Source organism: Lachnobacterium bovis DSM 14045 (assembly GCF_900107245.1).
GTDB classification, from domain to species: domain Bacteria; phylum Bacillota; class Clostridia; order Lachnospirales; family Lachnospiraceae; genus Roseburia; species Roseburia bovis.
This window is the reverse complement of the sequence record NZ_FNPG01000009.1, coordinates 57,672-115,342: the sequence shown is the minus strand read 5'-3', so window position 1 is coordinate 115,342 and position 57,671 is coordinate 57,672. Positions and strand designations below refer to the sequence as shown.

Below are 57,671 nucleotides of genomic sequence, written 5' to 3'. Positions count from 1 at the left end.
TTTATATGATTGGGTAGTTACAGAGCTTGGTTATAAAAAAGACGAAAATGATACACCAAAGCAGATTGAGTTTGCAAAATTATATTTAACAAACGTTGTAACAGGTAAGAGATACATCAAGAAATTGGTTGAAGATGGCATCGTAGATGGATGGGATGATCCTAGATTAGTGTCAATTGCTGCATTAAGAAGAAGAGGATTTACACCTGAATCTATTCAAAGATTTATTGAATTATGTGGTATTTCTAAAGCTAATAGTTCTGCAGATTATGCAATGCTCGAGTATTGTATAAGAGAAGATTTAAAAATGAAAAAACCACGTATGATGGCAGTTTTAAATCCTATTAAAGTTGTAATTGATAATTATGAAGAAGGTAAAGTAGAGTATTTACCAGTTGTAAACAATATGGAAAATGAAGGATTAGGTTCTCGAGAAGTTCCATTCACAAGAGAGCTTTATATCGACAGGGATGACTTCATGGAAAATCCACCAAAGAAATATTTCCGTATGTATCCTGGAAATGAAGTACGTTTAATGAATGCATATTTTGTTAAGTGTGAAAGCATTGAAAAAGATGAAAACGGAGAGATTAAAGTAATTCATTGTACATATGATCCTGAGTCAAAAGGTGGAAACAGCCCAGATGGACGTAAGGTAAAAGGTACAATTCAGTGGGTTTCAGCTGAATATGGTAAAAAGGTTCAAGTTAGACTTTATGAAAATATCGTTAATGAAGAATTAGGAGTGTATAACGAAGATGGAAGCTTAAATGTCAATCCTAATTCACTTACAGTTTTAGAAAGCGTAGTAGAACCTGCACTTGTTGATGCTAAACCATATGACAGTTTCCAATTTGTAAGACAAGGATATTTCTGCGTAGACGCTAAAGATTCAAAAGAAGGACAGCCTGTATTTAATAGAATAGTTTCATTAAAAAGTTCGTTTAAGTTGCCAAAGTAATTGCAAATAGCATGAAAGAGGGTTGAAGAATGAATTTATTGTCGGGATTAGAAAAGTTTGGTTTAAATTCTAAAGATATGAAAGATATCTTTAGTGAAGATACTCAGGAAAAAAAGGCTAAAGTGTCAAAAAAAGAAGTTGCTAAAGAGGAGCCTCCAAAACCAAAGAAAGAGGAGCCAAAAGAAACTGATTTTTTGCTTCAAAAGGCTATTAGATGTCCTGTTTGCGATAAGGTTTTTAAAACATTATTAGTAAAAAATGGACGAATCAAAAGAAAAGAATCGGACAGAGATTTAAGACCAAGATTTATGTACATTGATACATTAAAATATGATATTGCGTCATGTCCATACTGTGGATATACGGCAATGAATAGATATTTTGAACATATGTCGACAACCCAGGTTAAGCTTATTAAAGAAGGCGTATGCATGAAGTTTAAGCCTACTAGTGAAATTAGTGATGAAATAAAAGAAATCGATTATGATGAAGCAATTGAGCGTTATAAATTGGCTTTATATAATGCCATGGTTAAAAAGGGCAAGATAAGTGAAAAAGCTTATACATGTCTGAAGATATCATGGCTTTATAGAGCTCAAATTGAAACGTTAGAAGCTGAATTAGAAAAAGAGGAATGTACACCTGAAAGAAAAGTATCCATCGATAAACAGCTTGATATTGCAAGGACAGAAGAGATTGCTTTTTATAACCAAGCTTATGAAGGATTTGAGAAGGCTATTTCTTCTGAAATGTATCCTATAGCTGGAATGGATCAAAATACTCTTGATTTTTTGATCGCTGTAATGGCATTTAATCTCAAAAAATATGAAGTTGCTTCAAGAGGTGTATCAAGATTGTTAACTTCAACTTCAGCATCGTCTAGAATTAAAGATAAAGCCTTTGATTTAAAGGAAGAGATAATTAATGCTATTCGAAATGGAAAGTAGAAGTGAAACAATAGAATATAAAAAATAAAGGCGTATGAAAATATATTTTTCATACGCCCTTTATATGTACTACATATACAATTAATTATTTATTATTTTCAACTTCTTGCATTTTCATAGCACGCACTTTTAATGGTAAACCAAATAATGTGATGAATCCTTCAGCATCATGATGATCATATAAATCACCAGTTGTAAAGCTAGCTAAAGATTCGCTATATAATGAGTATTTAGAAGTTGTACCAGCTTTGATGATATTGCCTTTGTATAATTTGAATTTAACTTCACCAGTAACATATTTTTGTGTTACATCTATAAATGCACAAACTGCTTCACGAAGTGGTGTGAACCATTTTCCTTCATATACAATTTGAGCAAGTTTATTACCCATTTCTTTTTTAACTTCCATTGTTGCACGATCTAAGATTAATTCTTCAAGCTGATCATGTGCTTCCATGAGGATTGTTCCACCTGGAGTCTCATATACACCACGTGATTTCATTCCTACAACACGGTTCTCAACGATATCAATAATTCCAATTCCGTGTTTTCCACCTAAAACATTAAGCTCGCGAATGATATCAGAAACTTTCATTTTTTTACCATTTAATGAAGTAGGAACACCAGCTTCAAATGTCATTGTAACATATTCACCTTCTTCAGGAGCTTTTTCAGGGCTGTTCCCAAGAACAAGAAGATGATCATAGTTTGGAGCAACTGATGGATCTTCAAGTTCAAGACCTTCGTGACTGATATGCCAGAGATTTCTATCGCGGCTGTAGCTTGAATCAGCTGAGAATGGAAGATCAATTCCATGAGCTTTACAATAATCTATTTCATCCTGTCTAGATTGAAGTTCCCATTTATCATCTCGCCAAGGAGCAATAATTTTAAGATCTGGAGCAAGAGCTTTGATACCAAGTTCAAAACGAATTTGATCGTTACCTTTTCCAGTAGCACCATGACAGATTGCAACAGCACCTTCTTTACGTGCAATTTCAACTAATTTTTTAGCAATACCTGGACGAGCCATAGAAGTTCCAAGAAGATATTTGTTCTCATATACAGCGCTAGCTTTAACACATGGAACAATGTAATTGTCACAAAAATCATCAACAATATCTTCAATGTATAATTTAGATGCGCCAGATAATTTAGCTCTTTCTTCAAGACCGTCTAACTCCTCTTCCTGTCCGCAATCTACACAACAACAAATAACTTCGTAATCATAATTTTCTTTTAGCCAAGGGATAATGGCTGTGGTATCTAAACCACCTGAGTATGCAAGTACAACTTTTTCTTTCATCTTTTTATTCCTCGTTTATTAAATAGTAGTAGTTTTTTGGTTCCCTCTCCAAGGAAAAAATAACTTATGCAATTAATATACAACATATTAAAATGAATTACAAGTGTAAATTTATACAAAAAAACTAATAAAAATACAATTTAGCGGTGCAAAACACAAAATCATTAAAGTGTTGTTTTTTATTGAAAACAGATATAGAAATATGAATAAAAATGTGATATAACAAGAATATATGAAAATATAATACATATATATTATATTGATAGAAAAAAATATGAAAAAAAAGTTGCATAAAAGAAAAAAAGAATGTATAATTATGCAAAGATGATTTTTTTATGCATACTCTTTTGAGTTAGTGTATATAAAATGAAAATGTAAAAATGGAAAATGTATAGTTTAATTTTAAAAGTATAAAAGGAGATTACGAAATGATAAATGTAGGAATAATAGGTGCAACTGGATATGCTGGAGGAGAATTAGTAAGAATTCTTGTTAACCATCCGGAAGTGGAGATAAAATGGTATGGTTCAAGAAGCTATGTGGACCAGAAATATGCAGATGTATATAGAAATATGTTTGAAATTGTTGAAGATAAATGTTTTGATGACAACATCGAAAAGCTAGTTGAAACAGTTGATGTAGTATTTACAGCTACACCGCAAGGATACTTAGCGGGCGTTTTGAACGAAGAGTTATTAAAAAAGGCTAAATTCATTGATTTGAGTGCAGATTATAGATTGAAAGATGTAAATGTATATGAAGAGTGGTATCAGATTAAACATAAATCTCCTGAATTGATAGAGAAAGCAGTTTATGGTTTATGTGAGATTAATAGAGAAGAAATAAAGGGAACTAATCTTGTCGCTAATCCAGGATGTTACACAACATGTTCTATTTTAACAGCTTATCCATTGGTAAAAGAAAAAATTATTGAACCTAACACTTTAATTGTAGATGCTAAAAGTGGCACAAGCGGAGCAGGTAGAGGTGCAAAGATTCCTAATTTGTATTGTGAAGTAAACGAGAGCATTAAGGCATATAAAGTTGCAAGTCATCGTCATACTCCTGAGATAGAAGAACAATTAGGGTATGCAGCAGGAGAGAAGATTTGTATTAACTTTACACCACATTTAGTTCCTATGAACAGAGGAATTTTAGTTACAGAATATGCAAATCTTAAGAAAAAAGCTGACGGTACATATCCAAGTAGTGAAGAAATTAGAAAAATTTATAATAAATATTATAAAAACGAAAGATTTGTTCGTGTTCTTAAAGAAGGCGAAGTTCCAGAAACAAGATGGGTTGAAGGAAGTAATTATGTTGATCTGAATTTTGTCGTAGATGAAAGAACTCATAGAGTTATTATGATGGGAGCTCTTGATAATTTAGTGAAGGGAGCTGCAGGACAAGCTGTTCAAAATATGAATTTGATTTTCGGATTTAAAGAGGATTTAGGATTAAATTTTGTTCCTGTTTTCCCATAAAAGGGAGGAAAATATATGATTACGAAGAACAATTACAAGGTTTTTCATATAGAATCAATAGATGAAGATATAGTTATAAGACCAATGGAGTATTCTGATTATGATAATGTTTATAAGTTATGGGGAACAATCCATGGTTTTAGAATAAGGAGTATAGATGATTCGAGAGAGGGAATATATCGATTTTTAGATAGAAATCCGAATACAAGTATTGTAGCTGTTAATTCAAAAAATGTGATTATTGGTGCAATTCTATGTGGACATGATGGCAGAACGGGGTGTTTGTATCATGTTTGCGTAAGGGAAGATTATAGAAAAATGGGAATCGGTAACGTGATGACGTCTAGTTGTATTAAAGCCCTGAAAAATGAAAAAATCAATAAAATTTCATTAATTGCTTTTAAAGAAAATGAGGTTGGAAATTGTTTTTGGAAGGGCGAAAAATGGTGCAAAAGAGATGAAGTAAATTATTATGATTTTTCATTAAATGATGAGAATGTTTCAAAATATATAGATTAAGTGAGGATTAAAATGACAAATATGAATGTAAATGTTTTATTAGAAAAAGCTGAAGTTTTAATTGAGGCGTTGCCATATATTCAGCGTTTCAATGGGAAAATAATTGTTGTAAAATATGGTGGATCAGCGATGCTTGATGAATCTTTAAAAAGACAAGTAATTCAAGATGTTGCATTGTTAAAACTTGTAGGCTTAAAACCGGTAATTGTGCATGGCGGTGGAAAAGAAATAAGCCGTTGGGTTGAAAAAACAGGTATGGAGCCAGAATTTGTAAAAGGCTTCAGAAAAACGGATGCAGAAACAATGGAAATCGTTGAGATGGTTCTTAATAAAGTTAATAAATCTTTAGTTCAGTTAGCTTTGGAAATTGGTGTAAACGCTGTTGGAATCAGTGGTAAAGATGCGGGATTATTAAATGTATCTAAAAAAACAGCAGATGGTGAAGATATAGGTTTTGTAGGAGATGTCAAAAAAACAAATCCTCAAATCATATATGATTTACTTGAAAAAGATTTCCTTCCAATTATCTGTCCAGTAGGTATGGATGATGAGTTTAATAGTTATAATATCAATGCAGATGACGCCGCTTGTGCAATTGCAGAAGCTTTATCAGCGGAAAAATTAGCATTTCTTACAGATATTGAAGGTGTTTACAAAAATCCAAATGATCCAAAAACTCTTATTTCAGAATTGAAAATAGATGATGCTAAAAAACTTATTGCAGATGGATACATTGGTGGTGGAATGTTACCAAAACTAAACAATTGTATCGATGCTATCGAGCAAGGAGTTTCAAGAGTTCATATTTTAGATGGACGAATTCCTCATTGTTTATTACTTGAATTCTTTACAAATAGAGGTATTGGAACAGCTATTTTAGGTGAAGATGAAGAGTACTATAATTAATAAAAACATAAATAAGAAAACATGAATTAAGAACCTATAAACAAAAAATATAAATGTAAAACATAAAAGAGATAATATATAGGAAAATGTAAGAATAAGAAGAGGATTTAAAATGCAAACTGTAGATAAAAAAAATTATATAGAAAAAACAGAAAAGAATTTAGTTCATACATACAATCGATTTGATGTTGTATTTGATAAAGGCGATGGAGTATACCTATATGATTCTGAAGGAAAAAAGTATTTAGATTTTGCAGCAGGTATAGCTGTTATGGCGTTAGGGTATAATAATAAAGAATATAATAATGCCTTAAAAAATCAGATTGATAAATTATTACATACTTCAAACTTATATTATAATACAACTATTTGTGAAGCATCGGAAAAACTTTTAGAAGCTTCTCAAATGGATAGAGTTTTCTTGACTAATAGCGGAACAGAAGCAATCGAAGGTGCGATAAAAGCAGCTAGAAAATATGCCTATAAAAAACAAAAAAAAGGATGTTATGAGATTATTGCAATGGAACATTCTTTTCACGGAAGAAGTTTAGGAGCGCTTTCTGTTACAGGAAATAAAAATTATAGAGAACCATTTGAACCACTTATTCCAGGTGTTAAGTTCGCAAAATATAACAATATTGAAAGTGTTAAGGAATTAGTTTCTCAAAAAACTTGTGCAATAATAATGGAGACAGTTCAAGGAGAAGGTGGAATTTATCCTGCAGAAGAGAGTTTCTTGAAAGAAGTAAAAGAGATTTGTAAAGAAAATGATATTTTATTAATTCTTGATGAAATACAGTGTGGAATGGGAAGAACAGGTGATATGTTTGCTTGGCAAGGTTACGGAATAAAACCAGATATCATGACTTGTGCCAAAGCAATCGGTTGTGGCGTTCCAGTGGGTGCGTTTTTTATGACAGAAGAAGTCGCAAAAAATTCATTAGAACCAGGAGATCATGGTACAACATACGGTGGAAATCCGTTTGTATCGGCTGCAATCTGCGAGGTCTTAAGACAATTTGAAAAGAAGAATTTGTTAGAGCATGTAAAAGATGTGTCAGAATATCTTGAAGATCAGTTAGATACATTGGTTTGCGAATATGATTTTCTTGTTGAAAGACGTGGAAAGGGTTTGATGCAGGGAGTTGAAACTACATTAAAAGTTGGAGAGGTTTCTAAAAAAGCTCTTGAAAATGGATTGATTGTTATAACTGCAGGTAAGAATGTTTTACGTTTTGTTCCACCTTTAATTATAACAGAGGAAAATGTTGATGAAATGATTTGCAAATTGAAAGAAACATTAGACACTTTTGCATAAAATTAAAAAATAACAAAATTGCACTTGTAAAGCTTGCCTTTTTTCGCTAAAATAGTTATCAGGTGTTGAGCTCCTTAAGAAGGAGATTACAATGAATAAAAAAATTTATACTATGATGAAAAAAGGTAGAGCTATTGCAATTACCTGTTATTGTTTTTTTATGGTCTTATCTTTAACGGCTTGTCAGAAGGATGAAGTTTTATTATCTACAAATAATGCAGAGGTTAAATATTCAAAAGAAAAAAATTACACCCCCAAAGTCGACGAGCAAAAAAAGAATAATAAGAGTAAAAATAATAAACGTACGCAGGGCAATGCTACTCAAAAGGTAGTAGTGTATGTTTGTGGGCAGGTTAATAAACCAGGCGTTTATAAATTATCAGCAAATAAAAGAATAAATGATGCAGTTGAGATGGCCGGAGGCTTTAAAACAGATGCAGCAGAAGAGTATCATAATTTAGCTGATAAGTTATCAGATGGTCAAAAGATATATGTACCATCACGTCAAGAAGTACAAAATCAGACTATTCCTAGTAGTGATGAATCAAAGAAAGAGACAGTAGATGATACAAAGTGTGACGGAAAAGTAAATATTAATTCAGCAACAAAGGAACAATTGATGACTATTAAAGGCGTTGGTGAGAAAAAAGCAGATAGCATTCTAGACTACAGATCTAAACATGGTAAATTTTTCAAAATTGAAGATTTAAAGAAAATAGCTGGCATAAAAGACGGGCTGTTTAACAAAATAAAAGATTATATTACGGTGAACTGAGGAGTGTAATATGGCAAAAAAAGTATTGGTAGTCGATGACGAAAAACTAATTGTTAAAGGAATTCGATTTAGCTTAGAACAAGATGATATGGAAGTTGATTGTGCCTATGATGGCGAAGAAGCATTAGAAAAAATAAAAAATAATAAATATGATATTATTTTATTAGATGTAATGCTACCTAAGATGGAAGGCTTTGAGGTATGTCAAACAGTTAGAGAATTTTCAGACGTGCCAATCGTTATGCTTACAGCAAAGGGCGATGACATGGATAAGATTTTAGGACTTGAGTATGGCGCTGATGATTACATTACCAAACCATTTAATATTCTAGAAGTTAAGGCTAGAATAAAAGCAATTATGAGAAGAACATCAGGCTTTAACCAACAAAGAGCTGATGAAACAATTATTGCAAAAGGAGATCTTAAATTAGATTGCGACAGTAGGAGATTATATATTTTAGATAAAGAGGTTAATCTCACAGCTAAAGAATTTGATTTGTTAGAAATCCTTGTGAAAAATGAAAATAAAGTATACAGTAGAGAAAACCTACTTCATATGGTATGGGGAAATGATTATCCGGGAGACGTTAGAACGGTGGATGTTCATGTTAGACGTCTTAGAGAAAAGATTGAAAAGAGCCCTAGTGAGCCAAAGTATGTTCACACAAAATGGGGTGTAGGATACTATTATAACCAAAGATAGTAGGAGTACTGTAAATGTTAAAAAACAAAAAATTTCTAGATTTTATAAAAAGTATGAAGTTTAGACTGATGATTATATTTGTGGTAATGGCAATTGTGCCTTGCCACATCTTAAGAATCGGTATACTTTCTTCATATGAGGCTCGAGCAGTTTCTATTAGAGAAAGTGAGATTTTAAGTCAATCTAAGATTTTGGCTAATAAAATTGCTAAGTCTGATTTTTTATCAGGCAAAGATGATAATGATGTGGAATCACAAGTAAGTACATTGGCAAATCTATATGATGGACGTGTCATTTTAGTTGATAAGAATTATATGATAGTTCATGATACCTATAATATTGATGAACGTAGAACTATTATTTCGGGTCAGGTTGTTAAGACTTTTGCAGGAAAAGAATTAATTAACTATGACAAGAAGGATCATTATATTGAACTTACGATACCGGTTTCTGATGTTGAAGATGATAACCATAGTGTCTTAGGAGTAATGCTTGTAAGTGTATCAACTAACAATATTGTTTTAAATAAAACGTATTTGTCGCAGGTTGGACTCATAATTGAAATGACAGTGGGAATTCTATTTACTTTTTTAGGTGTTTTAGCTGCACTTAAATTAGTGCGTCCAATGAAAAAACTTGAAACAGGAATTGATTCTGTTTGTCACGGATATACAGATAAAGTTGAATCAATGAATACATTTACAGAGGTTGACTTGATTAGTGAAAAGTTGGATTTGGTTCTTAATAAGTATAAAGTTATAGATGATTCACGTCAGGAATTTGTATCTAATGTATCACATGAGCTTAAAACACCGCTTACTTCAATGAAAGTTTTAGCGGATTCTTTAAATTCGATGCAAGATGTACCGGTTGGCATGTATAAGGAATTTATGAGTGATATTGCAAATGAAATAGAGAGAGAAAACAAGATAATAAATGATTTATTGTCATTAGTTAAGATGGATAAGTCAGAAGGTAGTCTAAATATAACTTCTCTAAATATAAACGAATTGTTAGAACAGATTTTGAAACGCCTTCAGCCTATTGCAGATAAGCAACATGTTGAAGTGGTTTTAGAAAGTTTCAGACCGGTTACAGCTGAAGTTGATGAAGTTAAGATAACATTAGCAATAACTAATCTTGTTGAAAATGCTATAAAATATAATGTCAGAGATGATAAAGAAGAGGCAAGTAATGATGAACAAAGATGGGTTCATGTTTCTTTGAATGCAGATCATCAATATTTTTACATTAAAGTTGAGGATAATGGAATTGGTATTCCGGAAGAGTCGCTTGAACATATTTATGAGAGATTTTATCGAGTAGATAAATCACATTCTCGTGAAATTGGAGGAACTGGCTTGGGATTAGCAATAACAAGAAGTTCTATTTTGATGCATCGAGGTGCTATAAAAGTTCATAGCGTATTAAATGAAGGAACAACATTTGATGTAAGAATTCCACTCAATTACATAAAAGTTTAGGAGACAGTATGAATAAAAAAATTATTTTAGTATTTCTTTTGTTATTAATTGCTACATTTAGTTTTGGGTGTGATAAAAAGTCTTCATCTGATTATAAAATATTTTATATAGATATTGATGTTACAAAATTAATTCCACAAGATTATAAGCCAACGTCAACTTCAGACAAGAAGAAGTTGATTAAAGAGCTTCTGTCTCAACTTAGAGAAAAGCCTGATAATACAGAAGCACGACAAACGATTCCAAATAATGTTAAGATAAATAAGGTTTCGCAGTCTGACGGTTTAGTGGTTATTGACTTTAATAAAAAATACAAGGAATTAAGTACAACAGAAGAAGTTCTTTGTAGAGCAGGAATTGTAAGGACGCTTCTTCAGGTCAATGGAATTAATAAAGTGAAATTTACAATAAATGGTGATGAATTGTTAGATTTATCAGGAAATGTTGTAGGATATATGGATGAAGAGACTTTTGTTGATAATCCAGGAGAACAAATTAATTCTATTATGACAGAAGAAATTTCTCTATATTTTGCAAATGAAGATGGTAATAAGCTTGTAAAAGAAAACAGGGTTGTACATTACAGTTCAAATATTTCAAAAGAAAAGCTTATTATGCAGCAATTGCTTAAAGGACCAGAGAAAAAAGGTTTATTGGCAACGATTCCAAAAGGTACACAGTTGATAAATGTATCTGTTTCGGATGGTGTATGTTATGTCAATTTAGATGAAACCTTTAAAAATCAAAATTATGAGATAACGGAACCGGTTGTTATTTATTCAATTGTAAATTCGTTGTCGCAAGTTGATGAGGTAAGTAAAGTTCAGATTTCAATTAACGGCGATACTAGTGGTAATTATAGATATAATTATGCATTATCTAAAATGTATGCGCCTGATTTTTCACTGATTGTATCTAATAAGGAGGATTAATTGAAAAAACATCCATTTTTTAGTATGTCAGTTATGTTTTTACTGGGAATAATGCTATATGAGAATATAGCGTTTTTCCCGAAAATTATTAAGATTTCTTTTTTTCTTTCAATTATAATTGTTTCTGTTTTATTTCTATTTGTTTTTCATAAAAAATCTCAGAATTTATCCCGTTTTATAATTATTTTTTTGATTGTACCATTTTTAATGGGAGCATTTAAGATTCATAAAGATGCTGCTTTTAGAGAAAAATATATAAAGTATTTAAATAATGACGAGCAAGTGTTTGCCCAAGGAAAAATATATAAGAAAGAAAAGAAATCTAAAGGATACTGCTATTATTTAAAAAATGTGTATCTAAAGAAAAATGATTGGACACATAACAGCACATACGATTTAACATTTAAGAAAAACATAAATATAAAAAAAGATAAAAATACAAAAGTAATAACAAATAATATAAAATCGAGTAATATATCAGCAAATAAAATATCAAAAAATATTATAGAAACAAGCATTTTAAAAACAAACAATATCATGGTCTATGTTCAAAATGACTATTGTTTTTTAGGCGAGACAATATTGTTAAGGGGAAATGTTAAATTGTTTGACAATGCTAGAAATGATGGAAATTTTGATGGACAACAATATTATTTTAGCCAAAAAATAGATTATTCTATTATCAATACTTGGATAGAAAAAAGAACGCTTAAATCGAATCAATATTTAGAACAACTGTATAATACAAAAAATAAAATATCCTTTGTTTATTTATTGAAATTGAATTATATAAATGCCGGAACATTATCTAACATGATACTTGGTGAAAAATCATATTTAGATAAGCAGGTAAAAGAAATTTATCAAAAACTTGGGCTTTCTCATATTTTAGCAATATCAGGAATGCATGTATCTTTTTTTGGAATAGGTTTATATTTTTCACTAAGACGTTTAGGATGTTCTAATAAAAATAGTGCATTAATATCTATTTTTTCAGTAGTTACATATGGTTATCTGACAGGAATGAGTATTTCATCGATTAGAGCAATTGGAATGATAATACTTATGATAATTGCTAATTTAATTGGTCGAACATACGATACAATTAATTCAATTGGTCTGATGCTATTGGTTATATTATGGAATAATCCCTTTTTTTATTCAAATAGTGGTTTGCAAATGTCGTTTGTAGCAGTCTTAGCAATAGCAACTATTGGTAAAAATCTGACATACAATTTGGACAAACAAAAATCGAGACTAATAGAAAAAGCACATGCTAATTCTAAAAAACCAAATCAAAAAACATTATTCAAGATTGATTTAAAGAAAAAAATATTAATGAGTTTCTCAATTCAAATAGCAACAATTCCTATTATTTTAAATTCTTATTATGAAATATCACCATACAGCTTTTTGATTAATCTAATATTACTTCCACTTCTTGAATATATTTTCGTCAGTGGAGTTGCAGGTGGATTGATTGGCCTTATCACATTATCTTTTTCAAGAATAGTTTTGATGCCAGCGGATATACTCTTGAATCTGTATTCTTTGGTTGGAAATCTTTTTATGAAATTTCCATACTCAACAGTAATAGTTGGAAAGCTTAGCATATGGCAACTTGTGGTTTATTACATAGTGATCTTTCTTTTTTACTTAATGACGTCTAGTTATCGAGAGAATGCTAAAGAAAACAGTAATTTTTCTGATATGAGAACTTCAAATAAAGGAGTTAAAAATCACTTGAAAGATAATAATAAAAAATTTGCAGTATATATAATCATATTATTTTTCATAGCATTTTTTAGAAAACCATTAGGGTTTGAAGTTGATATTTTAGATATAGGTCAAGGAGACGCAACATTTGTGTCTACTTCTAGTAAATATAATTTATTTATAGATGGAGGAAGTACGGATGAAAAAGAAATAGGAAAATATAAAATTTTGCCTTTTTTAAAATCAAGAGGTATAAAAAAAATAGATTATTGGTTTATATCGCATGGAGATGCAGATCATATTTCTGGCTTTTTAGAAGTGCTAGAAGAAGGTTACGATGTTAGAAATTTAGTTTTGTCAAGTATGATGCCAAAAGATGAGGCGTATGATAAAATCGTACAACTTGCTAAAATGAAAAAAGTTAAAATTATTTATGTAGAAGGCGGAGATAAATTATGTTTGAAAGATACAGAAATTCAGATTTTATATCCTACCAAAAAAGCCGACTTTACCGAAGAAGAATTAAAGGACAGGAATTTGTTGTCGCTTAGTTTTATTCTAAAAGATAAAGAATTTACAGGCCTTTTTGCAGGAGATCTTAATGGGGAAAAAGAAAAAGAATTAAATATTGAATCGAATCTATTTTTTTATAAAGCAATACATCATGGTTCAAAGTTTTCTAATACTTCAGATTTGTTGAAAAAAATCAAGCCTAAAGTTACTACAGTTTCATGTGGCAAAAACAATCGGTATGGGCATCCAAATAAAGAGGCAATTTCGAGAATTCGTAAAGAGTGTGTTAATATTTTTTATACAATGGAAGGAGGACAGATTAAGATTAGAAAAAATAAAAGTTCCTTTGTTGTAAAACAAAAGCTTTCTGTGATAAAATAGATATATGAGAAGAATTGATGAAGATATAAAAAATAATACATTTAAAAAAGTCTATCTTTTGTATGGAGAAGAGGCGTATCTAAAAAAACAATATAAAGAAAAATTAATAAAGGCTTTGGTGCCAGAAGGTGATTCGATGAATTATACCGTTTTTAATTCGGATAATTTTGATTATCACGAAATGATACAACTATCAGAAACTATGCCGTTTTTGTCAGAACACCGAGTGATTCTTATCGAAGACAGTGGCTTATTCAAAAAAAATGCAGATGAAGTTGCCGAATATATTGATCAGATTCCAGATACATCAATTTTAATTTGGGTAGAAAATGAAATAGATAAAAGAAATCGTTTATACAAAAGTATTGATAAAACAGGATTGGCAGTTGAGTTTGGAGAGCAAAACGATAAGGTCCTTGAGAAGTGGATTTCTATAAGACTAAAAAAAGATAATAAAAGAATCACAAGAGATGCTTTTTTACTTTTTATTCAAAGAGTCGGAACAGACATGGAAAACATAGATAAAGAGTTGGAAAAACTTGTTTGTTATACTTATGACAAAGATATAATAGAAAGGGCTGATGTCGAAGAAATAACCACAGAACAGATTTCAAATAAAGTTTTTGAAATGGTTGATGCAATAGCTTTAAAACAACCTAAGAAAGCCATTGAATTGTATAATGATTTATTGTTTTTAAAAGAACCACCTATGAGGATTATGTTTTTGATTACAAGACAGTTTCATATTTTGGAAATTGTAAAAGCAATGACTAATCAGGGATTTGGTGCATCAGATATTTCAAAGTACGCAGGATGTCCTAATTGGAGTGTTCGAAAAAATCAGAATCAAGCGAGAAGCTTCACATTAGAACAGTTAAAAGAAGCGGTTAAATATGGAGTTGAGCTTGAGGAAATGGTTAAGACTGGACAGCTAAATGCCCAAATCGCTGTAGAATTATTTATTGTAAAATATAGTAATATAAAAAATAATTAATTTTTACAAAAATCCATTGACATTAACGGATATATAGACTATCATAATGAAGTATGTTTACATTAAAACGTCCGTGTCCGGGTTGATGTAACAATCATGAACAATAACAATTCAATACATTGGAGGTGTACAGATTGGCTAACATTAAATCTGCAAAAAAAAGAATTCTAGTTACAGAAGCAAGAACTGCAAGAAATAAATCAATTAAATCAGCAGTTAAAACATCAATTAAAAAGGTAGAGGCTACTGTAGCTGCTAAAGATAAAGCTGCTGCAACAGTTGCTTTAAAAGAAGCTATCGCAACAATTGAGAAAGCTGGTTCAAAGGGAATTTACCATAAGAACAACGTAGCTAGAAAAGTATCACGCTTAACTAAAATGGTTAACAGCGTAGCTTAATAGGTTTCGTATAGTGAATATACAAAGGCATCAGTACCGTCATACTGGTGCCTTTTTTTCAATAAAAAATAATGTTTTATCATTAATATATAAAAATATTTAAAAAGAAAAGAGAGGGTTATTATGTCCATAGATCAAAGTAAAATTAGAAATTTTTGTATTATAGCGCATATCGATCATGGTAAATCCACTTTAGCTGATAGAATTATTGAAAGTACAGGAACATTGACAAGCCGTGAAATGCAGGCACAGGTGCTTGATAACATGGAGCTTGAAAGAGAACGTGGAATAACAATTAAATCTCAGGCTGTGCGTATTATTTATACAGCAAAAAATGGAGAAGAATATATTTTTAACTTAATAGATACACCAGGACATGTGGATTTTAATTATGAAGTATCAAGAAGTTTAGCTGCATGTGATGGTGCAATTCTAGTAGTTGATGCGGCACAAGGTGTAGAGGCACAGACACTTGCTAATGTTTATTTAGCTATTGATCATGACTTAGATGTTTTGCCAGTAATCAATAAGGTTGATCTTCCATCGGCTCGTCCAGAAGAAGTTGCTCAAGAAATTGAAGATGTAATCGGAATTGAAGCTATGGATGCACCAAAAATATCTGCAAAAACAGGTCTTAACATAGATCAGGTGTTAGAACAAATTGTAGAAAAGATTCCTGCACCACAAGGTGATTCAAAGGCCCCATTTAAAGCTCTTATTTTCGATGCTTTATATGATTCCTATAAAGGAGTAATTGTATTTTGTAGAGTTATGGAAGGTACTGTAAAAGTTGGTGATACAATCAAAATGATGGCAACTGGTGCATCTGATGTTGTAACAGAAGTTGGTTATTTTGGAGCCGGACAATTTATTCCATGTGACGAATTGTCAGCTGGAATGGTTGGTTATATAGCAGCAAGTATTAAAAATGTAAGAGATACACAAGTTGGTGATACAATTACAACGGTTGATAATCCATGTAAAGAAGCTCTTCCAGGATATAAAAAAGTAAATCCTATGGTTTATTGTGGATTGTATCCAGCAGATAGTTCTAAGTATCCAGATTTAAGAGATGCGTTAGAAAAATTACAGGTAAATGATGCAGCGTTACAATTTGAGGCAGAAACATCACAGGCATTAGGATTTGGTTTTAGATGTGGATTTTTAGGATTATTACATTTAGAAATCGTTCAAGAAAGATTAGAAAGAGAGTTTAATCTAGATCTTGTAACAACTGCACCAGGTGTTATTTATCGTGTGCATAAGACAAACGGAGAAATGGTAGAAGTTACTAACCCATCTAATCTTCCTGATCCATCAGAAATAGATTACATGGAAGAACCATATGTGTCAGCTGAAATAATGGTTACAAGCGATTATGTAGGTGCAATCATGAAGTTATGTCAGGAACGTAGAGGTATTTATTTGAGTATGGAATACATTGAAGAGACAAGAGCTCTTATTAAATATGACTTACCATTAAATGAAATAATCTATGATTTCTTTGATGCATTAAAATCACGTTCAAGAGGATATGCTTCATTTGATTATGAATTTAAAGGTTATGAGCGTTCAACATTAGTAAAATTAGATATGCTTATCAATAAAGAAGTCGTTGATGCGTTATCGTTTATTGTTTTCAAAGAAAGTGCATATGAACGTGGAAGAAAGATGTGTGAAAAACTCAAAAAAGAAATACCAAGACATTTATTTGAAATACCAATTCAGGCAGCTGTTGGCGGTAAGGTAATCGCTAGAGAAACCGTTAAAGCTATGAGAAAAGATGTTTTAGCCAAATGTTACGGTGGGGATATTTCTCGTAAGAAGAAACTTCTTGAAAAACAAAAAGAAGGTAAGAAGAGAATGCGTCAGGTAGGTAATGTTGAAATTCCACAAGAAGCATTTATGAGCGTTCTTAAATTGGATGAGGAATAAGATGTCAGAAAAACATCAAAAAGTAATGTGAGGAATAAGAAATGGAAGAGTTAGAGTTATATGTACATATTCCTTTTTGCATAAAAAAATGTGATTATTGTGATTTTTTGTCTTTTTCTGCGAATGCAAAAACTCAAAAAGAATATGTTGATGCACTAATTAGAGAATTATTATATTATGCCTCAAGGTTAAAAGATAGAAAAATAGTCTCAATTTTTATTGGTGGAGGAACTCCGTCATGGTTGGACTATAATTTGCTTGTTTCTATTGTAGACGTAATAAAAGGCAATTTTTGTGTGGCTGAAGATGCTGAGGTTACGTTAGAAGCAAATCCGGGAACTGTAGTTAAACCGGCGATGGAAAGTTATAAGAAAGCTGGAATTAACAGATTAAGTATTGGTTTGCAGTCTACAAGCGATAAAGAACTAAAATTATTAGGAAGGGTTCACACATTTGAACAGTTCCTGAAAATATATGATATGGCAAGAGAATGCGGCTTTGATAATATAAATATAGATTTGATAAGCGGTTTGCCATATCAAAAGATAGAGGATTTTATGAAGTCATTAAATGATGTTATTCGTCTTAAACCAGAGCATGTGTCAGTTTATTCACTGATTATAGAAGAAGGTACGCCTTTTTACGATAAGTTTAAATGTGATGATGACAAACAACACGCAGGAATGAGGACGGAAGCTTTGCCGAATGAAGACGAAGTTTATGCTATGTGTAAAATGACGCAAGAAACTCTAAAAAAAGCTGGTTATCTCCAATATGAAACTTCTAATTTTGCAAAAAAAGGATTGGAGTGCAAACATAACATAGGATATTGGCAACGAAAAGATTACCTAGGAGTAGGATTGGGAGCAGCCTCTTTAATTGATAATGTACGTTATTCAAATAAAAGAGATATCTATGATTATATAAAAGCTACTCAGAAATTAGATTTATATAATAATATTCATGAAACAGTACAGACGCTGTCTAAACAAGATCAAATGGAAGAATTTATGTTTCTTGGCCTTAGAATGAATAATGGAGTCGCTAGAGACGATTTCGAGAAAAATTTTAATATACCTATAGAAGGTGTATATAAACTTACGCTTGATAAACTAAAAAGAGAAGGACTATTAGAGCAAAATCAAGGGCGGATTTTCTTGACAGATAAAGGAGCAGATTTAGCTAATTATTGTATGTCTCTTTTTCTTTTAGATTAATAAAGTGTAATATAAAAATTTTATAAACTATAATTTGGATTCACTTAAAAAAGCTTGATTTTTAAGGCTTTTTTAAGTGGATCCTTTTTGATAGTATGAAAAAATTATTTTTTTACTAAATAAGTGTTGACAAAAAAAAGTAGTGGTATTATATTAAATACATAAGATATTAGCACTCAAAAAGAATGAGTGCTAATAAAAAACGAAACAGGAGCAATAAATGATGAAGGACGATGCAGAGCAATTAGATGAAAGAAAAGTTAAAATCTTAGATGCAATAATCCGTAACTATTTAGCGACTGGAGAGCCTGTAGGGTCAAGAACAATTTCTAAATACACCGATTTGAATTTGAGTTCAGCTACAATTCGTAATGAGATGTCTGATTTAGAAGACTTAGGTTATATTTTGCAGCCACATACATCTGCAGGAAGGATTCCATCTGATAAAGGTTACAGATTTTATGTAGATCACCTTATCCAAGAAAAGGATAAAGAGGTTACAGATATGAAAGAGTTTGTAATCGAGAAAACTCAGAAAATGGAACAGGTGTTAAAGCAAGTGGCAAAGCTTCTTGCTAATAATACAAATTATGCGACAATGATAACGGCAGCACATAAGAGTGACAATAAAGTTAAGTTTATTCAGTTATCATGTGTTGATGAACGACAGATTTTAGCAGTAGTTGTTTTAAATTCTAATGTTGTAAGAAATAGAATTATTGATGTTGATGAGAAAGTTGACAATGAAAGTTTATTAAAGCTTAATATTTTATTGAATACAGCGTTGAATGGCTTATCTATTGAAGAGATTAACCTTGGTGTTATTTCAAAGATAAAAGAGAAAGCTGGAAATCATAGTTCAATTGTTAATGATGTATTAGATACTCTTTCGAAATCTTTTGAGGAAGATGACAATTTAGAAATATATACAAGTGGTGCAACTAATATTTTAAAATATCCTGAGTTGTCAGATGCAGAGAAGGTTACTCATTTACTTGAGACTTTTGAAGATAAAGAAGAGTTGGTCAATTTAGTAACAGATACTACAGAGAATAGAGAAGAAACAGGTATTCAAGTTTATATTGGTAATGAAGCTCCAATACAAACCATGAAAGATTGTAGTGTGGTAACTGCAACATATGATTTAGGAGATGGAGTTAAAGGTACTGTTGGTATTATTGGACCAAAAAGAATGGATTATGAGAATGTAATGCATAATTTAAAAAGCCTAAAGAAACAATTAGAGGGTATGTTTAATAAGAATGTAATTACAGATAAGAGCATGAAAAATGACTCGAATGATTCATTTGATAATAATTAAAAAATATAGTTTTGATTTTTAATATAATGACAAATAAAGGGTTGACCACCTATTTATAGAAAGGCGGAAACAAAGTGGTAGATCAGATGAATAAAGACGTTGAAAACGTTGAATTAGAAAATGAGGAAGTTAATAAAGATATTAACAAAGAGGTAGACGAAGAGGTTGTTGAAGAAACATCTTCTGAATTAGAAAATGAGAAAGCTTCAGAAGAAGCAAATCAAGATGAAAAAAAATCAAAAAAAGATAAAAAAGAAAAAAAGAAAAATAAAAAAGATAAGAAAGACGAACAAATTGAAGATTTGACTGATAGACTTAAACGTCAGATGGCCGAATTTGATAATTTTAGAAAAAGAACTGAAAAAGAAAAAGCACAGATGTTTGATATGGGTGCGAAAACGATTTTAGAAAAGGTCCTTCCAATTGTAGATAATTTTGAAAGAGGCTTGAGTGCTGTTACTGAAGAAGAAAAAGATAGTGCTTTTGCTGATGGAATGGAAAAAATCTACAAACAGTTAGTAACTGAGTTAGAAAAAGCTGGTGTTAAACCAATTGAATGTGTTGGCGAAGAATTTGATCCAGCAAAACATAATGCAGTAATGCAAGTTGAAAGTGACGAAGTTGAGGTAGGATGTGTAGCACAGGAATTATTAAAAGGATATACATACAAAGACGAAGTTCTAAGACATAGCATGGTTGCTGTAGCACAATAGTAGTTAGCTAATTCATTAGTTGAGAGTGATAGTTTAACTTCAATAAGTTTAAATCCACATATTGTGGTTGAGTATAAAATATTATGCAATTGGCATGATATAAACAATAAATTTACAAATAGCAATTTTTTGATTGATTAAGATATTAATTAGGAGGTCATAAGATATGGGTAAAATCATAGGTATTGATTTAGGAACAACAAATAGTTGCGTAGCTGTTATGGAAGGTGGACAACCAACAGTTATCGCAAATCAGGAAGGTGCAAGAACTACTCCTTCAATTGTAGCGTTTACAAAAACAGGTGAAAGATTAGTTGGTGAACCAGCTAAACGTCAGGCAGTAACAAATGCAGAAAAAACAATCTCATCTATTAAAAGACATATGGGATCTGATTATAAAGTATCAATTGATGATAAACAATATTCACCACAACAGATTTCTGCAATGGTATTACAAAAATTGAAAGCTGATGCTGAAGGATATTTAGGAGAAAAAGTAACAGAGGCTGTAATTACAGTACCTGCTTACTTCAATGATGCTCAACGTCAGGCTACAAAAGATGCAGGTAAAATTGCAGGTCTTGATGTAAAAAGAATTATCAACGAGCCAACAGCAGCTGCATTAGCTTATGGTCTTGATAACGGAACAGAGCAAAAAATCATGGTATATGATTTAGGCGGTGGTACATTTGATGTATCTATTATTGAAATCGGTGATGGTGTAATCGAGGTATTATCTACAAACGGTGATACAAGACTTGGTGGAGATGACTTTGATAATGCTATTACTAATTGGATGATTGAAGAATTCAAGAAAGCTGAAGGGGTTGACTTATCACAAGATAAGATGGCATTACAGAGATTAAAAGAAGCAGCTGAGAAGGCTAAGAAAGAATTATCATCTGCTACTACAACAAATATCAACCTTCCATTCATTACTGCAACAGCTGAAGGTCCAAAACATTTTGATATGAATTTAACAAGAGCTAAATTCAACGAATTAACACATGATCTTGTTGAAAGAACAGCTGTACCAGTTCAGAATGCTATGAGAGATGCTGGTCTTACAAATGCTGAATTAAGCCAGGTATTATTAGTTGGTGGTTCAACACGTATTCCAGCTGTACAGGATAAAGTAAAACAATTAACAGGAAAAGAGCCAAGTAAGAGTTTAAATCCAGATGAGTGTGTAGCTCTTGGTGCGTCAGTTCAAGGTGGTAAACTTGCAGGAGATGCAGGTGCTGGTGATATCTTATTACTTGATGTTACTCCACTATCACTTTCAATTGAAACAATGGGTGGTATTGCCACAAAATTAATCGAAAGAAATACAACAATTCCTACTAAGAAGAGTCAGATTTTCTCTACAGCAGCAGATAATCAGACAGCAGTAGATATCAACGTAGTACAAGGTGAAAGACAGTTTGCCCGTGATAATAAATCACTTGGACAATTTAGATTAGATGGTATTCCACCAGCACGTCGTGGTGTTCCACAGATTGAAGTTACATTTGATATCGATGCAAACGGTATTGTTAATGTATCAGCTAAAGATTTAGGAACAGGAAAAGAACAGCATATTACAATCACATCTGGTTCAAACATGTCAGATGATGAAATCGATAAGGCTGTAAAAGAAGCTGCTGAATTTGAAGCACAGGATAAGAAGAGAAAAGAAGCAATTGATGCTAGAAATGAAGCAGATTCATATGTATTCCAGACAGAGGATGCTTTAAAACAGGTTGGAGATAAAATTGATGCAGCAGATAAGAGTGCAGTAGAAGCTGATATCAAAGCTGTAAAAGATATCTTAGAAGCTCATCCAGAAGCTGATAAGATGACAGATTCTGAAATTGCTGACTTAAAAGCAGCACAAGAAAAATTAACACAGAGCTCACAAAAAGTATTTGCTAAAATGTATGAGCAAGCTCAGGCTCAGGCAGGACAGGCTGGACAAGCAGGCCCAGACATGAGCGGAGCTAACACAACAAATTCAGCAAATAATGGTGCTGCTGATGATGTTATCGATGCTGATTTTAAAGAAGTTTAATAAATAGCAAACGATATTTTAACTCTATAAACTAAATGTTAATACCCGGTAAGGTTACTTATCGGGTATTGATGTAAAATTAGGTGAAAAGGTAAAAATATGGCAGATAAAAGAGATTTTTATGAAGTATTAGGTGTGTCAAAGGACGCATCTCAAGCAGAGATTAAGAAGGCGTTTCGTGCTCAGGCAAAGAAATATCATCCAGATATGCATCCAGGTGATAAGGAATGTGAAGAAAAATTTAAAGAAATTCAAGAAGCATATGCCGTCTTAAGTGATGAAGAAAATAGAAGAAAATATGATCAATTTGGTCATGCTGCATTTGACGGTGGCGCAGGTGCAGGAGCAGGTGGATTCGATTTTTCTGGGATGGATATGGGAGATATTTTTGGAGATATTTTCGGAGACTTTTTTGGTGGAGGATCTCGTCGTGCCAACAATAATGGACCAAGACAGGGTGCTCACGTAAGAATGCAAGTTAGAATTTCATTCCACGAAGCGATTTTCGGATGCACAAAGGACTTAGATTTCACATATAAAGAAGAATGTAGCGAATGTCATGGTTCAGGAGCTAAAAAAGGAACAGATAAAGTTACATGTTCTCGATGCGGTGGAAAAGGTAAAATTGTATATTCACAGCAATCACTTTTTGGAATGGTTCAAAATGTTCAAACTTGTCCAGATTGTAATGGAACAGGTAAAATCGTTAAAGAAAAATGTCCACATTGTCATGGAACAGGCTATATAGCAAAGAGAGTTCATAAGCAAGTAGATATTCCAGCAGGTATTAATAATGGACAGTCTGTTAGAGTTCGTGGATATGGAGAACCTGGTGTTAATGGAGGCCCTAGAGGAGATCTTCTAGTTGAAGTTGTAGTAGCCAGAAGTAATGATTTTGAAAGACAAGATATGGATATTTATTCAACAGTAAGTATTTCTTATCCAATTGCTGTTTTAGGTGGAGATATTAGAATTAAGACTGTTGATGGAGATATAATTTATACAGTTGGTGCTGGAACTCAGACAGGTACAAGAATTCGACTAAGAGGTAAAGGAGTGCCTTCACTTAGAAACAAGGATGTACGTGGTGATCATTATGTTACATTAGTAATTAAGACACCTACTAAGATTTCAAAAGAAGCAGAAGCGGCTTTAAGAGAATTTGATAAAGCAACAGGCGATTCTCTTAATAAAGAAGTGGATACAGTTGATATTCCAAAAGAAAAGAAAAAAGGACCATTTGAAAAGTTCTTTGGATAATTTTTGAGACAATACGATATGTACATATTTGTGTATGTTCTATCGTATTGTTTTTTGTTTATAAATAATGTTTTTTAGCCGATTTAATACTTATAGTTGGGTTGATAAAGGGAAATAAGCATATAAAAAGGATAGAGAGGATCAGTATATGAGAAAAAGGATAGGCTTAAAATTTGAAAAACAATTTGAAACGAGTGAAAATAATACACAAAGTTTAAAAAATAAAAATATAAACGCAAATGCAAATATGAATGCAAATTCACAAGGGATAGAAAAGACCAGTAAAAATGCTTATTTTGGCACAGCTACAGCTACGAATGATTTAAGTCTAAAAGAACAAGCGCTAAAGAATCAGTATGTTGAATACCAAAAGAAAGTTGCTTTGTTTAGGGAACAGATTCAAATTTTGCGAGATGAAAAAGTTAAATTTGCTAAGGAAAAAGAAAAATTTGAAGATGAAAAGAGAAGTTTTGAATTATTTAAAACTAAATTGGAAAATATTAAAGAGCAGGTTGAGGAAGAAGTAAAAAGTCTTGAAAAACAAAGAGAAGATATGGTTGGGTTAGCTAAAGAAGTTGAAAGGGAAAAAAAGAATTTAAAAGCGCAAGTGGAAAATTTAGAATTAGAAAGAAAAAATTTAAAAAAAGAAAAAGAGAATTTTGAAAAAGAAAAAAGAGAACAGAAATCGAATAATATGTTTTTGGAAAAGCAATTAAAAAACCAGGAATCATTATTTGAAAATAAATTCAAGATATTAGAGACCGAATTAAAAAAATTAGCCTATCAAAAAGAAAAACTAGAAAAACAAAAAACCTTTTATAAACAAGTGGCTATGTTTGAGGAATATAAAGAACCGGCAAGAGTTGAAGATAGAGTAGTAAGTGGAGAATTATTTTTTATTGGTGTTAGTTCAAGTGATTCAGCAAAAAAAAGATATAAAGATTTAATAAAAATATATCATCCGGACAACTTAGAAGGTGACACAGGGACTATACAAGAAATAAATAAAGAATATGATGAATTGATAAAAAGGTTTGGAAAATAATATAAAAACTCATTTTTTTGTGTTAAGGTACACCGTGGATTTTACGGGTTGGTGTCATAAAACATAGAAGAATGAGTTTTTAAGTTTTAAAAATACTGTTACTTGTTATGCAAAGTTTTTTGTGATATAATTTTAAGGATTATGTAAAAAAATTAGAAGTAATAGAAACAATATATATAAATCGATAATAAAGAAGTGCACTGTGAAGTAAATCATATGACACTATTATAAATAGAGAGGTTGAACAAATATGAAATGGAAAAAATACACAATTGATACAACCACGCAAGCAGAAGATTTTATAAGTATGATGCTATCAGATTTAGGAATTGAAGGTATTGAAATCGAAGATAAGATTCCTTTAAGTAAAGCTGATCAAACAGAAATGTTTATTGATTTTTTACCAGAACTTCCACCTGATGATGGAAGAAGTGCTGTAAGCTTTTACATTGAAGATGATGGCAGTGATCAAACAGAAATTTTAAAAAAAGTAAAAGTAGCTTTAGAAGAACTTAGAAGTACAGTTGATGTTGGAAGTGGAATTATTACATCAAGTGAAACGGAAGACCTAGATTGGATTAACAACTGGAAGAAGTTTTTCTCATCATTTTATATTGATGATATTTTAATAAAGCCTACTTGGGAAGAATTAAAAGAAGAAGATAAGGATAAATTTTTGATTGAAATAGATCCTGGTATTTCTTTTGGAACAGGAAAACACGAAACCACTCAGTTATGTATTAGCCAATTATTAAAATATATTAGAGGCAATGAAGAGTATGTTCCAGCAGTTAAAAATCCAAAGGTCTTAGACGTTGGATGCGGAAGCGGTATTTTGTCGATTATTGCTTTGAAAATTGGAGCACAGTCAGTTGTAGGAACAGATTTAGATCCTGATTGTATGATTTCGACAAAAGAAAACATGGAAGTAAACCATTTGGATTTAGATTTAGGTAAGTTCTATGTTGGAAATTTGATAGATGATGTAGAACTCCAAAATAAAGTGGGTACAGAGGAATATGATATTGTCGTTGCAAATATTTTGGCAGATGTTATTATACCTATGGCTCCAGTTATTCCAGCAAGATTGAAAAAAGGTGGATATTTCATCACTTCTGGAATAATCGATTTTAAAGAAAATGAAGTTAAAAAAGCGATTGAAGATGCAGGTTTAGAAGTAGTTGAGATTAACCATAAAGGTGAGTGGGTTAATATAACAGCTAGAAAAAATTAGTTTAAGAGGTACAATTATGCAGCAGTTTTTTGTAGAAAAATCATCTATAAACGGCAATAAAATAATTCTTGAAGAAAATGACATTAATCATGTTGTCAATGTACTTAGGATGAAAATAGGTGAAAAGATTCGTGTTAGTGACAGTGATAATGTCAGTTATTTTTGTCATCTTGTTGAAATTTCCAAGGAGAATGTTGTTGCAGAAATAGATGAAATAGATGAAGTTGGAACTGAATTGAATAATGAGATTTATTTGTTTCAAGGATTACCCAAGGGTGATAAAATGGAACTTGTTATTCAAAAGGCAGTTGAACTTGGTGTTACTAAAGTGATACCAACTTCTATGAAAAATTGTGTAGTTAAATTGGATGATAAAAAAGCAAAAAACAAACAAAAAAGATGGCAAACAATTGCAGAGAGTGCTGCAAAACAATCGAAAAGAACTATTATTCCTGAAGTCACAATGCCAATAAAATATAAAGAGGCTATGGAATTTGCAAGAGATTTAGATGTTATTTTGTTGCCTTATGAGAACCAAAGAGGAATGGAGGCAACAAGAGAGATAATTGGAAACATTAAAAAAGGGCAACGAATAGGAATTTTCGTTGGTCCAGAAGGTGGATTTGCAGAAGATGAAATTACAGGTTTACCGGATAATGTGTCACTTATTTCTTTGGGAAGAAGAATTCTTCGAACAGAAACTGCGGGACTAGCAACATTAGCTATGCTTGTTTTTTGTTTAGATGACTAGAATTATAATAGAAAGATAGATGATAAAGATGGAAGCATATTTAGATAATTCGGCAACTACAAGATGTTTAGATAAAGTTGCTGATAAAATGGTAGAGTTATTAACAGTAAATTATGGAAACCCTTCAGCAATGCATTTAAAGGGTGTTGCTGCTGAAATGCAAATTAGAGAAGCAAAGAAAAAAATTGCTAAAACTTTAAAGGCAAAAGATAAAGAAATTCTTTTTACATCAGGTGGGACAGAGTCAAATAATCTAGCTATAATTGGAACAGCATTGGCAAACGAAAGAAAAGGAAAACATATTATTACAACATCAATTGAACATCCTTCAATTAATAACCCTATGTTGTATTTAGAGTCTAAGGGTTTTGAGATTGAACATTTAAAGGTTGATGAGTATGGTCAAATATCTTTAGAAGATTTAAAGAATAAAGTTAGAAAAGATACAATTTTAGTATCTATTATGCATGTGAATAATGAAATTGGTGCATTAGAGCCAATTTATGAGGCAGCAAGTATTGTAAAAGAAGCGAATTCTCAATGTATTATGCATGTTGATGCTATTCAATCATATGGTAAATTTAAAATCGTTCCAGGAAAAAATAATATTGATTTATTATCTGTGAGTGGTCATAAAATTCATGGACCAAAGGGAAGCGGTTTTTTATATATAAAAGACAAAACTAAAATAAATCCAATTATTTTAGGTGGTGGCCAACAAGATGGAATGCGTTCTGGTACAGAAAATGTACCTGCTTATGTTGGATTAAGTATTGCAGCAGAAGAAGCTTATAATGATTTTCAGGAAAAAATTGATAAATTATATCAGCTAAAAGAATACTTTATCAGCAAAGTGTCTGAAATAGAGGACGTATATGTCAACGGAAGAAAAGATAAAAATTGTGCACCACATATTATTAGTGTGAGTGTAAAAGATGTAAGAGCCGAAGTGTTGCTTCATTCTTTAGAAGAATATGGAGTATTTGTTTCAGCTGGAAGTGCATGCTCATCTAATCATCCGGGAATCAGTTCGACTTTAAAAGAGATTGGTTTAAAACAGGAATTGCTTGATTCAACAATCAGATTTAGCATGTCAAGTTTTACTAGTAAAGAAGAACTTGATTATGCAATAGAAATAATGATGAAGCTTATTCCACAGTTAAGAAAATATACAAGAAGATAAGGAGAAATTATGTATTCAGCATTTTTAATTAAGTATGCAGAAATTGCTATCAAAGGAAAAAACAGATATCTTTTTGAAGATGCATTAGTTAGTAATATTAAATATAAATTACGTAATGTTGATGGTGAATTTTTAGTAAGAAAAGAGCAAGGTCGTGTTTATGTTGAAACTTCTGGTGAATATGACTATGAAGATACAGTAGAAGCATTAAAGAAAGTTTTTGGTATTACTGGTATTTGTCCCGTTATTTTAACAGAAGATGAAGGTTTTGATAAATTATGTGAAACAGTTATTAAACACATTGACGCTACATATAAAGACAAGAATTTTACATTTAAGGTTAATGCAAGAAGAGCAAGAAAAAACTATCCATTAAATTCAATGGAAATCAATGCTCTTGTTGGTGAAAAAGTGTTAGATGCCTTTCCAGAGATGAAGGTTGATGTTCACAAACCAGATGTTGTAATTAATATCGAAATCAGAAAACAAATTAATATTTATTCAGTAGAAATTCCTGGTGCTAAGGGTATGCCATTAGGTACAGCTGGTAAAGCAATGCTACTATTGTCAGGGGGAATTGATAGTCCGGTTGCTGGTTACATGGTAAGTAAAAGAGGTGTAACAATTGAGGCAACATATTTCCATGCACCACCATACACAAGTGAAAGAGCCAAACAAAAAGTAGTTGATTTAGCAAAGAAAATGTCACGTTATACTGGTAAAATCAATTTAAATGTTGTTAATTTTACAGATATTCAATTATATATTTATGAAAAATGTCCGCATGAACAATTAACAATTATCATGAGAAGATATATGATGAAAATTGCTGAACATTTTGCAAAAGAAAGTGGTTGTTTAGGACTTGTTACAGGTGAAAGTATTGGTCAGGTTGCAAGCCAGACAATGCAGTCTTTAGTTGCAACAAATGAAGTGTGTGAATTACCTGTTTATAGACCACTAATAGCATTCGACAAACAAGATATTATAGAGGTTGCTGATAAAATTGATACATATGAGACGTCTATTTTACCTTTTGAAGATTGTTGTACCATTTTCGTGGCAAAACATCCGGTAACTAAACCTAATTTAAGTTATATCAAAAAATCAGAACTTAAATTAACAGAGAAAATTCAAGAACTTGTTAAAGAGGCAATTGATACTGTGGAAGTTATTAAGGTCGAGCCAGAAGAAATTTAAAGGCTAAATAAGACATTTTATTATAAAGGCAATAAAAATGTATAGCTTAATCAAGTTGTACATTTTTTATTGCATATAATAGCAAATATGGGCTATATAGAATAAAACAAAGAGAAAAAGATAAAAAACAGTTTTAAATGATGTAGGAAGTAAAGAAATATTATGATATAAGAAATATTCGTATAAAATTTTTTGTTTTAAATATTTATATAGAATATTATATAAAGTATCGTATAAAAAAAAGACTCACATTGTGAGCCTTTATATAAAATCATATTTACAATTATGCGATTACAAATTATTTAACGATGTATGGGTCAAGTGCCTCTAAAATCTCATCAAGATTTGTATCTGCATGAATTGCTAAATCAATTGGTTTTGATAAATCTAATGAGAAGATACCCATGATTGATTTCGCATCAATTACATATCTTCCTGAAATTAAATCAAAATCAAAATCAAATTGAGTAATTGTATTAACAAATGATTTTACTTTTCCAATTGAATTTAATGAAATTTGAACTGTTTTCATATTGAAAACCTCCTTAGTTTGAATCTTTTTCTAATTAAGATAGTAATAGTTTTTGAATAAAAAGTCAATCAGAAATGGAGAGAAAATGAAAAAAGCAGCATTACATAATTTAGGATGTAAAGTTAATTCATATGAAACAGAAGCTATGCAGCAGATGTTAGAGAATGCGGGTTATGAAATTGTGCCATTTACAGATAAAGCAGATGTTTATATTATAAATACATGTTCTGTTACAAATATGGCTGATAGGAAGTCTCGTCAAATGTTACATAAAGCAAAGCATAAAAATCCTGATTCAGTAGTTGTAGCTACAGGATGTTATGCTCAGACTAAAGAACAAGAGGCGTTGTTAGATCCAGCAATCGATATCGTTATCGGCAACAATCAAAAACATGAATTGGTTCAAAAAATAGATAAATTTTTTGTTGATAGTTCGGATAATGTTGCAGTAGCCGATATAAATAAAGAGCCACAGGAGTATGAAGAGTTGTTTTTATCACGAACAGCTGAGCATGCAAGAGCTTTTATTAAAGTTCAGGATGGATGCAATCAATTTTGCAGTTATTGTATAATTCCTTATGCAAGAGGTAGGGTAAGAAGCAGAAAATTAAAAAATGTACTTGCAGAAGTTGCAAGATTGGTTGATAATGGATTTAAGGAGATTGTTTTAACAGGAATTCATCTCAGTTCATATGGTGTAGATTTGAACGATGGAGAGAATCTTCTTAAACTTATTCAAGCAGTCCATAAAATTGAAGGACTTGAAAGAATTCGTCTTGGCTCATTAGAACCTAAGATAATTACAAAAGAGTTTGCAGAAGAAATCTCGAAATTACCTAAGATGTGTCCACATTTTCATCTTTCTTTACAAAGTGGATGTGATGCAACATTAAAGAGAATGAATAGAAAGTATACAACAGAAGAGTATAAAAAAAGCTGCGACCTTTTAAGAAAATACTTTAATCATCCAGCTATTACAACTGATGTAATTGTTGGATTTCCAGGTGAAGATGAGAATGAGTTTAGTGTTACAAAAGAATTTTTAGAAGATGTTCATTTTTATAAGATGCATATTTTTAAATATTCACCTAGAAGAGGAACTCGTGCAGAGTCTATGCCAAATCAAGTTGATGAACAAGTTAAAACAAGAAGAAGCGCAGAGCTTATTGATTTAGATCATCGAATGTCAAAAGAATATCGTGATTTTTATTTAGATAGTCAAAGAACAGCGTTGATTGAAGAAAAAGTAACTATTGAAGGAAAAGAATATTATACGGGTTATACCATGGAATATGTGAAAGTGGCGGTAGAGTCTGAAGCTGATTTAGTAAATCAAATTGTTAGAGGAAAGATTGTAAAAGAAATCGCTAATGATATTTATTTGCTAGAAAGATAGCATTGTTTTTTTCTCGTCAGTAGTATACAATAGAATTGATAAGCTATTGTGGTAAAAATACATAAGCAAGGGCGTGAAAAATATGCAAGATATCAATAACACACAATATTTTAATGTAGGGAAAGAACCTGAAAATCAAGTGAAAGAAGTTCTTAAAGTGGTTTATGAAGCTTTAAGAGAGAAAGGATATAATCCAGTTAACCAGATAGTTGGTTATATTATGTCTGGTGATCCAACTTATATTACAAGCTATAAGAATGCACGAGGACTTATTATGAAGGTTGAAAGAGATGAGCTTGTTGAAGAGGTTTTAAAGGATTACATTAAAAATAATCAATGGAAATAATTCGAGAAGTGGAGAATTATGCGAATTTTAGGATTAGATTTTGGATCAAAAACAGTAGGCGTTGCTGTAAGTGATGGATTACTTTTAACAGCACAAGGAGTAGAGATTATTAGAAGAAAATCACAGTCTAAATTACGTCAGACTTTGGCCAGAATCAAAGAATTAGCTGATGAATATGAAGTTGATACAATCGTTTTAGGGTACCCAAAGAATATGAATGGTACTGAGGGTGAACGTTGCGAAAAAACAAAAGAATTCAAAGGCATGTTAGAGAATAGAACAGGTTTGCCAGTAGTGTTGTGGGATGAACGACTTACAACAGTTGCGGCAGACCGTTCTATGATGGAAACAGGAATTAGAAGAGAAAATCGTAAGAATTATGTGGATGAAATTGCTGCTATCTTTATTTTACAGGGATATTTAGACTATCTACATAATCAAAAAGAAAAATAAATTTATTGGAGATGCGATGGAAAAAGTAATATTTACACTAGAAGAAACAGATGAGAAGATTGAATTTTTTATACAAGAAGAAACTCAATTGAATGGTGTTAAGTATCTCTTGGTTTCGGAAAATGAGACAGGAGATAGTGATGCATATATTTTGAGAGAAATTCAAGAGCAGGACGGAGAGGTCACTTACGAGATGGTTGATGATGACAACGAAGTACAAGCCCTTGGTAAGATTTTTGCTGAGCTATTAGATGAGGATACTAATGTAGAATTTTAAATGACGTGGTATAGAAGCGGAATAGGCTTCTTAATTAGATATTGTTAAAATAAAAGAGAATATTTACCTAAGGAGCTGTTTTTCTGTTTTTCTATTCTTCGTTTATTATGGAGGAATGATTTTGAAGAACGTAAAAGATGAACAGAATAAAGGCAAGCTTAAGATAATTCCATTAGGTGGATTAGGACTTATAGGAATGAATATAACAGCATTCGAGTATGATGATAGTATTATTGTTATCGATTGCGGTTTGTCATTTCCTGATGATGATATGTATGGAGTGGATTTAGTAATTCCTGATATTACTTATCTTAAAGATAATATTGACAGAGTAAAAGGTTTTTTTATTACTCATGGTCATGAAGATCATATAGGTGCAATTCCATATGTTTTAAGAGAAATTAATGTCCCAATCTATGCAACTAAATTAACAATGGGAATTATTGATCATAAACTTGAAGAGCATGAGATGGTTAAGAGAGTTAAACGTAAAGTTTGTCACTATGGTCAACACATTAATTTAGGTTGTTTTAGAGTTGAGTTTATCAAAACTAATCATAGCATTCAAGATGCTGCAGCGCTTGCGATTTATTCGCCGGCTGGTATTGTAGTTCATACAGGGGACTTTAAGGTTGACTATACACCAGTTTTTGGAGATGCAATTGATTTACAACGTTTTGGAGAAATAGGAAAGAAAGGCGTTTTGGCATTATTATGCGACAGTACTAATGCTGAAAGACCAGGATTTACTATGTCAGAGCGTTCAGTAGGAAAAACTTTAGACAACATTTTTGCAGAACATAAACAAAATAGAATAATAATCGCTACTTTTGCGTCAAATGTAGACAGGGTGCAGCAGATTATAAATTCGGCGTATAAATACGGTAGAAAAGTTGCAATTGAAGGACGAAGTATGGTGACGATTATTTCTATTGCTTCGGAATTAGGTTATTTGAATTTGCCAGAAAATATTTTAATTGATGCGGAGCAACTTAGAAATTATCCAGATGAGAAGACTGTTATTATTACAACAGGAAGTCAGGGAGAATCGATGGCAGCTCTTTCAAGAATGGCTACAGGAATGCATAGAAAAGTTATTATTAAGCCAAGAGATACAATTGTATTTTCTTCTAGTCCAATTCCAGGAAATGAAAAGTCTATTTCGGGTATCATTAATGAATTGATGTTAAAAGGTGCAGAAGTAATTTTCCAGGATGTGCATGTTTCTGGTCATGCTTGTCAAGAAGATATTAAATTGATATATTCACTTGTTAATCCTAAGTTTGCGATACCAGTGCATGGAGAGTATAGACATTTGTATGCACAGGCTAATATTGCTTCAGAGTTAGGCTATGATTCAGATCACATTAAGATTTTACAGACGGGTGATGTCCTAGAGATTGATGATGAAAGCGCTGAAGTTGTTGGCAGAGTTCAAACTGGCAACGTTATGGTTGATGGACTTGGTGTTGGAGATGTAGGAAATATCGTTTTAAGAGATAGACAGCATCTTGCAGAAGATGGAATTATTATTGTCGTTATGACACTAGAAAGTGGTTCAGGTCAAGTTTTAGCTGGTCCAGATATTGTAACAAGAGGATTTGTATATGTTAGAAATTCTGAAAGTTTAATAGATGAAGCTAAAGCTCTTCTAGACAGAACAATGGATTATTGTATGGATAATCATATTCAGGATTGGGGTAAAATCAAAACAGAAGTAAAAGAGGTACTTGGGGATTTCGTTTGGAAAGAGACTAAGCGTAGACCAATGATTATGCCTATTATTATGGAAGTGTAGGGGAAGCTATATGAATATCAATAAGGTACTGTTTAATTTTATTAAAATTGCATTTAGTATCATGATAGTTCTTTTGTTAGTGTATGCCATTTCTTTTTTTGCAGGAAAGGCATACCGTTTGGGATACAGTTTGTTTAACGAGGAATCGGTTACTAAAGGAGAAGGCAAAGAAGTTAAAGTAGTAATTAAATCCGATATGTCAAATAAGGAGATAGGAGAATTATTAGAGAAAAAAGGGTTAATAAAAAACAGTAACCTTTTTTGGATTCATTGTGAGATGGCGTCCCTTTCGTCTAAAGTGAAACCGGGTACATATGTGCTTAATACGTCTATGAGTATGGATGAGATAATTAATAAGATGATTAAGCAAAATGAAACTTCAGAGAAACAGATTCAAGCACAGTAGGAGAATTAAAAATGATAGTAGATGAACGTCTAACTACCTACATCAATTCTCTTGGAACGAGTAACACTAAAATTTTAGACACGATAGAAAAAGAAGCTCTGCAGTCCTTTGTTCCTATTATACGTAAGGAAATGCAGAGTTTTTTGAAGTTATTGTTACAAATAAAAAAACCAAAGAGAATTCTTGAGGTTGGAACGGCTGTGGGATTTTCCACTATTTTAATGGCAGAGTATAATCCTGTTAAAAGTGAAATAGTTACAATAGAAAACTATGAAAAGAGAATACCTATAGCTAAAAATAATTTTAAAAGAGCAGGAAAAGATGATCAGATTACTCTATATGAGGGAGATGCAACAGAAATATTAAGAGAATTAGATGGAGAATTTGATTTGATTTTTATGGATGCTGCAAAAGGCCAGTATATTAATTTTTTACCTGAGGTACTTCGTTTATTAAGTAAAGATGGTATATTGGTATCAGACAATGTCCTACAAGATGGAGACATTATAGAATCACATTATATGATTGATAGAAGAAATCGAACAATTTATAAGCGCATGCGAGAATATCTATACGAATTAACACATAATGAAAAACTTGTTACATCGATTATGCCTATTGGTGATGGAATAACAGTTACGACATTCAAAGATTAATGAATATAATTATATATTATAGATTTTCGCGATAGATGTTATATGAGAGGAAATACAAGAAATGAGAGATATTGAGTTATTATGTCCAGCTAGTAGTTTAGAAGTATTAAAGGTTGCTGTAATCTATGGAGCAAATGCTGTTTATATTGGTGGAGAAGCATTTGGTTTAAGAGCAAAGGCAAAAAATTTCTCTATGGAAGATATGGCAGAAGGAATTAAATTTGCACATGAACATGGAGCAAAAGTTTTCGTGACTGTAAATATTTTGGCACACAACTATGATTTAGAGGGTGTTAGAAAGTATTTAAAGGAGATTAAGGATTTAGCACCTTATCAGCCAGATGCATTATTAATTGCTGATCCAGGTATCTTTATGATTGCAAAAGAAATTTGTCCTGAAATAGAAAGACATATCAGTACTCAGGCAAATAATACAAATGTTGAAACATATAAATTTTGGCATAATCTAGGAGCATCTCGTGTAGTTGCTGCTAGAGAATTATCTTTAAATGAAATTAAGCAAATTAGAGAAGGAATTCCAAGTGAACTTGAAATAGAAGCATTCGTTCATGGAGCAATGTGTATTTCATATTCAGGACGTTGTTTATTATCAAATTATTTTACAGGACGTGATGCAAACCATGGAGCATGTACACATCCATGTAGATGGAAATATGCGGTTGTTGAAGAAAAACGTCCTGGTGAATATTTACCAGTATATGAAAATGAAAGAGGAACATATATTTTTAATTCAAAAGATTTATGTATGGTAGAGCATCTTCCGGATTTGATTAATGCGGGTGTTGACAGTTTAAAGATTGAAGGTAGAATGAAAACTGCATTATATGTTGCTACAGTAGCTAGAACATATAGAAAAGCTATTGATGATTATTTAGAATCACCAGAAAAATATCAAAAAAATATGCCTTGGTATTTAGATCAGATTTCTAACTGTACATATAGACAGTTTACAACTGGATTCTTCTATGGCAAACCAAGTGAAGAGGCTCAAATTTATGATAATAACACATATATTAAAGGCTACACATATTTAGGATTAATTGAAGGCAAAAATGAACAAGGACTTTATAAAATTGAACAAAAAAATAAATTCTCAGTTGGTGAAACAATTGAAATTATGAAACCAAATGGTGATAACATTCCAGTTCAGGTAAGAAGAATTGTTAATGAAGATGGCGTTGATGTTGAATCAGCTCCACATCCAAAAGAAATTTTATACATTGATTTAGGTGTAGAACTTGAGCCATATGATATTATTCGTAGACAAGAAGAAGATTCAAAAATCAATTTAGAGTAATATATATTATTAAAAAAATAAATACATTATAGAAACTCTATCTCTACAGTGTGCAACATGTTTATGCATAGGATGTAGAGTAGAGTTTTTTTGTTGTATAAATAGTGAAAAATATAACTATTACATAGTATATTGTGGTAAAATGAAAGAAGTGTACGAAAAATATCAAATAATTTCAAATGGGGAGGGCATGCATGGCAGACATAGCAGAAACAGACAGACAATTTGGTGAAAAAAATAAAAAAGTAGATAGAGTTTATGCTGATATACACAATGGATTATCATCAAATTTTGTTGACAAAAGAGTGGTTGCTGGAGCAATTAATACACCAGTTGAACCATATACTAAATCTTTAAATGACATAATTAAATCGAATGTATATACATATTTTAATTTTATATTTTTTATAATTACAATTTTACTTATTTTGGTAAGAGGATGGTCAGATTTAATTTTTTTACCAATAATTATCGCAAATACGGCCATTGGTGTTGCCCAAGAGGTGTATTCTAAAAAGCAATTAGAAAAATTAAAGTTTACAAATGATTCCAAATATGTTGTTATTCGTGATGGGAAAAAAAATAGTATTAGTTCGAATGATTTGGTTTTAGATGATATAGTTGAATTTAATGAAGGAGATCAAATCCCGGCAGATGCAGTTGTTGTTTATGGAGAACTTAGGGTAAATGAATCACTTTTAACAGGAGAATCATATGATATTCTTAAAAAAGAGGGATCTAATTTATTGTCGGGTAGTTGGGTTATTGAAGGAACAGCGCGTGCTAAGATAGATAAAGTTGGAAAAGATTCTAATATATCTAAATTAACACTAGAAGCCTCTAAGGAAAAAAGTACTAAAAAATCTGAAATGAATGTAGCGTTAGATAAGTTGATTAAGACAATTGGAATTATTATTATTCCGGTTGCAATTGCAATGTTTATTCAATCATTTATTTACAATAAAGAGTCATTTGAGATTTCAGTAAAAAGTATGATAGCGGCTTTAATAGGAATGATTCCTGAAGGATTATATCTTTTAGCAAGTTTTACGATGGCAGTTGGTAGTTTAAGGCTAGCAAAAAAGGATATTATTATTCATGATATGAGAAGTATAGAAGAATTGGCAAGAACTGATATTTTATGTGTTGATAAAACAGGAACAATTACGGCAGGTAAAATGAAAGTTAAGGGTTATAATACCTTGGGAGAAGAAAATAGTTCGAATACAAGAAGTACTTTATACCATATTTTGGGAGAATTTGTTGCAAATAGTAACGAAAAAACTGAGACAACATATGCGTTAAAAAATTTTTTTATAGAAAAGGCACATATGGAAGTTGGAAAAAAAGTTCCATTTTCTTCAAAAATAAAATACTCTGGAATGAATCTTGGTGGTAAAAACTATGTACTTGGTTCAGCAGAAAATGTTTTTAGAGATGATTATGAAAAATATAGGGAAGAAATAGAAAAATACTCAAGATTAGGCTTTGTGGTTCTTGTTTTTGCAGAATATTTAGGAGAATTGGAAGAAGAAAAGGAACTTGTGGATGAAGTGATTCCACTTGGAGTTATTTTTTTGACGAATCCAATTAGAAAAAATGCAAAAGAAACATTTTCTTTTTTTAAGGAGAATGGAACAAAAATTAAAGTAATATCTGGCGATAATCCAATTACTGTTTCAAAAATTGCTAAAAAGGTTGGAATAGAGGATGCAGACAAATATATTGATGCTAGAAAACTTTTAAATGATGATGATTATAAAGAAGCAGTTGAAAAATATACAGTTTTTGGCAGAACATCAGAAGCCCAAAAACAAGAAATAATTAAAAGATTGAAAGGATCTAATCATTCTGTTGCGATGGTTGGAGATGGAATAAATGATGTACTTGCGCTTAGAGAAGCTGATTGTAGTATAGCTTTGGCAGCAGAAGGTAAGAGCCCAATAGCTCAGATTTCACAATTAGTAATAACAGACGGTGACTTTTCGAAGATACCTTTAGTAGTAAAAGAAGGAAGACGAGTAGTAAACAATATAGAACAGACAGCGATATTATATGTTGCAAAGAATACGTTTTCTTTATTATTAGCTATTTTTGCAGTTATATTTGTGTATAATTATCCATTGATGCCATCACAGGTAACAATAATTAGTTTGTTTACAATTGGAATTCCTTCGTTTTTATTAACATTAGAAAAAAACAATAAAAAGATACAGAAGAATTTTTTAACAAAAGTGTTTTTAAAGGCTATTCCTGCAGCGTTGGCTAGTTTCTTTGTGGTAAGTGGTTTGACTGTTTTTTGTAGAGAATTTAATATAGAAAATCAAATTCTTTCTACAACAGCAACAATTTTAGTTGCAATAATAGGCTTCATAATTCTTCATAAGGTGATTAATCCATTTAAGAAAAAGCATGTAGTTATGATGCTTTTATTGGGGGGCGGATTAGTTTTAGTAATGCTTTTGATGAATGAAGCTTTTTCGATAAATAAAATTAGCAAAAAAGGAATTATGCTTATTGTTTTATTTGCTTTTGTAGTTGGAGAAGTATATAGAGGCTTAGAAATTGGTTTTGTAAAAACATATAATTTTATACACAATAACAAAATCGCAAAAAAAATAATCGACAATATCAATAATCTTTTGAAAAAAATAACTAATTAGTTGAATAGACTTTACAAATAGTTTATAATTTTATTTATCGAGGAGAAGTGGGTGATATAATGCAAAAAATAATAAGGAAGATTGTTAGGGGAGAAATCCCAAATTCTAATATAGATATTTCATTTTCAACAGATTATATTGCATTTGAAGTTTTTGCAAATGTTGTGTATGAAGGCGAGTTCTCTATGGAGTTTAAAAACTGCAATAATGATGAAATAGAAGGAAAGATATTTTCGACTAATTCTAGAATGGAGTGCATTAATTCTGAACTAGTTGGAAATAAGCAATATATAAGATATCGCTTTGATTCTAGGGGACTGCATACAGGTAATAATTCTGAAGGGGATTTTTACTTTGTATTCAATCAAATAGAATCAAGTATTCATTTTCATGCTACAGTAGTAGATGAATATGTAAATTCTGCTGTAGGAAAGTTGTATGATTTAGATGATTTTTCAAGATTAGCAAAAGCCAACTGGCATGAGGCTCTAAGAATTTTTTATTCTCCTTTTTTTGAAAATAATATTTTAAAGAAAACGACATTAAAATATAAAAATAGACTGATTATGGCTTACAAAGGTTTGAATGTTAAGGAACATAATAGCCATAATTTGGAAGAGTTTTTGGAATTAGCATCTAAAAAAGAAAAGATAGATTTTGAAGTTACAAAAGATAAATATAATTTTTTTAGCGTAAATGAGAAAATAAAAGAGTATTTAGAAATACGTAAGAGTTCTTGGGGATATTTTGAATGTAATATTTCAACAGATAGTGAATTTATCGAATTAAACAAAACTTGCATTACTACAGATGATTTTATGGGAAATACTTTGCAGTATGCATTTTATTTAAATGAAGAAAAGATGCATGAGGGAAAGAATTTTGGCAAAATAACTATAAGTAATGCTACTAAAAAAGTTTCGGTTGAAATTATAGCACAAAAAAATGATGATTTTAAAGAAATAGTTGAATCTGTTAAACATAAAATAAAAGATTATAAAATTGGTTTAATGGAATTATATGTGCAGTATCGTTTGAAGAGAATTGGAACGGGTGCGTGGGCTAACGAAACATTAAATATTTTACAGCACTTAGTTGTACTTGAAAAAGAAAATAAGTTGTTTTATAGGCTCATGATGGCTCAAACATATATTTATAATCATGAGATAGAAGAAGCACAGGTTTTATTAAATAAATTTGAAGCAGAAGTTGGTGATGAAAATGTGCCAGAATATGGATACTATTTGTTCCTATGTACATTATTTGAGAGAGAACCGGCTAATGTGGATGAATGTGAAGAGAAAATAGAAAAAATATTTAAGCAACATCCAAACAATGCAGTGTTGTTTTGGGTATTGTCTTTTTTGAATGCAAAATACATAGAAAATCCCGGAGAAAAATTAAAAGCAATAAAATATTGGGATGGAATAGGTAAAAATTCACCTTATTTTCTATGCGAAGCGTATTATATCATATGGCAAGATCCATTTTTATTAGATAAAATTGAAGAGTTTGAAATTCGAATGTTGATGTGGGCCTTAAGAAATAAAGCTTTTACAGAAGAAGTAATGGATCAGTTTTTCTTGGCTACAAATTCTTTAAAAAAATTTGATTTTAAAGTCTTTTCTATAATGGAGGAGGGTTACAAATATTATTCAAAAGAGAGCTACCTTTCTACAATTTGCAGTTATTTGATTAAAGCACAAAAATTTGATAAAAAGTATCATAAGTGGTATGAAATGGGAGTAAATTATAATTTGAGAATAACTAAATTATATGAAGCTTTTCTTCTGTCAGCAGATGAGAATGATATGAATAGTTTACCAGATATGGTAAAAAGATATTTTCAATATGAGAATAATATTCCAAGTAATAAGCTTGCCATTTTGTACAAAAATATAATCATAGATGAAGTAAATGACCCATCTACATATGAAAAATATAAAGACATAATGAGAGAATTTGCTTTTGATCAAATAAAAAAGAAACACATTAATGAGAGCTATGCAGTTATATATCAAGAAATTTTCAAACCAGAAATTATAAATGCGCAGATTGCGGGCTTGTTATCAGAGATAATTTTTACAAATAAAATAATTGTAAAAAGTGATGAAATTGTAAGAGTATATGTATATGAAAAATGGAGAGATGTACCATTAGAGGTTGGACTTAGCAATCACGAAGGTTTTTTCTTTCATGTTTCAAATGATTATGAATTAATTTTCGAAGATAGAGACGGAAAAAGGTATGGACAAGATATCGAAAGTGAGATACGCCCATTATTTGATATTGAAAAATATAAAAAAGTTATATCAGAGCAGGCGCTAAAAAATCAAAACTATTTTATTTATTCTGTAGAGAATGACTACTTCTCAGAAAAAAACAGTTTTGAAGAAATAGAATTTCTAAATAATGGTCAAATTGCATGTGAATTTGTTAATAGATTGTATTTTAACCAAGCTTTATATTATGATCAAATGAAGGATTCAATTAAGTGTGGTAGTTGCTTAAAAAAAATAGATAGCCACTATATTAATGATGAAAAAATTAAAAAATTAGCTGAATTATATTTGAAATATAAACAATATAGAGCTGTTGTAGAGATTTTAAAGAATAAAGGAATAGATTTGATTAATGCTAGTGATGAGGTTGGCATAACGAAATATCTTGTAAAAAATGGTGGTTCAGATGAAAAATTTATAATTAGTCTGGCAATGAGAGTATTTAAAAGTGGTCATTATAATACGGAAATCATAGAGTATTTATCACTTAATTATGAAGGACCAACTATCATTATGACGAATCTATGGAGCATAGCACATGATATTGTTGCTAAAACAGGTAAACTAGAAGAAAAAATTATAAATAATATACTCTATACATCAATTGATATACCGATGAAGAATCGCATTTTCTTAAATTATTGTGAAAATGGAGGAAAAGAAATTACAATCATCGCATATATAACAAAAATGATGCATGATTATTTTGTAAACGATAAAGCGATTACAGGTTATATTATCGGAATTGTTGAAGAAAAGCTGAAAAATGGAGCTTTATTAAATGAGACATGTAAGTTAGGTCTGCTCAAGTATTATTCAAATAAGAACAGTTTTACCGATGAAGAGGAAGATCTTATAGATATGATGCTGGGCGATTTTGCACTTAGAGATTTAAACTTTGAATTTTTTAAAACATTGCCTAATAAAATAGTTGAAAAATATCACATAAGAGATAAAGTTTATATAGAATTCAAGGGAAAGCCAAATGATAAAGTTATGATTGAGTATAAATTTTTGAATGATTTTGAGTCATCTGTACTCTCTGAGTCGCAAAAAAAAGTAAATATAAAAACAATGCATGAAATATATGCAGGAATTTATAGTATTAGCATAACAGCTTTCTTTGGAGAAACAATAAGTTATAAGATTTTTAAAGATAGCAAAAATGGTTATAAAGTGCTAAAAAATAATACTGTAAATAACTATGATTTAAGAAAAAATTATGATAAAGATAGATATAATCGTTTAAATGAGATGGTCGTAACTTCAAGATTAAAGGAAGCTGATATTGAACATGAGCTAAGCGAGTATAAAAACCTAGATGAGTTGACAAAAAAAATCTTTACTATAATGTAAAATCATGCGCATTTTGGAGGAGGGTATATGGAAATATTTAATGCAAATGTAAAAAATTCAATTGAAAATGAGATAATAAATAAGGAATCAATTGAAAGAGAATATTATATTGGAATAGACCTTAATTCAGATTATGCAATGGTTAGTTATTATTGCAACAATATGGAAACTCCAGAAACTGTAAGCGCAACTTATGGAAGTGAAGTGTTTCAGATTCCACAAGTTCTTGCAAAAAAAATAAATGATATAAATTGGCTATATGGTCAGGAGGCAATAAAAGCTGCGGAAGCTGATAAAGAATGTTTCATTGCAAATGATTTTTTTAAAGAAGAGAGCATAGAAAAAACATATGAATGCTTTGATGATGTTTTTGAAGGGAAAGATTTACTTCAGATTTTTTTAAGCAAAATAATATCTCTACCTAGTAAAATCATAAACTGTAGAATTAAGCCAAAAGTTGTTATTTCTATAAAAAGAATCAATCGTGAAATCTATGAAGCTTTTGAGGATATAGGATTTAGACTAGGGTTTAAAAATCATAATTTTAAAGTGATAGATTATAAAGAGAGTTTTTATTATTATATGATAAATCAGGAACCACAGTTGAGTCAAAATGATGTGCTTTTGTTGTGTGCAAATAGTAATATTTTAGAGAGTTATAGATTATCAAAAAGTCATAGAACTACACCGGTAGTTATAAATATTGCTTATGATTCGATAGATACATTTAAAAGTGGAGAAGATAAGGAGTTTTGTGCTTTTTTAAAACAAATACTCACAAATCAAAGAGTAACTTCAGTGTATCTTGTGGGAAGTGGATTTGATGGAAATTGGTTGTTAGAATCAATTCAGTTTTTATGCAAAGGAAGACGAGTTTTTATTGGAAAAAATTTGTTTTCGAAGGGAGCTTGTTATGCTGCTATGTTAAAATACAATAATTCTGATTCAGAATATGTATATTTAGGGGAAAATGATCTTAAATTTAATTTAAGCATTAAGGTTTTAAATCGTAATCAGATGGAGTTTTTAACACTTGTAAATGCAGGTGACAATTATTTTGAAGCAAAAAATTCATGTGAAGTGATTTTGAGTAAAGGGAATACTATTGATTTTTGGAAGCAATTACCGGATAGTAGAGAAGCAAAAATAGAATCAATAAGTTTAAAAGATTTGCCTTTACGCGAAGATAGAGTTACTCGAGTAAAAATTGTAGCGACTCCTATTTCGAACAATTCAATTGATATATACGTTGAAGATATGGGATTTGGAGAAATATATAAATCTTCAAATAAGTCATGGCATTATGTTATGTCAATGCCGGCTTAGAAAAAGGAAAAAAAACCAAAATATAGGAAAAAAGAAAGAACAAAAAGAAAAGGATGTAGTTATGGGAGAATTAATTTTATGCACTAGTTCACTTGCAAAGACACCATTTTATTGGGAAAATATTTCTGAAAATGTATATAGCTTAGAAGAATTATCATATTTGATAAAAAAGAATGTGTTTTTGGTAGAAAAATCACTTACTTCTGACCAATTATGTACATGGATTGAAAAAGAATTATTTGATAAAAAACTTGCAGAAAGTTTAAGAAATGATTTGAAAATTAACAATAAAGTCTCTAGCTTTATAGAAAAGTTGTTGACGGAAACAGGGTATTTATCACAATCTGAAATAAAAAATACTGTAAAGCTTTTAGCAGATTTAGAGACAAAGTCGGAAATTGAAGTAGGCAAGCTAAAAGCAGACCAGTTGCTAAAAGCAGGAAAAGTTTTAAGAAGTATTAAAGAGTATTATAAATTGTTATCCGCCGTTAGCAAAAATATAATGAGCGATGAAGTATTAGGAAGTATTTGGCACAATATAGGAAGCGCTTATGCAAGATTGTTTCAATTTAATGAGGCAATTAATTGTTTTTTAAAGGCATATTCGTTGAGTGCTAATTTAAATTCATTAAAAATGGGATTATATGCTGCTTTTTGTGAAAAAAATGAAAAGAAATTTTATGAAATAGCCGAAGAATATGATGTAGATACTGTGGTTTTATCAGAAATAAAAAAGGAAATGGAAGATTATTATTTAAACAATAGTGAAAATGTATTTTTTAAAGACAGTAGTAAAGAGAAAAAGGAAGAGAATATTAAAAATTTTATTGTGGATTTGAAAAAGGATTATAAAAAATTATGTAGCTAACAAGGGGTTGAAGAAAATGTTGTTTAAAAAGAATAAGAAAAAGAACGTTAATGTTTCAACAAGTGATAGCGAAAAAAAATCAAGTAATGATGTAAAACAATATATAGTTGATCAATGTGAGCATATGATAGAAATTGCAAAAGATGTAATAGATGCTCGTGACGAGTATAATGTTGTTTCATCTTATTTAAATGATGTTAAGGTGTTTGAAAAATTATCTAAAGAGAAAAAAGAGCCTATAGAAGAAGCTGCGAAATCTATTGTAAAGCTTTATAATTCAAAAGATGAAATTTTAAAGAAAAAACATGATTTGCCAGATGAAAGATTTCAGGAGTTTAAAGCTAATGAGAATGAAATACCTAAAGCGATTCGTAGATTACAGAATAATGAAGCATTTCAGAATGCTGCAAAAAAGGATATGAATTATCTTGAAGGTGAAAAAATAAGATGGCGTGATATTGAAGAAGAAAGCATTAAAGAGCAACATTTACTGAGATATTTATCAGTTTTTTTAACTATTGTATTTGGTGGAGTTCTTATTGCACTTGGAGTAGCATATTTTACTTTGTATATGGATGTGCAAAAATACATGATTTTAACAGGATTTATTGCTGTTCTTTCTGTGGGATATATTGTAATTCGTTTTCAAGATACGATGACTAATATAAAAAAATCGAAAGTAAACACAAAGCAAGCAATAATTCTTGAAAATAGAGCAAAATTGAAATATGTAAATGCAACGAATGCAGTAAGATTTGCGAGAGAAAAATACAATGTTCAGAATGCGTATGAATTTTTATATTTGTGGGAACAATACAGTGCAATTTGTCATGAAAAGAAACAACTATTGATAATTAATGATGATTTAGAATATTATACAGAAAAACTTTATGATTTAATTGAAGATTTAGACTTAACTGATCCTAAATTTTGGAAGAAATATATAGAAGCATTAACAGAGAAAAAAGAAATGATAGAAATAAAACATAATTTGGTTAATAGACGTTCTAAATTAAAACAATCCATTGAGTATAACAAAAATGCAATAGAGCTTATAAAAAAAGATGTTGATTCAAAGGTCAATCAGATGGGACAGAATTCTATTTTTATAGGAGATATAATGGATCAAATCAATAATATGTTAAAAGAAGATAAGTCAGAAAAGAACATTAAAGTAAGCAAACTTGCAGAAGAAAAGAATGAGCTTATAAATAAAGCTAGTGCGTCTGAATCAGGTATTGTTTATACTATGAATGGCGAAAACAATAATAATGAAGTAAACAATAATAATGAGGTAAACAATGAAGGAGTAAATACTACAGAAAGTAGTAATGAAAAAGATTTGATAGGGATTAATTCAAAAGATTTTGTAGAAGAGTTTAAGAATACTCGTGAAAAAGCTAAACAAAGAACTGAAAAAAGCATTAAAAGATCTAAGAATTCAGCATATAATCGATGCGAGAACAATGATTTTATTGAGCTTGCAGAGGAAATTGATAGAATTAATGAATTTGATAAAGATCAATTCGTTTCTAAAACTGCCAGTGAAGGCATATATGATGCTGTAAATAGAACAACTAGTGAATTACGTGAAATAAAGGAGATTAAACAAAAAGAAAAAGAAAAGATTAAAGAAGAAAAAAGACAAGAAGAATTAAAACGAATTGAAAAAGAAAAAAAAGAGCGTGAAGCTAGAATTGAAGAAGAAAAGCGCCTTGAAAAAGAAAGAAAACAAAGAGAAATTGAAAAAAGATTAAAAGAACAAGAAGAAGCAAGAAAAATTGAAGCGGTTCAAAAGGATGCAAAAGAATTACGTGACCACGCAGTTGAGAAGTTCTCTAAAAATATTGATATTCAGACTAGTATATCTAAGGCGGACCAGAATATAATAGATGTTTTTATGGCTGAAAAAAATCAAAGAGAAGCTTCAAAAGAGCTAGATGCAAAAAAGGAGGCATATTTAGATGAACCCAAAAAAGTTATGACACAAGCTGATATCTTGGCCGCAAGAGTGAGAGCAAATAAAGAAATAGATATGAAAAAAAAAGAAAGAGCAAGAGAAAGGGCAAGACAACAAGCTGAGAGGGAACAAGAAAGAAGACGTGCTGAAGAAGAATTACTAGAACACGAAAAGGCTACTCAAAAACCTCGAAGAAGAGCTGCAATTGAAGAATTGGTTGTTGATGTGCCATGGGATCCTAATATATCTGGATTAGAACAGGCAAGAAAGAGAAATAAGCCTAAAACTGTTGTCTAAAATGGATGTTAAACATTATTGTTTGGCAGATGATGCTAAGTATGTTATACTAAAAAGATACGAATTGAGTTATATTGAGGTGTAATATGGAAGTAAGAAAGAATAACGATATAACCACAGGAGTAATTTGGAAACAGATTTTGATTTTTTTCTTTCCAATATTAGTAGGAGCTTTTTTCCAGACATTGTATAATACGGTTGATGCATCAATTGTAGGTAAGTCGGCTGGATCAGAAGCTCTTGCTAGTGTTGGTGGATCGTCAGGTCAAATATTAAATTTTGTTTTTACTTTTTTCATGGGGTTAGCAACAGGTGCAACAGTTATTATTGCACAATACTTTGGAGCAAAAGAGTACGATAGGGTAGATGATTCATTACATACAGCGTATACTTTTGCAGTAGTGGGAGGATTAGCCCTTGGAGTTATCGGCTTTTTCGGAGTAAAACCATTTTTAGTTTTACTAAGAACACCGGATAACTTGATGGCTAATTCTATTTTGTATGTAAGAACACTGTTTGTTGGCCTTGTTTTTACGTTAATATACAATATTGGATCAGGTATTTTAAGGGCAATCGGAGATTCGAAACGTCCATTATATATTTTGATGTCATGTTGTGGTTTAAATATTGCATTAGATGTGTTTTTTGTTGTAATATTAAAAATGGGTGTGTTTGGAGCAGGACTTGCTACGGATATTTCTCAAGCGTTTAGTGCTTTTTTGATAACCTTTTTGTTAATGAAAAAAACACCGGGAATGGAGCTATCATTAAGGAAATTACATATTAATCCAGTAACATTGGGAATGATTCTTAAAATTGGATTGCCTACAGCTATTGCAGGAAGTATGTTTTCTGTTTCAAATATGATAGTGCAAACTTCTCTTAATCAAATGGGAGTCAGTGTTGTTGCGGCCTGGACGGCATATGGAAGGATTGATGCATTATGGTGGATGATAAATCAAGCTTTTTCTGTATCAATTACAACTTTTGTTGGTCAAAATTATGGCGCAGGTTTATCAGAAAGAATAAAAAAAGCAAATATACAGGTTATTATGATGGAAGTCGGTATTGGCATAGTCTTATCCATTGGGTTTATAACTATGGCACCTATACTTTTAAGACTGTTTGCAGATAATAAAGAAGTAATAGAGATTGGTGTATCTATTTCAAAGATTTTAGCACCGTTTTATAGTGTTTTTGCAATTGCTGAAATTTTATCAGCAACGTTAAGGGCTGAAAATTATGTTATGGTTTCAACAGTTACAACATTACTAGGAATTTGTGCATATAGAGTAGTTTGGGTAAAATTTATTGTTCCAGGCGAATCTTTGCAGAAAATATTAAGTTGTTATCCAATAAGTTGGACAATAGTGTCAGTCTTGGTGCTTATTTATTTTTTATTTAAACAGCCTAAAGTTATTAAAGAAATAAAGTAGTATTATAACAAAGGAGAACAGAATGAAGTATAAGAATATAGTTTTTGACATGGGAAATGTATTAGTAAAATATGATTCAGATGCAGCAGCAAGACAGTTTACAGATGACAAAAAAATTATCAGAGAAGTAGGATTGATAGTTTTTAAATCAATTGAGTGGGAAATGCTTGATGGTGGATTAATTACAGAAGAAAAAGCTCTTAAAAAAATGTTAAGTAGATTTGAGACTGAAGAGGCTAGAGAAATAGGAAGAAAAAGTTTTGAAACATGGGATAAAGTGTGTATGACACCTAATGAAGAAATGGGAGAAGTTGTGCAACAACTTAAAGATAAAGGATATAACGTATATATTTTATCAAATGCAAGTGTACGTTTACCTAAAATGTATAAAGAAGTAGTTCCAAAAGCAGATTTATTTGATGGTGTTTTTTATTCAGCACCAGAAAAATTATTGAAACCACAAAAAGAAATATACAATCGTTTTTATGAAAAATTCAATCTTGATCCATCAACATGTTTATTTATTGATGATTTAGAAGATAATATTAATGCTTCAAAAGAAACCGGTATGGACGGATATTGCTTTGCTGATGGCGATGTTAATAGATTAAAAGAATTTTTAGGATTATAGAAAACAATATTTAAATATTATTATTTATTACTCTCTTCTATGATGAAATATCACTTGAATTATAAGGATATATCGTAATAGAAGAGATTTTTTATGGAAAAATATAATTAAGGAGAATATATAATTGATGAAAAATGCAAGAAACTGTTCGGAAACTTGCAAGACAACATACATTTATCACTATTCTAATAAACAACCTATCACTTATTAGAATAAAAGTGCTAAAAATAAGTAAAATTTAAAAAAATAAGATTATCCAGGAAACGCAAATGAATATTTTACTATAAAAATATGCAAAAATCTATTGACGTATATATATAATTATTGTAAACTAAAAAATGTAATTTTACAGTTGTTATACGTAATAGGAGGAAATTAGAAGTATGAGTAATGCTGTGGAGAAATCAACAAAGAAAAAACCTATGCCTCTTGCGGTACAGATTTTTATTGCGTTAGTTTTAGCAATACTAACAGGTTTGGCAAGTAGTGCGTTTTTAGGAGAGAATATATCATTAGTAGATAAGTATATTTTGCCATTTGGTACAATATTTTTAAATTTGGTTAAATTTATTGTTGGGCCAATCGTTTTGTTTTCTATAATGGCTGGTGTTGTTTCTATGAAAGATATAAAAAAGGTAGGAGCAGTTGGTGGAACAACTCTTCTTTACTATTTATGTACAACAGCATTTGCAACAGCAATTGGATTAGGAGTTGCTAATATTTTTTCGAATTTATTCCCTAGACTATCAGTAGAGGGTGTTACATATAAGGCACAAAAAGGTCAATCGTTGATGGATACAATCGTTAATATTTTTCCATCGAACTTTTTAGCACCAATTACAGAGGCGAATATGTTACAGGTGATTGTTATGGCTTTGATTTTAGGCTTTGCTGTAATTCTTGCTGGACCAAAAGCATCGCCTGCAATTAAAGCAATTGATGTAGCTAATGAAGTATTTATGAAGGCGATGGATATGATTTTGAAGCTTTCACCAATTGGTGTCTTTTGTTTATTAACACCAGTTATTGCTGAAGAAGGACCAAGAATTATTGGTTCATTAGCGATGGTATTAATGGCAGCATATATAGCATATGTTATTCATGTTATTGTAGTTTATTCATTAGCAGTTAAAACATTAGGAGGAATGAGTCCTGTAAAATTCTTTAAAGGAATGATGCCAGCTATTTTATTTGCATTTTCAAGTGCATCATCTGTAGGTACTTTGCCTCTTAATTTAGAATGTACAAAAAGAATTGGAGCAAAAGAAGAAGTATCAACATTCGTTTTACCATTAGGTGCAACAATTAATATGGATGGAACAGCTATCTATCAAGGTGTATGTGTAGTATTTATCGCAGCATGTTACGGAATTCATTTAACACCAACACAACTTCTTATGATTGTTATAACAGCAACTCTTGCTTCAATCGGAACAGCAGGTGTGCCAGGAGCTGGTATGGTTATGTTAGCTATGGTATTACAATCAGTTGGCCTTCCACTTGCAGGAATTGCACTTGTTGCAGGTGTTGATAGAATTTTTGATATGGGTAGAACAACTGTTAATATCACAGGAGATGCTTCATGTGCAGTAGTTGTTTCAAACTTATTAAAAAACAAATTAAAATCTTGGAATTCAGATAAAAGTATTGCAGAAGAAGTTGAAATTTCAGAATGCAGCGAAGAAGCATAATGTTATAGTAATACTATTTTAATTATATTTAAAAGCGATAATATTTATATAAGAAAACCTCTATGGAAAATATAGTATCCATAGAGGTTTTTAATGCATGTATTAAAAAAATATTTGCTTATATAAATATACTAAAAAATAATATTATTAATTATTTTGCAGCTAAATAGCTTTATCTCATATAAAAATCTTCAATAGAATCTAATCTTGCATGCATATTTTCAAGAAGCAAATCCAAAATAGTAATTGCAGCCATTGATTCAACTACAACAACTGCGCGTGGAACGATAATTGGATCATGACGACCGTTAATAGATATTTCGATTTCTTCTCCATCGCAAGTTATAGTATGTTGTTTTGAAGCTATTGAAGGAGTAGGTTTAATTGCTGCCCTAAAAACAATTGGGCTTGAATCTGACATTCCACCTAGAATTCCTCCAGCATGATTTGTCTTTTTCGATATTTCGCCATTTATAATGCAAAATTCATCATTATTATATGAACCAGTAGAACTTACAACGTCAAAACCATCTCCAATCTCAAAACCTTTTACTGAACCGATAGAAAAAATAGCTTTTGCTAGTTGAGCATCTAATTTATCGAAAACAGGTTCTCCAATACCAGCTGGCATACCTTCAATTACACATTCAATTAATCCACCTGCAGAATCTTTTTTTTCCATGCATTTAGCCAAATATTCGTCAGCCTTAAAAAAAGCATCTCTATCAGGCATATATAATTTGTTTTGACTAATATAATCCTCGTCAAAGTTGTCATAATCAATATATATACCACCTATTGATTTGGTGTAACAAAGTAAAGTAATGCCTAGTTGGTTTAATATTTTGCTTGCGATTGCTCCAGCAGCCACACGACCTATAGTTTCACGACCAGATGAACGACCACCACCTCTGTAATCACGAAAACCATATTTCATATCAAAACCAAAATCAGCATGACCTGGACGATAATAACTTGCAATTTGCGAATAGTCCTTAGATTTTTGATTGGTATTCTCTACAATTAAAGAAATAGGTGTACCAGTTGTTTTGCCTTCAAAAACACCTGATAAAATTGTTACCTTGTCATCTTCTTTTCTTTGAGTAGTTATGTTAGATTGACCAGGCTTACGTCGGTCTAAAAATGCTTGTATATCATCGCTTGAAAGCTCTAATCCTGCCGGACAACCATCGATGACGACACCAAGACCTTTTCCATGGGATTCGCCCCATGTAGTAATAGTGAAATTTTTCCCAAAAATTGACCCTGCCATATTTAAATCTCCTTTATAAAAAACTAATTATAATTATAACAAAAATAGAAACAAAAATGAATATATATAAAAAAATATTATATATGTAGCCAAATAAGAATAAAGGGTATATAATTAAAGCTCAGTGACTTCATTTTAGATGTATATTTTATAGCATTACATTCGTTATAATTTAATAGAATATATTTCTAAAGGTTCGTCTAACTGTGTTTTAGAAATTGAACTTAAGATGTCACAAGTAGAGAAAAAAGGAGATCAATAATGGCAAAATACGAATTATTGAAGCAAGAAGGTAGAGCAAAACGAGGTGTATTTCATACAATTCACGGAGATATTCAAACTCCGGTTTTTATGAATGTTGGTACAGTAGCGGCTATTAAAGGTGCCGTTTCAACTAATGATTTAAAGAATATTAAATGTCAGGTTGAACTTTCTAACACTTATCACTTACATGTTAGAACAGGTGATAAATTAATTAAAGAAGTTGGTGGATTACATAAATTTATGAATTGGGATAGACCTATCTTAACAGATTCTGGCGGATTCCAGGTATTTTCACTTGCAGGGCTTAGAAAAATAAAAGAAGAAGGCGTATACTTTAATTCTCATATTGATGGTCGTAAAATTTTTATGGGTCCTGAAGAAAGTATGCAAATTCAGTCTAACTTAGGTTCGACAATTGCAATGGCTTTTGATGAATGTCCACCTGCGTTAGCAGAAAGACGCTATGTAAGCGATTCGGTCGCTAGAACTACAAGATGGTTAGAAAGATGTAAAAAGGAAATGGCGAGACTTAATTCGCTTGAAGATACAGTTAATAAAGAACAATTATTGTTTGGTATTAATCAGGGTGCAGTATATGATGATATTCGAATTGATCATGCAAAACGAATTTCTGAAATGGACTTAGATGGTTATGCAGTAGGTGGACTTGCAGTAGGTGAATCTCACGAACAGATGTATGGCGTTTTAGATGCAGTAGTTCCGCATTTGCCAGTTAATAAACCAACATACCTTATGGGTGTCGGTACACCAGCTAATATTTTAGAAGGCGTAGAACGAGGAATCGATTTCTTTGATTGTGTTTATCCAAGTAGAAATGGTCGTCATGGTCATGTATATACTAATCAGGGTAAGATTAATTTATTTAATAAAAAATATGAAAAAGATATGAGACCAATCGAAGAAGGTTGTGGATGTCCTGCATGTCAGTCATATTCAAGAGCATATATTCGTCATTTATTAAAAGCAAAAGAAATGCTTGGTATGAGACTTTGTGTATTACATAATCTCTATTTTTACAATACTATGATGGAAGAAATTCGCACATCTCTTGAAGAAGGAAGATTTAAAAGTTACAAAGAAGAAAAATTATACAATATGGGTCAAATTAATAGAGAAAAAGAACAAGAAAATGGTTAAAATATCTTGTATCCTTTGGAATATTTGTGTAAAATAGTGTGTGTGTTTATGTCTAATCATATAAAAATATGAATAGAAGCTAAAGGAAACTTAGGAGGATAAATATATGAGTACAATTTTATTGTCATCTTCTTCAGCAGGATTCAACTATTTGTCAATGGCACTTTTAGTTGTAATGTTTGGTCTTATGTACTTTTTCATGATCAGACCACAGAAGAAAGAACAACAGCAGAAAGAAATCATGATAAAAGAACTTGAAGTAGGCGATTCAATTCTTACATCAGCAGGTTTTTATGGTAGTGTTGTAGATATTCAGGAAGATCTTGTTATTGTTGAATTTGGAAACAACAGAAATTGTCGTATTCCAATGCAAAAATCAGCTATTGTACAAGTTGAAAAACAGGATAAATAATTCTGATAAAAGAATATAATTTTTTAAAATCTACATTCGTTGTGTTTGTTTTAATATATTGTTTTTTAACAAGAGTATTAATACATGGCTTCGAGTGTAGATTTTTTTTGAAAAACAATATCACTATTTGGAATAATAAAAACAGATTAGTATAACTATATGTTATTTATATTATAAAAAACTACGATAGATTAAAACGTTGTCAAAAATTCCATTTTGTTATATCATTATTAGTAGTCTATAAATTTCAGGAATAGTAAAAAGATTCAGAAAACTTAGAAGATTAAAGAAAATTAATATAAATGGAGGTTTAGTTAAATGAATTATAAAATTGGATTAATAGCAGGAGACGGTATAGGACCAGAAGTCGTAGGTGAGGCAAAAAAGGTTTTAGATGCAGTTGCAAAGAAATATAAACTAGGATTTAGTTATACAGATATTCTAATGGGAGGTTGCTCAATCGATGCAACTGGAGTTCCACTAACAGATGAAGCAATTGAAACAGCAAAACAACAGGATGCAATTTTAATGGGATCAATAGGAGGAAATACATCAACATCTCCTTGGTATAAATTGGCACCTGAATTACGCCCAGAAGCAGGTCTTTTAAAGATTAGAAAGGCATTAAATCTTTTTGCAAATTTACGTCCAGCATATTTATATAAAGAATTAAAAAAGGCATGTCCATTAAGAGAGGATATTATTGAAGGTGGATTTGACTTGATGATTATGCGAGAACTTACAGGTGGTTTATATTTTGGAAAAAGACATACAGAGGAAGTTGACGGAGTTAAAACAGCAACAGATACTTTAACATATAATGAAAACGAAATAAGAAGAATTGCTATTAGAGCATTTGATATAGCAATGAAGAGAAATAAAAAAGTAACTTCCGTAGATAAAGCTAATGTATTAGATTCATCAAGACTATGGAGAAGTGTAGTAGAAGAAGTTGCAAAAGATTATCCAGAAGTTCAGTATGAGCACATGTTAGTAGATAATGCAGCTATGCAACTTGTAAAAGATCCAAAACAATTTGATGTAGTTTTAACAGAGAACATGTTTGGTGACATTTTATCAGATGAAGCTAGTATGATAACAGGTTCAATCGGAATGCTTTCATCAGCAAGCTTAAATGATACAAAATTTGGCTTATACGAACCTAGTGGCGGATCAGCTCCAGATATTGCAGGAAAAGGAATTGCTAATCCAATAGCAACAATTTTAAGTGCAGCAATGATGTTAAGATATTCATTTGATTTAGATGATGCAGCAAAAGATGTTGAAAATGCTGTTCAAAGAGTATTAGAAAAAGGATATCGTACAATTGATATTATGCCTCAAAAGAATGAAAATGATGCAGAAAACACTGAAAATGTCAAACAAGTAGGAACAAAAGAGATTGGAGATCTTATTGTAGAAGAAATTTACTGTCATACATTACAGTAAAAAAGCTTGAAATTTTTCCATTTTTGTTTTACCATAAGATAAGATTTGATTTGGCGAAAAATCAGGAAGGAAGTTTATATTATGAAAAGTGATAATATGAAAGCTGGAATGCAACAGGCTCCAGCTAGAAGTTTATTAAATGCATTAGGATTTACTCCAGAAGAAATAAAAAAACCATTAGTCGGAATTGTAAGTTCATATAATGAGATAGTTCCAGGACATATGAATATTGATAAAATTGTAAATGCTGTTAAGTTAGGTGTTGCAGAAGCAGGTGGAATGCCTGTAGTATTCCCTGCAATAGCAGTATGTGACGGAATAGCTATGGGTCACGTTGGAATGAAATACTCATTGGTTACAAGAGATTTGATTGCCGATTCAACAGAATGTATGGCACTTGCACATCAGTTTGATGCATTAGTTATGGTTCCAAACTGTGATAAGAATGTACCAGGTTTATTAATGGCAGCGGCAAGAATTAATGTACCAACTGTATTTGTGTCAGGTGGTCCAATGCTAGCTGGTAGAATTGGCGGAAAGAAGCGTAGTTTATCATCTATGTTTGAAGCTGTTGGCGCATATGCTTCAGGTTCAATGACAGAGGATGATGTAAAAGAGTATGAGGAAAAAGTTTGTCCTACATGTGGTTCATGTTCAGGAATGTACACAGCAAATTCTATGAATTGTTTAACAGAAGCTTTGGGAATGGGATTAAGAGGAAACGGTACTATTCCAGCAGTTTATTCAGAAAGAATTAAACTTGCTAAACGAGCTGGAATGGCTGTTATGGAAATGTATAGAAAAAATATTTGTCCAAGAGATATTATGACAAAAGATGCAATTTTAAATGCGTTAACAGTAGATATGGCATTAGGTTGTTCTACAAATTCAATGTTACATTTACCAGCTATTGCACATGAAGTTGGTTTCGATTTTGACATTTCATTTGCAAATCCAATCAGTGAAAAAACACCAAACTTATGTCACTTAGCTCCAGCAGGTCCAACATATATGGAAGACCTTAATGAAGCTGGAGGAGTTTATGCAGTTATGAAAGAACTAGCTGATATAGGTTTAATTAATACAGAATGTATGACTGTTACAGGAAAAACAATAGGCGAAAACATTAAAAATGCAGTTAATATGAATCCAGAAGTAATCAGAACAACAGATAATCCATATTCAAAAACTGGTGGTTTAGCAGTATTAAAAGGTAATTTAGCACCAGACGGATCGGTTGTTAAACGTTCTGCAGTTGTAGAAGAGATGATGGTTCATGAAGGACCTGCAAGAGTATTTGATTGTGAAGAAGATGCAATTAAAGCAATTAAAGGTGGAAAAATTGTACCAGGTGATGTTGTAGTCATCAGATACGAAGGTCCAAAAGGTGGTCCGGGAATGAGAGAGATGCTTAATCCAACATCAGCTATTGCAGGAATGGGGCTAGGAAGCTCAGTTGCACTTATTACAGATGGACGTTTCTCAGGTGCTTCAAGAGGTGCTTCGATTGGACACGTTTCTCCAGAAGCAGCACTTGGCGGACCAATTGCATTAGTTGAAGAGGGAGACATCATTAAAATTGATATCCCAAATATGAAATTAGAGTTAGATGTTGATGAAAATGTTCTAGAGGAAAGACGTAAAAACTGGCAGCCAAGAGAACCAAAAGTTAAAACTGGCTATTTAGCAAGATATGCTGCTATGGTTACATCTGGAAACAGAGGAGCAATTTTAGAAAACAATTTTAAATAAACCTATTAAAGATTAAGGGGACATGAAGATGAAGAAAACAGGAGCAGAAGTAGTATTAGAAAGCTTAAGAGAACAGGGTGTAGACACAGTATTTGGTTATCCAGGTGGAGCAATTTTGAATGTATATGATGCGTTATACAAACAAAAAGATATACATCATGTTTTGACATCTCATGAACAAGGAGCAGCTCATGCAGCTGATGGATACGCAAGAGCAACAGGTAAGGTAGGAGTGTGTTTTGCAACATCTGGACCAGGAGCAACTAATCTAGTTACAGGTATAGCAACTGCATATATGGATTCAGTTCCAATTGTTGCAATTACATGTAATGTTACAGTTCCATTATTGGGAAAAGATTCTTTTCAAGAAATAGATATAACGGGAATTACTATGCCTATTACGAAACATAATTTTATTGTAAAAG

At 31.1% G+C, this 57,671-nt stretch carries 48 protein-coding genes (2 of these 48 cut by a window edge); 45 read left to right on the top strand and 3 right to left on the bottom strand.

Going from position 1 to position 57,671, the window contains the following annotated elements:
* Window positions 1-961 carry the 3' portion of a glutamine--tRNA ligase/YqeY domain fusion protein gene (locus BLV79_RS04635; RefSeq protein WP_074716587.1) on the top strand. 713 nt of this gene lie to the left of the window's left edge, so only the last 961 of its 1,674 coding nucleotides appear in the window; its start codon lies beyond the left edge, outside the window; its stop codon occupies window positions 959-961.
* Window positions 962-990: 29 nt separating this feature from the next.
* Window positions 991-1,908 (top strand): DUF2225 domain-containing protein, encoded by a 918-nt coding sequence (locus BLV79_RS04630; protein ID WP_074716585.1) that lies wholly within the window; start codon window positions 991-993, stop codon window positions 1,906-1,908.
* A gap of 85 nt (window positions 1,909-1,993) precedes the next feature.
* On the opposite strand, the gene BLV79_RS04625 is transcribed toward BLV79_RS04630, so the two are convergent.
* The gene (locus tag BLV79_RS04625) at window positions 1,994-3,214 is read right to left on the bottom strand and encodes an argininosuccinate synthase (protein WP_074716583.1); all 1,221 of its coding nucleotides are present in this window, start codon (window positions 3,212-3,214) and stop codon (window positions 1,994-1,996) included.
* A gap of 428 nt (window positions 3,215-3,642) precedes the next feature.
* On the opposite strand from BLV79_RS04625, the gene argC reads away from it, so the two are divergent.
* From argC to thiI, 22 genes are all read left to right on the top strand, one after another.
* Window positions 3,643-4,698, top strand: a complete 1,056-nt coding sequence (gene argC / locus BLV79_RS04620) for an N-acetyl-gamma-glutamyl-phosphate reductase (RefSeq protein WP_074716582.1) — start codon at window positions 3,643-3,645, stop codon at window positions 4,696-4,698.
* 15 nt (window positions 4,699-4,713) lie between these two features.
* Window positions 4,714-5,217, top strand: coding sequence for a GNAT family N-acetyltransferase (locus tag BLV79_RS04615; RefSeq protein WP_074716580.1), 504 nt, complete (start codon window positions 4,714-4,716; stop codon window positions 5,215-5,217).
* Between the two features lie 12 nt (window positions 5,218-5,229).
* Window positions 5,230-6,123: an acetylglutamate kinase gene (gene argB / locus BLV79_RS04610; protein WP_074716578.1), complete on the top strand. Its 894-nt coding sequence runs from the start codon at window positions 5,230-5,232 to the stop codon at window positions 6,121-6,123.
* Between the two features lie 112 nt (window positions 6,124-6,235).
* Window positions 6,236-7,441: an aspartate aminotransferase family protein gene (locus tag BLV79_RS04605; RefSeq protein WP_074716576.1), complete on the top strand. Its 1,206-nt coding sequence runs from the start codon at window positions 6,236-6,238 to the stop codon at window positions 7,439-7,441.
* Between the two features lie 91 nt (window positions 7,442-7,532).
* Window positions 7,533-8,216 (top strand): helix-hairpin-helix domain-containing protein, encoded by a 684-nt coding sequence (locus BLV79_RS04600; protein ID WP_083354444.1) that lies wholly within the window; start codon window positions 7,533-7,535, stop codon window positions 8,214-8,216.
* Window positions 8,217-8,226: 10 nt separating this feature from the next.
* Window positions 8,227-8,919 (top strand): response regulator transcription factor, encoded by a 693-nt coding sequence (locus BLV79_RS04595; RefSeq protein ID WP_074716575.1) that lies wholly within the window; start codon window positions 8,227-8,229, stop codon window positions 8,917-8,919.
* A 14-nt stretch (window positions 8,920-8,933) separates the two neighbouring features.
* On the top strand, window positions 8,934-10,403 hold the full coding sequence (locus BLV79_RS04590; RefSeq protein WP_074716573.1) for a sensor histidine kinase: 1,470 nt from the start codon (window positions 8,934-8,936) through the stop codon (window positions 10,401-10,403).
* An 8-nt stretch (window positions 10,404-10,411) separates the two neighbouring features.
* Window positions 10,412-11,335, top strand: a complete 924-nt coding sequence (locus BLV79_RS04585; RefSeq protein WP_074716571.1) for a GerMN domain-containing protein — start codon at window positions 10,412-10,414, stop codon at window positions 11,333-11,335.
* Window positions 11,336-13,945, top strand: a complete 2,610-nt coding sequence (locus BLV79_RS04580) for a DNA internalization-related competence protein ComEC/Rec2 (RefSeq protein ID WP_074716569.1) — start codon at window positions 11,336-11,338, stop codon at window positions 13,943-13,945.
* 4 nt (window positions 13,946-13,949) lie between these two features.
* A complete protein-coding gene (holA, locus tag BLV79_RS04575) occupies window positions 13,950-14,939 on the top strand; it encodes a DNA polymerase III subunit delta (protein ID WP_074716567.1) in 990 nt (329 codons plus the stop codon).
* A gap of 134 nt (window positions 14,940-15,073) precedes the next feature.
* The gene (gene rpsT, locus BLV79_RS04570) at window positions 15,074-15,337 is read left to right on the top strand and encodes a 30S ribosomal protein S20 (protein WP_242871429.1); all 264 of its coding nucleotides are present in this window, start codon (window positions 15,074-15,076) and stop codon (window positions 15,335-15,337) included.
* Window positions 15,338-15,460: 123 nt separating this feature from the next.
* The gene (lepA, locus tag BLV79_RS04565) at window positions 15,461-17,272 is read left to right on the top strand and encodes a translation elongation factor 4 (protein ID WP_074716563.1); all 1,812 of its coding nucleotides are present in this window, start codon (window positions 15,461-15,463) and stop codon (window positions 17,270-17,272) included.
* Window positions 17,273-17,313: 41 nt separating this feature from the next.
* On the top strand, window positions 17,314-18,489 hold the full coding sequence (hemW, locus tag BLV79_RS04560) for a radical SAM family heme chaperone HemW (RefSeq protein WP_074716560.1): 1,176 nt from the start codon (window positions 17,314-17,316) through the stop codon (window positions 18,487-18,489).
* A gap of 220 nt (window positions 18,490-18,709) precedes the next feature.
* Window positions 18,710-19,810, top strand: a complete 1,101-nt coding sequence (hrcA, locus tag BLV79_RS04555; protein ID WP_074716558.1) for a heat-inducible transcriptional repressor HrcA — start codon at window positions 18,710-18,712, stop codon at window positions 19,808-19,810.
* Between the two features lie 86 nt (window positions 19,811-19,896).
* Complete coding sequence (gene grpE, locus BLV79_RS04550; protein ID WP_074716607.1) at window positions 19,897-20,523, top strand: nucleotide exchange factor GrpE; 627 nt, start codon at window positions 19,897-19,899, stop codon at window positions 20,521-20,523.
* 166 nt (window positions 20,524-20,689) lie between these two features.
* A complete protein-coding gene (gene dnaK, locus BLV79_RS04545; RefSeq protein WP_074716556.1) occupies window positions 20,690-22,573 on the top strand; it encodes a molecular chaperone DnaK in 1,884 nt (627 codons plus the stop codon).
* Window positions 22,574-22,672: 99 nt separating this feature from the next.
* Window positions 22,673-23,833, top strand: coding sequence for a molecular chaperone DnaJ (gene dnaJ / locus BLV79_RS04540; RefSeq protein WP_083354443.1), 1,161 nt, complete (start codon window positions 22,673-22,675; stop codon window positions 23,831-23,833).
* A 148-nt stretch (window positions 23,834-23,981) separates the two neighbouring features.
* Window positions 23,982-24,878, top strand: a complete 897-nt coding sequence (locus BLV79_RS12425) for a hypothetical protein (protein ID WP_083354442.1) — start codon at window positions 23,982-23,984, stop codon at window positions 24,876-24,878.
* A gap of 250 nt (window positions 24,879-25,128) precedes the next feature.
* On the top strand, window positions 25,129-26,112 hold the full coding sequence (prmA, locus tag BLV79_RS04530; protein ID WP_074716553.1) for a 50S ribosomal protein L11 methyltransferase: 984 nt from the start codon (window positions 25,129-25,131) through the stop codon (window positions 26,110-26,112).
* A gap of 16 nt (window positions 26,113-26,128) precedes the next feature.
* The gene (locus BLV79_RS04525) at window positions 26,129-26,863 is read left to right on the top strand and encodes a 16S rRNA (uracil(1498)-N(3))-methyltransferase (protein WP_074716551.1); all 735 of its coding nucleotides are present in this window, start codon (window positions 26,129-26,131) and stop codon (window positions 26,861-26,863) included.
* Between the two features lie 28 nt (window positions 26,864-26,891).
* Window positions 26,892-28,046, top strand: a complete 1,155-nt coding sequence (locus tag BLV79_RS04520; protein WP_074716603.1) for a cysteine desulfurase family protein — start codon at window positions 26,892-26,894, stop codon at window positions 28,044-28,046.
* 9 nt (window positions 28,047-28,055) lie between these two features.
* Window positions 28,056-29,246, top strand: a complete 1,191-nt coding sequence (thiI, locus tag BLV79_RS04515) for a tRNA uracil 4-sulfurtransferase ThiI (protein ID WP_074716549.1) — start codon at window positions 28,056-28,058, stop codon at window positions 29,244-29,246.
* A gap of 298 nt (window positions 29,247-29,544) precedes the next feature.
* Here thiI and BLV79_RS04510 read toward each other — a convergent pair whose 3' ends face one another.
* Window positions 29,545-29,778 (bottom strand): HPr family phosphocarrier protein, encoded by a 234-nt coding sequence (locus tag BLV79_RS04510; RefSeq protein WP_074716547.1) that lies wholly within the window; start codon window positions 29,776-29,778, stop codon window positions 29,545-29,547.
* A gap of 85 nt (window positions 29,779-29,863) precedes the next feature.
* Between BLV79_RS04510 and mtaB the strand changes: the two genes are divergently transcribed.
* The 16 genes from mtaB to BLV79_RS04430 all read left to right on the top strand — a co-directional run bounded on the left by mtaB (window position 29,864) and on the right by BLV79_RS04430 (window position 50,938).
* Window positions 29,864-31,174: a tRNA (N(6)-L-threonylcarbamoyladenosine(37)-C(2))-methylthiotransferase MtaB gene (mtaB, locus tag BLV79_RS04505; RefSeq protein ID WP_074716545.1), complete on the top strand. Its 1,311-nt coding sequence runs from the start codon at window positions 29,864-29,866 to the stop codon at window positions 31,172-31,174.
* An 82-nt stretch (window positions 31,175-31,256) separates the two neighbouring features.
* Window positions 31,257-31,520: an IreB family regulatory phosphoprotein gene (locus tag BLV79_RS04500; RefSeq protein ID WP_074716544.1), complete on the top strand. Its 264-nt coding sequence runs from the start codon at window positions 31,257-31,259 to the stop codon at window positions 31,518-31,520.
* A gap of 18 nt (window positions 31,521-31,538) precedes the next feature.
* Window positions 31,539-31,973, top strand: a complete 435-nt coding sequence (ruvX, locus tag BLV79_RS04495; protein WP_074716542.1) for a Holliday junction resolvase RuvX — start codon at window positions 31,539-31,541, stop codon at window positions 31,971-31,973.
* Window positions 31,974-31,989: 16 nt separating this feature from the next.
* Window positions 31,990-32,250, top strand: coding sequence for a DUF1292 domain-containing protein (locus BLV79_RS04490; protein ID WP_074716541.1), 261 nt, complete (start codon window positions 31,990-31,992; stop codon window positions 32,248-32,250).
* A gap of 121 nt (window positions 32,251-32,371) precedes the next feature.
* Window positions 32,372-34,048: a ribonuclease J gene (locus BLV79_RS04485; RefSeq protein WP_330389921.1), complete on the top strand. Its 1,677-nt coding sequence runs from the start codon at window positions 32,372-32,374 to the stop codon at window positions 34,046-34,048.
* A 10-nt stretch (window positions 34,049-34,058) separates the two neighbouring features.
* Complete coding sequence (locus BLV79_RS04480) at window positions 34,059-34,454, top strand: endolytic transglycosylase MltG (protein WP_074716538.1); 396 nt, start codon at window positions 34,059-34,061, stop codon at window positions 34,452-34,454.
* An 11-nt stretch (window positions 34,455-34,465) separates the two neighbouring features.
* On the top strand, window positions 34,466-35,110 hold the full coding sequence (locus tag BLV79_RS04475) for an O-methyltransferase (RefSeq protein WP_074716536.1): 645 nt from the start codon (window positions 34,466-34,468) through the stop codon (window positions 35,108-35,110).
* 61 nt (window positions 35,111-35,171) lie between these two features.
* Entirely contained in the window at window positions 35,172-36,428 is a 1,257-nt protein-coding gene (locus tag BLV79_RS04470; protein ID WP_074716534.1) for a peptidase U32 family protein, read from the top strand.
* Window positions 36,429-36,622: 194 nt separating this feature from the next.
* Window positions 36,623-39,091: an HAD-IC family P-type ATPase gene (locus tag BLV79_RS04465; RefSeq protein WP_159429326.1), complete on the top strand. Its 2,469-nt coding sequence runs from the start codon at window positions 36,623-36,625 to the stop codon at window positions 39,089-39,091.
* A gap of 59 nt (window positions 39,092-39,150) precedes the next feature.
* Window positions 39,151-42,729: a DUF5717 family protein gene (locus BLV79_RS04460; RefSeq protein ID WP_074716530.1), complete on the top strand. Its 3,579-nt coding sequence runs from the start codon at window positions 39,151-39,153 to the stop codon at window positions 42,727-42,729.
* A gap of 27 nt (window positions 42,730-42,756) precedes the next feature.
* The gene (locus tag BLV79_RS04455; RefSeq protein WP_083354441.1) at window positions 42,757-44,055 is read left to right on the top strand and encodes a DUF5716 family protein; all 1,299 of its coding nucleotides are present in this window, start codon (window positions 42,757-42,759) and stop codon (window positions 44,053-44,055) included.
* 61 nt (window positions 44,056-44,116) lie between these two features.
* Window positions 44,117-44,923, top strand: coding sequence for a hypothetical protein (locus tag BLV79_RS04450; RefSeq protein ID WP_159429325.1), 807 nt, complete (start codon window positions 44,117-44,119; stop codon window positions 44,921-44,923).
* 16 nt (window positions 44,924-44,939) lie between these two features.
* Window positions 44,940-47,180 (top strand): hypothetical protein, encoded by a 2,241-nt coding sequence (locus tag BLV79_RS04445; RefSeq protein ID WP_074716526.1) that lies wholly within the window; start codon window positions 44,940-44,942, stop codon window positions 47,178-47,180.
* An 86-nt stretch (window positions 47,181-47,266) separates the two neighbouring features.
* Complete coding sequence (locus BLV79_RS04440) at window positions 47,267-48,616, top strand: MATE family efflux transporter (RefSeq protein WP_074716524.1); 1,350 nt, start codon at window positions 47,267-47,269, stop codon at window positions 48,614-48,616.
* Between the two features lie 22 nt (window positions 48,617-48,638).
* Entirely contained in the window at window positions 48,639-49,247 is a 609-nt protein-coding gene (locus tag BLV79_RS04435; RefSeq protein ID WP_074716522.1) for an HAD family hydrolase, read from the top strand.
* A 383-nt stretch (window positions 49,248-49,630) separates the two neighbouring features.
* Window positions 49,631-50,938 carry a dicarboxylate/amino acid:cation symporter gene (locus BLV79_RS04430; protein WP_083354440.1) on the top strand — a complete coding sequence of 436 codons (1,308 nt, stop codon included), beginning with the start codon at window positions 49,631-49,633 and terminating at the stop codon, window positions 50,936-50,938.
* A gap of 172 nt (window positions 50,939-51,110) precedes the next feature.
* Here the strand turns inward: BLV79_RS04430 and aroC are convergent, their stop codons facing one another.
* Complete coding sequence (aroC, locus tag BLV79_RS04425) at window positions 51,111-52,211, bottom strand: chorismate synthase (protein WP_074716520.1); 1,101 nt, start codon at window positions 52,209-52,211, stop codon at window positions 51,111-51,113.
* 261 nt (window positions 52,212-52,472) lie between these two features.
* Here aroC and tgt point away from each other — a divergent pair, with 261 nt between their 5' ends.
* The 5 genes from tgt to ilvB form a co-directional block, all read left to right on the top strand.
* Window positions 52,473-53,633 (top strand): tRNA guanosine(34) transglycosylase Tgt, encoded by a 1,161-nt coding sequence (gene tgt / locus BLV79_RS04420; protein WP_074716518.1) that lies wholly within the window; start codon window positions 52,473-52,475, stop codon window positions 53,631-53,633.
* Between the two features lie 106 nt (window positions 53,634-53,739).
* Entirely contained in the window at window positions 53,740-54,045 is a 306-nt protein-coding gene (gene yajC, locus BLV79_RS04415) for a preprotein translocase subunit YajC (protein WP_074716516.1), read from the top strand.
* Window positions 54,046-54,363: 318 nt separating this feature from the next.
* On the top strand, window positions 54,364-55,494 hold the full coding sequence (gene leuB / locus BLV79_RS04410) for a 3-isopropylmalate dehydrogenase (protein WP_074716514.1): 1,131 nt from the start codon (window positions 54,364-54,366) through the stop codon (window positions 55,492-55,494).
* Window positions 55,495-55,575: 81 nt separating this feature from the next.
* Entirely contained in the window at window positions 55,576-57,246 is a 1,671-nt protein-coding gene (ilvD, locus tag BLV79_RS04405) for a dihydroxy-acid dehydratase (RefSeq protein ID WP_074716512.1), read from the top strand.
* Between the two features lie 28 nt (window positions 57,247-57,274).
* Window positions 57,275-57,671, top strand: the start of a protein-coding gene (ilvB, locus tag BLV79_RS04400; protein ID WP_074716510.1) for a biosynthetic-type acetolactate synthase large subunit. It continues 1,349 nt past the right edge of the window; the window shows 397 of its 1,746 coding nt (coding positions 1-397); its start codon is at window positions 57,275-57,277; its stop codon lies off the right edge, out of view.

Coding starts and splice junctions, on each gene's coding strand:
- BLV79_RS04630 (WP_074716585.1), top strand. CDS start 991: ATGAATTTATTGTCGGGATTAGAAAAGTTTGGTTTAAATTCTAAAGAT.
- BLV79_RS04625 (WP_074716583.1), bottom strand. CDS start 3,214: ATGAAAGAAAAAGTTGTACTTGCATACTCAGGTGGTTTAGATACCACA.
- argC (WP_074716582.1), top strand. CDS start 3,643: ATGATAAATGTAGGAATAATAGGTGCAACTGGATATGCTGGAGGAGAA.
- BLV79_RS04615 (WP_074716580.1), top strand. CDS start 4,714: ATGATTACGAAGAACAATTACAAGGTTTTTCATATAGAATCAATAGAT.
- argB (WP_074716578.1), top strand. CDS start 5,230: ATGACAAATATGAATGTAAATGTTTTATTAGAAAAAGCTGAAGTTTTA.
- BLV79_RS04605 (WP_074716576.1), top strand. CDS start 6,236: ATGCAAACTGTAGATAAAAAAAATTATATAGAAAAAACAGAAAAGAAT.
- BLV79_RS04600 (WP_083354444.1), top strand. CDS start 7,533: ATGAATAAAAAAATTTATACTATGATGAAAAAAGGTAGAGCTATTGCA.
- BLV79_RS04595 (WP_074716575.1), top strand. CDS start 8,227: ATGGCAAAAAAAGTATTGGTAGTCGATGACGAAAAACTAATTGTTAAA.
- BLV79_RS04590 (WP_074716573.1), top strand. CDS start 8,934: ATGTTAAAAAACAAAAAATTTCTAGATTTTATAAAAAGTATGAAGTTT.
- BLV79_RS04585 (WP_074716571.1), top strand. CDS start 10,412: ATGAATAAAAAAATTATTTTAGTATTTCTTTTGTTATTAATTGCTACA.
- holA (WP_074716567.1), top strand. CDS start 13,950: ATGAGAAGAATTGATGAAGATATAAAAAATAATACATTTAAAAAAGTC.
- lepA (WP_074716563.1), top strand. CDS start 15,461: ATGTCCATAGATCAAAGTAAAATTAGAAATTTTTGTATTATAGCGCAT.
- hemW (WP_074716560.1), top strand. CDS start 17,314: ATGGAAGAGTTAGAGTTATATGTACATATTCCTTTTTGCATAAAAAAA.
- hrcA (WP_074716558.1), top strand. CDS start 18,710: ATGATGAAGGACGATGCAGAGCAATTAGATGAAAGAAAAGTTAAAATC.
- grpE (WP_074716607.1), top strand. CDS start 19,897: ATGAATAAAGACGTTGAAAACGTTGAATTAGAAAATGAGGAAGTTAAT.
- dnaK (WP_074716556.1), top strand. CDS start 20,690: ATGGGTAAAATCATAGGTATTGATTTAGGAACAACAAATAGTTGCGTA.
- dnaJ (WP_083354443.1), top strand. CDS start 22,673: ATGGCAGATAAAAGAGATTTTTATGAAGTATTAGGTGTGTCAAAGGAC.
- BLV79_RS12425 (WP_083354442.1), top strand. CDS start 23,982: ATGAGAAAAAGGATAGGCTTAAAATTTGAAAAACAATTTGAAACGAGT.
- prmA (WP_074716553.1), top strand. CDS start 25,129: ATGAAATGGAAAAAATACACAATTGATACAACCACGCAAGCAGAAGAT.
- BLV79_RS04525 (WP_074716551.1), top strand. CDS start 26,129: ATGCAGCAGTTTTTTGTAGAAAAATCATCTATAAACGGCAATAAAATA.
- BLV79_RS04520 (WP_074716603.1), top strand. CDS start 26,892: ATGGAAGCATATTTAGATAATTCGGCAACTACAAGATGTTTAGATAAA.
- thiI (WP_074716549.1), top strand. CDS start 28,056: ATGTATTCAGCATTTTTAATTAAGTATGCAGAAATTGCTATCAAAGGA.
- BLV79_RS04510 (WP_074716547.1), bottom strand. CDS start 29,778: ATGAAAACAGTTCAAATTTCATTAAATTCAATTGGAAAAGTAAAATCA.
- mtaB (WP_074716545.1), top strand. CDS start 29,864: ATGAAAAAAGCAGCATTACATAATTTAGGATGTAAAGTTAATTCATAT.
- BLV79_RS04500 (WP_074716544.1), top strand. CDS start 31,257: ATGCAAGATATCAATAACACACAATATTTTAATGTAGGGAAAGAACCT.
- ruvX (WP_074716542.1), top strand. CDS start 31,539: ATGCGAATTTTAGGATTAGATTTTGGATCAAAAACAGTAGGCGTTGCT.
- BLV79_RS04490 (WP_074716541.1), top strand. CDS start 31,990: ATGGAAAAAGTAATATTTACACTAGAAGAAACAGATGAGAAGATTGAA.
- BLV79_RS04480 (WP_074716538.1), top strand. CDS start 34,059: ATGAATATCAATAAGGTACTGTTTAATTTTATTAAAATTGCATTTAGT.
- BLV79_RS04475 (WP_074716536.1), top strand. CDS start 34,466: ATGATAGTAGATGAACGTCTAACTACCTACATCAATTCTCTTGGAACG.
- BLV79_RS04470 (WP_074716534.1), top strand. CDS start 35,172: ATGAGAGATATTGAGTTATTATGTCCAGCTAGTAGTTTAGAAGTATTA.
- BLV79_RS04465 (WP_159429326.1), top strand. CDS start 36,623: ATGGCAGACATAGCAGAAACAGACAGACAATTTGGTGAAAAAAATAAA.
- BLV79_RS04460 (WP_074716530.1), top strand. CDS start 39,151: ATGCAAAAAATAATAAGGAAGATTGTTAGGGGAGAAATCCCAAATTCT.
- BLV79_RS04455 (WP_083354441.1), top strand. CDS start 42,757: ATGGAAATATTTAATGCAAATGTAAAAAATTCAATTGAAAATGAGATA.
- BLV79_RS04450 (WP_159429325.1), top strand. CDS start 44,117: ATGGGAGAATTAATTTTATGCACTAGTTCACTTGCAAAGACACCATTT.
- BLV79_RS04445 (WP_074716526.1), top strand. CDS start 44,940: ATGTTGTTTAAAAAGAATAAGAAAAAGAACGTTAATGTTTCAACAAGT.
- BLV79_RS04440 (WP_074716524.1), top strand. CDS start 47,267: ATGGAAGTAAGAAAGAATAACGATATAACCACAGGAGTAATTTGGAAA.
- BLV79_RS04435 (WP_074716522.1), top strand. CDS start 48,639: ATGAAGTATAAGAATATAGTTTTTGACATGGGAAATGTATTAGTAAAA.
- BLV79_RS04430 (WP_083354440.1), top strand. CDS start 49,631: ATGAGTAATGCTGTGGAGAAATCAACAAAGAAAAAACCTATGCCTCTT.
- aroC (WP_074716520.1), bottom strand. CDS start 52,211: ATGGCAGGGTCAATTTTTGGGAAAAATTTCACTATTACTACATGGGGC.
- tgt (WP_074716518.1), top strand. CDS start 52,473: ATGGCAAAATACGAATTATTGAAGCAAGAAGGTAGAGCAAAACGAGGT.
- yajC (WP_074716516.1), top strand. CDS start 53,740: ATGAGTACAATTTTATTGTCATCTTCTTCAGCAGGATTCAACTATTTG.
- leuB (WP_074716514.1), top strand. CDS start 54,364: ATGAATTATAAAATTGGATTAATAGCAGGAGACGGTATAGGACCAGAA.
- ilvD (WP_074716512.1), top strand. CDS start 55,576: ATGAAAAGTGATAATATGAAAGCTGGAATGCAACAGGCTCCAGCTAGA.